Source organism: Vibrio neptunius, assembly GCF_000967495.1.
In the GTDB taxonomy this organism is placed as follows: domain Bacteria; phylum Pseudomonadota; class Gammaproteobacteria; order Enterobacterales; family Vibrionaceae; genus Vibrio; species Vibrio neptunius.
Genome location: NZ_JXXU01000036.1, coordinates 1 through 54,891, shown reverse-complemented (window position 1 = coordinate 54,891; position 54,891 = coordinate 1). Strand labels below are relative to the sequence as shown.

The window sequence follows — 54,891 nt, the reverse complement described above, 5'->3', positions numbered from 1 at the left end:
TGGGAAAGCGTTCATATAAAGTAAATCATGAAATGGATAGTGACAGTTCTGTTTATGCTCATCCCAGCTTATTCTCTGGCACAAGATATCCAGGAGATAGAGCTCGTCTGTGAGGAATGGCCAAGTTACACCAATAGCGATGGAACGGGTGTCTATTGGGACATTGTTAAGCGTGTATACGAGCCTTTGGGGATCAAGGTAAACACACAAACCGTTCCTTGGAAGCGTGCACAGTTCAGCGTAAGTAGCAAGCAAAAAGATGCCTATGTGGGTGACTACTTTGATGCGTCCAAAGACAAAAAAGACTATGTATACCCTAAGGAGCACTTGAGTATCGAAGAATCCGTCGTCGTTGTTTTTAAGAATGATTACAATTCGGAGTGGCAGTCTAGGGGCACAGCGATGCTCTCCGATAAACGTGTGGCTTGGATAAGGGGATATGGCTTTGAGAATAACGTACTCAAAGGTATCGACATACAACTTAAAGAAGTAAAGGGGCTTGATCAAGCTATTCTTATGCTATCCAGTGATCGGGTTGATGCGGTGGTTGATTATCAGTCCAATATTGTTAAAGCATTATCGAGTGATATTGATAACTATACATTGATTGTGCTTGAGGAAGGACAAAAGTTATTTGTTGTTTTTTCTAATACCCCAAAATCCGCATATTTGGTTGACATGTTTGATAAAAAAATAAAGGAGATGAGGGAAAAGGGTGAGATTGACGCTATTTATGCAAAATACGGCATCGCACCACCATCCAACTGATCGCTTATTTGAGCTAAACCATTACACTTAAGCATCAATTCCAAATAATGGGGCAACTATTAAAACGGGTTCAATAACTTATGAATAACGTCTTGCCAATTCCTAGCAGGGATCATAGACGACACAAAATGAAGCATATTGGGATCAGTTATTTAGAATTATGCAGAAAATCAATTTGCGTTTAAAAAGCGCTCAGCGCTCGCAAAAAGGCTCTGACACTTTTTTTGCTGTTTAGCGTATTCTGGCGTCCCTTCTGTCATAGACTCTAGGATCTCTTTCGCTTTGTTATATTCAGCGACCATCAGAGCAAATCGTTCTTCAAAGTTACTTTTGCGAATTTTATTATTTGATCTTTTGGCTGGTTTTCTCATTTTCATTTGATAGGTTCCATCGTTTTTTGTTTTCGTTCTAAGAGAGCATTCTCGACCTTTTTCAAATCTTATGAATGTTCTCTTTACACTCGCTTTTCTCGTGACTTTCTAGATTGCTCGCTGTCAATTTACGATCTGATGCTTTTTCAACGTCGAGTCTCCATTGATTATGAGATGGAGAAGCGGCCCAAAATCGTGCCTTGTGAGTTGCTTATTTCGCCAGTACTGTCGGACTCATTAAATGAAAAGCTCAGGTCAAAACAGTGACTGTTTAACCTGGGGAGTATATGGCGTTTTAAAATGTCGCTATTGAGCTGATGTATGGTCGCGGACCAAGAAACATTGTTGTGACAAAGATAATAGCTAATTTGATACAATTAACTTTTGCTCTTGAGGTGTTTTTTTTCACGTAAAACGTAATACCAGTATGTTTTACGATTTGTCTTTCTAATCATTTGACTCCTTGATAAAAAGTGAGACCTTACCGTACTAGGTCAGACAATAAGATCTCACCAGAATACTTAAAGTACAGTAACGTCAGCAGCTTGTGGGCCTTTGCCGCCCTGCTCTACGTTAAAGGCTACTTTTTGGCCTTCCGCTAGTGTTTTGAAACCATCACTAGCAATAGCTCGGAAATGAACGAATACATCAGCAGTGCCGTTATCAGGAGTAATAAAGCCAAAGCCTTTTGTTTCGTTAAACCATTTTACTGAGCCAGTTGTTTTATTTGACATGTGTATCTCGATAGATTGATTGTGTTAAAAAGAGAGCTACTAAATAAGGAATGAAGAAAAAGGTATCGCAGGATAGAGATGACGAGTCAAATCGTAAGAGAACTGAGAAGATCTTGAACTAAATAAGTTATCAATAGCTCACTGTCTGAGCTGGTGGCTACTATACACGGTATACGCCAAATAGATACCCATTTCTCTCGTTATTTAAAAAAATTTACAATCTGCCATTTAAAACATCGCTGTCAGCCACTAAACAGCTTGCCGCCCTCTGAAGCACACAAGCTTCAAAGGGCGGCAAGTTTCAGGATTCAACCTTTATATTATATAGCGTAATCTTTTTTGCTCTATTCGCTGAGTTGGGTCGACGATGGGGCAATAGTTCTCTCGATACGTTGACGCCATGCATCGGGTTGACCGTAATACTCAGAATGAGGAAGGGCTGTCAAAGCGCCATTGTTTTCAAGGATTAAGGTCGGATATCCTGTTAATTGTAACTCGTGCATCAGTGAACGAGTGTGGTCGATCTTCGCTTGTTCAGCACCCTGATTTGACTGCATCGCCTGTTGCCACTGCCTTCTATCGAGGCCCAGCTCAACCGCTAACTGCTCAATCACTTCAATACGGTGCACCTGTTTGCCTGCAAAATAGTGAGCATGCTGGATAGCTTTAAGCATCTCCAACGGGGCAACCCCCAGTTGTTCAGCGCAAATAATGGCGCGGGTGGTCAGGTAAGAGTCCAAAATCAGGTCATCACTGCTGTTGACTCTTTGGATATACGCCTCACCAAACCGTACACCTGTTAGGGCTGCTATTCGTTGGTCACTGATCAGGATGTGATGGCGAAAATCCGCTTCAATGGCCTTATTGGCCATCATTCCCCCGGGGTGAAGCTTAAGTTCTATATCGCTGCGACCAGCAATGGCCTCCAGCAGCGACGTTGCGCCATAGCACCAACCACACATCGGGTCGAAAAAGTAGTGAACCGTTACCATTGCGTCTCTCCCATATTTGCCATCGCTGCGATTGGCAGTGCATTCGGCTTAGTAATGCCGCTATCTACTGTCATGGTTAAGTTTTTCATATTAATTTCCTGCCCTCTATTGGGCGACGGCAGAGAGAATATGAAATTAATAGGTTCAGAAAAACACACCAAAACAAACATGATTATTTCTTAAATCGTACCAATTAATTCATCATTCAGTGATGCTACGCCTAAGCTTTACCGTCATGCAGTGATTAGATACTCCTAACCGCCCACCTTGGCCCCCTCGCCCTTTTGCTCAAGTCATCTCAAGTTGAACGGTTACAACGAGGCATGCACAAAGAAAAGACGTCCAAGGACGTCTTTTTTACTTGTGCACTGACTCGTACCTGATCTTACAAGTTTTCTGATAAGTCACGACCAGCTTGTATAGACGACCTATTTGGTGACGTGACTTATAACTGGACAGTTCCGAGTTACTCATTTATTAATTTAGCAATGAACGAATTAATTGAAGTATGGCAAGTCTCGCTTGGATAACTGTCCAGTCATACTTGTACAAATCATTCGGAACTAGGGAGTTAGGCAGACTTTGTCTGATTAATATTCAAACTTATCAACTGGGCAGTACCAAACAAGTATGGAGGTTTCGGTAGCTCTGCAATAAACAATCTAGATTGGCATAACGTTTATCTGCTTTAGTAAATTTACTTTGCTGACAATATGGAGAAACTAAGCAAGTCATCATATTTGCTCTTTTAGCAGCAGTCAGACCGACAAAACTGTCTTCTATCACCAAGCAATCAGCAACATCAACCTTAAGTCTGTGAGCCGCAGTCAGATAAACATCAGGGCTCGGTTTACCATGCTCTTCATCTTCTGCGCTGCAAATCACACTAAATTTATCCCACAGTTTAAGACGATCAAAGACAGCATTGATCACCACGTGGTGCGATGAGGTTGCGAGTGCCAGCTTTAAGCCCTGCTGTGAGAAAAAACTTAACGCGTCATAGACACCCGTCATTGCTTCACCAGTGGTGGAAATGCTGTTACACAACTTAGTCAGAATAAGACTTTCCAACTCTTTTGCTGGCATGGACAGTGAGTACATCTCACACCAAGTACGCGCGATTTCATCAACACGCTTCCCCATTGTCAATTGCTCACAGTCCTGACGAGTGACGGTCACGCCAACACTAGCCAACGAGTCAATCTGTGCTCCCTGCCACAAAGGTTCAGAGTCAATAATTACACCGTCCATGTCAAAAATAACTGCTTTTTTATTCATACTTACCTCAAAAAAATAGAAAAAGTATGGCAACCAAAAGCGTTGCCATACTCTAAACCGTGTTACGCAACGGTAACTTTACTCGATTCAACGCCTCTCGCTTCGAAACCAGGTTGCTCCACTTTAATTAAATAGGTGAAGAAAAACGCCAACAAATACAAGGCAGTATAGGCAATCACCACGCCTATCGTACTGAAATGCGGCAGCAAGACCACTGCAATTGCTGGCGCAAGAAAGTTGGATAGCCCCGCGGACAAGTTATAGATAGAAATCGCTGCACCTTTGTGATTTGGCTCTAATGCAGGAAACACAGCAGCCATTGGTACAAACGCGGCCACGAAAATACCCAGAGAAATGGCAGGGATCAGTGCCATATAGAAGTTGTTTCCAAAGTGCTGAGGGATGTAATAAAACGCTAGGCTAGAAAGCGCCATTCCAATGCAGCCGAACCAGCGCACAACCTTCATCCACCCAAGTTTCTCACCCATGTTGCCCCAGAAGACGTTAGAGAAAATGGTGGTAAAGAAGAACACCGCCCATACCTGAAGCCAGTCGGATGTTGTAAATCCTAAATCATCAACAAACATCATCGGCATAATGACGGCAAAACCAAATAGCGACAGGGTGTTGATAATGCGTACGAAGCTGGAGTAAAGCACATTTTTATTGGTATAGAGTAGCGTGACGGCGCGGCTCAGCTCGGTCAGTTTCTGTTTATTAGTCAAGTTATGCATGTGGGTAGGTGTTTTAACATGACGCAGGGCAATCATGGAGATCAGTCCGCCTGCTACACAAAAAGCTAACGATAACCACAAGGTGCCATATTCGCCGATCCAAGGGATAGTGAAGCTTGGGATGTAACTACCCGCTACGCCGATACCAATAGAGTATACCGTCCAAAACCAGCCAAGCGCTGAACTTACACCCTCACTACGAACGTTGTGCACGATTACCACGATAAAGGAATAAAGAAATAGTGGATAAGCCACCCCGCGGATTCCATAAAATAAAAGAATTAAAGCATAGTTTGACTGGCTTAACCCTAACGTTAAGAACAATACATGGAAGACACACCATAGCAGCAAGCCAATTTTCATGGTTTTCTGCGGAGTAATGATTTCCGCTACCACGCCAGACACCCAAGCGGCCAGAGCTGCGGCCAAACCATAAAGTGTAAACGCAAAGGATGATTGAGCAGGGGTAAAACCTAACTCGGTGATGTAGTGCGACAGGAATGCCAGTTCAAAGCCATCTCCCGTCATAAAGATAGCAATGGCGATATATCCCCATATCAGATTTAGTGGCAATCCAAGCCACTGTTTGCTTACATTTTCCATATATTCCTCGTTTTGTAGGGTAAAGGAATTCCACGCCCCTTTTTCAGGGGCGCAGTCCTTGTTTTTATTTGTGGTTCTCTTTCTATGATCTGGCTGTTAGAGCCAATGCTATGACCGTAAAGCTAAGTCGTTTTGGTAAAGCGCACGGAAATGCTCATAACGCTTACTCAACACAGGCTCACGCTCTGGACATGGTTGATAGACCCGGAAGATTTCCGATTTTTTACACACATCTTCGATGGCTTTGCCAGAGGCGAGGCAAGCCAGTCGTGCCGCACCGAGTGCCCCACCTGTTTCTCCACCTTTGTGAGTGACAATAGGTAGACAGAGCGTATCGGCCAACAGTTGCGCCCAAAACACACTACGTGCGCCACCACCGACGAGAGAACATTGCTCGATTTGTGTGCCACTTTCCTGCAATACACGTAGTCCGTCGGCAATCCCAAAGCTCACGCCTTCAATAACCGCATAGCCCAGTAGAGAGCGATTGGTGGAATGAGTCATTCCGTGGAACATCCCCATCGCCTGAGGGTCATTGTGTGGAGTACGCTCGCCGGACAGGTAAGGTAAGAAAAGTGGCGCTTTGGCTTTCTCCTCCTCACTCAACTGCGCGATGCCTTCCAGCAATTCAACCTCTGTCACACCAACAATGCGACAGAACCATTGCAGGCAACTAGCCGCACTGAGCATGACACTCATTTGGTGCCAACGCTGAGGCAATACGTGACAAAAAGCATGCACCGCAGACTCAGGGGCTGGGCGGTACTGCTCATTAACAACAAACAACACACCAGAAGTGCCAAGAGAAATAAACGCATCCCCCGGATTCACGGCGCCAACACCAATTGCACTGACGGCGTTATCACCACCGCCCCCGGCAACAATCACAGAAGAACTCAGTCCCCACTTATGTGCCACCTCCGCTGACAAAGCAGCCGAAACTTCACAACCTTCTACCAACGCTGGCATCTGCGCTCGGCTGAGTTGGCATTTATCTAGCAAAGAATCCGACCAGTCGCGCTTCGCCACATCCAACCATAACGTGCCCGCAGAATCTGACATGTCCGAGATTTTGCACCCGGTCATTTTCATACGTAGAAAGTCTTTGGGTAACAGAATTGTGTTAATACAAGCAAAATGGCTCGGCTCGTGCTTACGAACCCAAAGCAACTTAGGCGCGGTGAAACCCGACATCGCTAGGTTGCCAGCGATATCATGCAAATCTGGTGCAACGGCTTCCAGCTCAACGCACTCTTGATGACTTCGGGTGTCATTCCACAAAATAGCCGGACGGATCACCTCATCTCGCTCATCTAATAGCACCGCTCCATGCATTTGACCGGAAAGGCCTATCGCTTTGATCGCCCCCCAATGTTCAGCGCACTTTTCTCGCAGCGCACCAATCAGATAGTTTGTCGCTTCCCACCACTCCTGTGGCGCCTGCTCCGACCAATGTGGATGAGGGCGCTGAATTGTCAGCGGTGCACTGTGCGTTGCAACTGTTTCGCCCTGTTCATCAATCACCAGGGCTTTGACTTCCGAGGTGCCAAGATCAATACCTAAATACATGACAGCCCCTTATTGAATCATTGAGTAAGTAGCAGCAATTTTCTCGCGCAGAAGAACTTCAAACTCCGCATGCTCAGCAAGTTCACCAAACAAAGCTCTATTTTGCGCGTACACCGCAATTGGGTCAGCAGATTCAAACATCTCATGCACCGCACTCGCATCTAGAATGCCGTCTTGATATTCATATGGCAGTCGGCCTTTATGCCATTGCAACATAAATACAAAGAACAGCGCTGGCAGCATCGCGGTCGCCTGAGGAGCCGCACCGCGCTGATAACATTCAATCATGGTTGGTGTGATCATCGCGGGAATTTTGGAGAATCCGTCGGCCGCAACACGTTGGTTGGTGTCTTTAGTATAAGGGTTGGTGAATCGCTCAAGCACCACATCACGGTATGTCGGCAGGTCGATACCGTTTTCGCTCAAACTAGGAATCACATCCTGACTCACGTAGTCGTGTGCAATTTGATAAATGTAATCGGTAAGGGTACTTTCGTGAATAAATGACTGACCAACCAAAGTACCAGCCCATGCGATACAGCTGTGCGATGCATTGAGGATACGGATTTTCGCCTCTTCGTAAGGAATGACAGAATCCACCATTTCCACACCAACATTTTCTAACGCTGGTCGTGCATCTATAAAGTTATCTTCAATCACCCACTGGATAAAGGTTTCACTCATCACTGGCGCTTTATCATCAATACCAGTTTTAGCTTTGATTCGTGCGGGAAGATCAGCCGCAGGACGAGGAACAATGCGATCCACCATAGTATTTGGACATGTGGTGTTTGCTTTTACCCACTGCAGCACCTCTTGTTTTCCTGTCAAAGTGAGAAACTCCATCAAACCATAACGGAAGCGCTCACCGTTGTGGCGTACGTTGTCGCAGTTTAGTAATGTCACCGAACCTGTGTTATCGGCGATACGGCGCTCCAAAATTTTCGTCACCGTCCCGTAAATGGTTTGATGAGCACCATTTAGATCAGCATTTAATACCGCATTATCTACGTCTAATGTGTGGTCGGTTTTCAGATAATAGCCACCTTCTGTGACGGTAAACGCGATTACCTTCGTCTTCGCTTTCGCCCCTTCGTTAACCAAAGGCGCCAAGTCTTCCTGCCAAGGTAGGAGTGTCTGAATAGACTTGATCACTTCGTAGTCGCGTTCGCCTGCTGGGCTGACCGTTTCCAGTACATACTCGCCATTTTGAGATCTTAACGCTTCAACGGTCGCTTCCACATCATTACGAATGTTGGCTGCTGCGATATGCCAACTGTTATCGTCCGATTCGAGCAATTTATGTAGATACCAGGCCTGATGCGCACGATGAAATGAGCCTAGACCGATGTGAAGCCACGTATGTTGGTTTTTCATAATAGTTCCTTGTTTTTGTTTAATGACGCCACTCTAATTGATCAAAAAGACAATTAAAGAGCCAAAGATCACAAATGAACAAAAAACCAGTGTTTGGTTTTTTGTTCATTTTTGAATAATTGATTGCTATTGCATTCATTAAATATTCGAGAGAAGATACAAGCTATTGACGCGCCAAAGAAAGAAACAATGACTTCACTCGTGTCATCAGGTATCGAAAATAAGGAATTAACGTGGCTAGAGATGACACTTACAAAACTGACCAGATGGTTCGTGCTGCTTGGATGTACTACATCTCTGGCCGTAACCAACGCGATATTGCTGCTGAGCTAGGATTGTCACGCCCAGTGGTTCAACGTTTGATCGCCGCAGCGAAAGAAGAAGGGATTATATCGGTCGGTCTACACCACCCGATTTCAACCTGTTTAGATTACGCAGAACTGCTCAAAGAAAAGTATCAGTTAGTGGAATGCAACATAGTACCCACCACCAATAGTGATGAAACGCTGGATAACGTCTCGTTTGGTTGTTTTCAATTGATGTCCAAATATACCAAAGACCAGCAGGAGCAAGTCATTGGTATCGGCTCAGGATTGACGTTGAAAAAGGCGATCAACCGTATTGATTTCGAATCACCAAACAGCAAATGTGTAGCGCTTATCAGTGCTATGGGTGTCGATGGGCAATGTAATTACTATGACGATGTGCCGCTGATTTTAGCGCGTAAAATTAGGGCTAACTATTACCAATTACCCGTTCCGCGTTACGCCACTTCGAGCGAGGAACTCAAGCTCTGGACGAGCATGCGCGTATTTCAAGAAGTTGCGCGTGTTGCTGACAGCGCGAGTGTGGTGTTTACTGGCATTGGTTCACTGAGTAAAGCTAGCCCTATCATCAAAGATGGTTTCATTTCATCCGACAAGGCTGATGAGCTTAATCAGCAAGGTGCGGTTGGTGAAATTTTGGGACGCTTTATCAACGCCGAAGGCGAAGTGGTTGATTGCACGATCAATACCTTCATCACCAGCTACGACATGCGTAACAACGATTGCCCCCGCATTGGTGCCGCGTTTGGCGAAGACAAACGTTATGCGATTCTAGCAGCGTTAAAAGGACACTGGATAAATGGATTGGTTACCGATGAGACAACCGCTAGATGGTTATTAACCCAATGACAATATTACCAATAAGAAACTAAAAGTCCTTTAAATCTGTGCTATTAGCTCTATTGAGAGTTCATAAACTAATAATAGGAGCCACCCTTAATCTTTAGCCTGCGTGCTTACCTTGATTACTAATACTAGTCTTCATGAACCGTTCTGAACAAAGAAATGGTTGTGATTCCCTGAGTTATCTTTCTCCAAATGCAACACTGATATTGGTATAAATTGGCTTCCAAAGGTAATAAAAAAACTGACTTCTCGCCTGTTGTGATATCTACCTCACCCGTCATGCCAGGCAAGATAGAAAAAACATTCAGGGTTATCGCGGAACTATGGCGTTTCTACTGACACGACCAAGTCACAAAACGACTGTAATCAAACGCATCAATCTTGATTCGAGTTGGCTGCCCCACATTCACGAAACCAATATCTCTTGGCGAAAATCCGCTTCAATGGCCTTATTGGCCATCATTCCCCCGGGGTGAAGCTTAAGTTCTATATCGCTGCGATCAGCAATGGCCTCCAGCAGCGACGTTGCGCCATAGCACCAACCACACATCGGGCCGAAAAAGTAGTGAACCGTTACCATTGCGTCTCTCCCATATTTGCCATCGCTGCGATTGGCAGTGCATTCGGCTTAGTAATGCCGCTATCTACTGTCATGGTTAAGTTTTTCATATTAATCTCCTGCCCTCTATTGGGCGACGGCAGAGAGAATATGAAATTAATAGGTTCAGAAAAATACACCAAAACAAACATGATTATTTCTTAAATCGTACCAATTAATTCATCATTCAGTGAATTACCACCCACCTTGGGCTCCTCGCCCTTTTGCTCAAGCCATTTCAGGTTTAATGGTTACAGGGAGGCATTTAAAACGAAAAGACGTCCTTGGACGTCCTTGGACGTCTTTTTACTTTTTTATACGCCTTTGTGGTGAGATCGAAGAGTGAATTCGTGGCTCCAACCCCACTCTCTAAGGATATGAGACACACGAAGCGAAGAAAGAAATATCCTTTTCGTAGTAGCCCCATTTCGCTTTTTCGTATTGCTTGTCGTAGAAATGGGCGGCCCGTTTGTGTGCATGACCTTCCCAAGGGCTCTCGCTTGAGGACCAGTAACGATTAGTATTATTCCACCGTTTAGGGAACTCATTCTCATATAAACCACGCAATAAATGAATCGATGGTAAATTCCAATTAGTTCGTCCGTGTAGACTCATATCACTGTATTTGGAGCACAGATGCATTGCTTTGGAATGGTCAAAGGTGTAAAACATCCCTTTAGTGCCACTGGTGTAACGACCTCCACCTAGGCCGACACTGTTAAGGTAGGCTACCGAAGGGGTACTGGTATAAAATACACCATGGCCAACATTCAAGATGTAAATGCACTTACCCGTCACATTGGTACCATCGCCACTACACACGTTAACTTCAACGCTGTCTGTAAAACCGTCGACAACAGCCGTTATTGTGGTGCTCCCTTCACGCAGCGCTGTGACCAAACCATTGGCAGTCAATGACGCAATGTGACTGTTTTCAGGTGGCCGCCAAGTCACAGAATCACTAACATTGGAGGAACTACCATCACTATAATGTGCGGTAGTTTTCATTAATTGGGTGTTATTCACCATCAAACCCACTGCCTTAGGAGAAAAAGTCAGGTCCGTTATGATCTTATTGGTGACCTCAACGTCAACCGTGTTACTGGTAACTTGATCTTTCACCGCATTAATTGTGGTGACGCCGACCTCTACTCCCGTCACTTTACCCTCAGGGGTGACAGATACGGTACTTGTATCGATGGGCAGCCACGTCACGGAGTCACTGATGTCTGAAGAGGTATCATCACTGTATGTGGCTATCGCTGTCAGTGGTTGTTGTAATCCTTTGGCAAGACTAAGTGTCTCTGGCGACACGTCGATGGCAGTGATTACAGCACCGGTAACGTCAACTTCAATGGTATTACTGGTGACGCCATCTTTAGTCGCAGTCACTGTGGTTGTACCAACTCGCCCTCCAATCACCTGCCCTTCAGGAGTCAACGTCGCAGTATTCGTGTTGACGGGAATCCAAGTAGCAGAACGACTGATGTCAGATGAGGTGCCATCGCTATAATCAGCGATGGCCGTCAACTGTTGGCTCAAGCCTTTGGCAACCGTGACCTTTAGTGGGGTGATGCTGATATTGCTGATCACAGCGTCACTGACCACCACGCTCGCCACATTGCTGGTAACGCCATCGATAGTGGCAGTCACATTGGTGGTGCCTATTTCATTACCCGATAGTAATCCGTTAGAGGTGACTGTTGCCGTATTGGTGTCAGCCGTTTCCCATGTGACTGAAGCAGTGACGTTGGATAAGGATCCATCACTGAAAAACGCCGTTGCGGTCAAAGGTTCACTCTGCCCCTTAGCAACCGTGACACTCTCGGGTGTGACGCTGATAGCCGTGACTACCGCATCGGTAACATCAACATTGACCTTGTTACTGACGATATCGTTTTGCGTTGCTGTGATGGTCGCATTGCCGACATCGACCCCTGTCAGTAAACTATTTTGAGAGTTCACTACAGCTGTCAAAGGTTCGGAAGATGTCCAAGTAACGGAATCACTGATGTTCGCTGATAGGCCATTGTTGTATGTGGCGGTGGCGGTTAACACTTCGCTAAAACCTTTGGCGACACTCACCGCCGAAGGGGTGACGATGATATCGGTGATCTCTACTTCAGTGACCTTAACATCGACGGAGTTACTGGTGAGGTTATCATGGCTAAAAGAAACGGTAATGTTCCCCTGCGCTTTGCCCTTTATAACACCAGATTGAATAAACTCCCCCAACTCACTATCACTGGAATACCAATCATTGAGGCTCAATTCCTCAGTCAACACTTTGGACTGGCCATTCGAGTATTCACCCACGGCAATGAAAGATTGCTCATTGCCTACGATGAGTGTTAACTCGCTGGTCCCTTTGGTTTCTATCGGCGAGGCGGTCAGCGTTAGCCTTTCTAATTGGGCGGTGCTATCGGTTGGGTTTGGTGCCGAAATTTTAGAAGGTGGCGACGAAGAGCTGGCTCCCTCTTCTCCCCCTGATCCACCACAACCAGAAAGGAACAGCCCGACTAAGGTTAAGGTCATGAGCAATCTCCACTCCCTAACCTTAACCTTGCGTTGTTGTTTACCCATTTCAGTTTCCCCTTGAGTTTAATTGGTTTTAATCAAAAAGATTAAAAATCAATCCAAGGGCTGATTTGATTAATTAATGGGTAATTTATTGAATACAAATAATCAATGCATTTTATAAAAATGATCAATATGAATTATTAATTTATTTCAATGACTTTTAGTGTTAGGGCTAATAGTAGAGTAACGGCTTAGTTTAAGAGATAAACCTCTTTACTGAGGTAGAATGTCGCTTTGTGGGTAGGCTAATGTGTACTGACTCATACTCGATCTTATAAATTCGCTGATAAGTCACGACCAGCTTATACATAATGCCTATTGATGCCGTGACTTATAACTGGACAAAACTATTTTAGGTAGTTTGCTAATTTAACTATTCATAAATAAGTTCTGGTATTGAAAACTGGCTAATATCTCTAAATCGTCCGCAGTCCTCATTACTCTCATCTCACTTCTGCCACTGTTGGTGAAAAAATCGAACAAGTCTACTTGACCTGTCTACAACTCTACAGTTCATACTATCCAAATACTAAGAACACTTAGGTCACCTCTCACATGTACTTGATTTCGGAATTGGCAGCAAAGGCTGGTATATCTCGCACCACCTTACTCTATTACGAGAAGTTAGGGCTGATTACCGGTCAGCGTCTTGATAATGGATATCGCTATTACAGCGAAAGCGATTTGCAACGACTGTATTTGATTCAGCAACTTCAAAGCGCAGGTCTCTCATTGAAAGAGTGCGAACAATGCTTGGACGCGAAGTTAAGTAGAAGCTTATTGGAAAATCGACTGACGCAACTCAACCATGAAATTGATAAAAAAATCCAAGCTCGTGAGTTGCTACTGGCACTACTTGGGGAGCGTCCACAAAGAGAGTTACACCATTTTCTCAGTCAAAGGGCGCCTAGCGCTTACTTAAACTGGTTAAGTAAGCAGGGTTACAGTGAAAAAGAAGCACTCAGATTGAAGTGGTTATCAAAAGATATGAACGAACACGAGAGTTACATGAAAGACTTTATGACGGTCTTTGCAACATTAGAAAGATGGGGGCCAGGGAGTCACAAGGACTCGTTAAAAGCGATTTCATTAATGTCACCTCAGGCAATGACCGATATTTTAGACATTGGTTGTGGCACTGGCATCTCAACGTTACTACTAGCTAACAACAGCAACGCACACATTACAGCAATGGATAATGAGCCTGTTGCCGTAGAACAGCTGGATAAAAAGATCCAAAACGCACAGTTACACGATCGTATTTCTCCTGTTTGTGCCTCCATGACGGAACTGCCATTTCAGGCAAAATGTTTTGATGCCATTTGGGCGGAAGGCTGCGTCTACATCATGGGAATGGAGAACGCACTAAAACAATGGAAGCCTATGTTAAAAGACAATGGCGTCTTGATGGTGAGTGATTTGGTTTGGCTCACTGACTCTCCCGACGAAGAGACAAAACAGTTTTGGCTGGCAGACTACCCAGACATTCAATCGATACCTAAACGACTAGAGCTGTTCCAAAAGCATGGCTACGACGTGATCGAACACTTCTCATTAGGCGTCGATGCATGGCAAAACTACTGGCAGCCGCTGCAAGACCGAGTTGAGGAATTACAAGCTGTTATGCCCGTGTCCCAAGCGTTACTAGACATTAAGAAAGAGATTTCAGTTTACGAGCGCAGTGCCACAAAAGACTTTACCTATCAGTATTTTATTTTAAAACTTGCAAACTAGAGATAGAGATAGAGATAGAGATAGAGATAGAGATATGAAATACACTTTGTACAAACAAGAACAAACTCAAGAAATTATTACACTGTTCAATGACACATTTTCGGATTCAGAAGGCGAAAAAGAAGGTGCATTGATTGCGAAACTCGTAGAAGACTTTCTCACTTTGCCAACCAAAGATGAGGATCTTTATGTGTTTATTGCTCAAGATGAAAGTGCACGCATTGTCGGTAGCATCATTTTCTCTCGCCTATCGTTTCCTAATGGTGAAAACATATTCCTTTTATCCCCCGTGGCTGTTGCAACAGATTGTCATGGGCAAGGTGTAGGTCAAGGATTGATCAAATTTGGGTTAGCGACAATGAAAGAGAAAGGTGTGACCGTTGCCATTACTTACGGTGATATCAACTTTTATTCAAAAATAGGATTTGCCCAAATCAGTCAGGACGTAGTTCAAGCTCCGCTAGGCTTATCCTACCCTGAAGGATGGATTGCACAATCTTTGGTTGGTGAAGTAATCCCTCACGTTGTGGGCAAACCAACATGCTTGAAAGCGATAGATAACCCAAATTATTGGTGACATTCGATATAGAAACACTTTGGGAATCGCATTTACGTTCTGATGAAGATTACAATTTGTAGGACAAAATCTGTTAACTAGTACTGTAGGAGTTTTGCCCTAACGTGATAAGGGGCAAAGGCGTGATAGACCAATCTGGCTAATGTTCGCGCTATGAGCATTTCTGTTCATTAAGTGGCGGCGTATTGCCTTTCACGCCAATAACCCTTACCTAGCTTGCGTTAGCAGCACCAAGGATTTCAGCTACGAACGTTCAAACACCACCGTTTTATCGTTATACATAAATACACGCTTCTCAACATGGTATTGAATCGCTCTGCCTAGCGTGAGTGACTCTACATCCAAGCCTTTTTTGGCTAAATCTTCTGGATAATAGGTGTGGTCAACCGTCTCTAGGCCTTGAGTAATAATCGGCCCTTCATCAAGGTCATCACTCACGTAGTGGGCAGTGGCACCCACCAGCTTAACGCCTTTGTTGTAAGCTTGATGATAAGGTTTTGCCCCTTTGAAACCAGGTAATAGCGAGTGGTGAATATTGATCGCCCTACCCGACCATCGGCTGCACATATCGTGTGACAACACCTGCATGTATCGTGCAAGCACTAATAGCTCACATTCGGTTTCATCGAGCACAGACTGCACCAAGGCTTCTTGCTGGGGTTTGGTTTCCGCCGAAATGGGAAAATGGTGATAAGGGATATCATGCCATTCCACTAAAGACTGCAAATCTGGATGATTGGATATTACCGCTTTGATATCCACTTTAAGATTGCCTGTACGGTAGCGATACAGCAGATCATTGAGGCAGTGATCGTACTTAGACACCATGATCACCACTTTGGGTCGATAGTCAGAAGGGGTTAGTTCCCAGTCCATATCAAACTCTGATGCCCGCACTGAAAAGGCTGAATCAAAGGATTCTCTATCGAGTTCTTGACCACTTTGGACACTGAATACGGCGCGAATAAAGAAACGTTGGTTGAGCGTGTCATCAAATGAGTTTAACTCTTTGATGTAGCATTCAAATTGCAATAAAAATCGTGTGACAACATCGACTGTCCCTGCGCGACTCGGGCAGCTGGCGGTTAAGATATAGGTTTTCATCTTGTTTCCCAACGCTGTATTCCACAGCTTTTTCGTTCCTATTTGACATACCGCGACCTAACTTGCGCTGTACGACTCTGTTTTTGCCTATTCTAAGTCGATTTCACTCAAAAACATCAGTGCGATGCCACAATCTTGATCCGCATCGAACAGCTTGCTTGAATACTGACCGGAAAGCACCGGGAAAACTCATCATAAGATGCGCCAACTCATGCCAAAACAAAAACAACAAGGCGAGCCCAAAACTCGCCTTACCCTTTTCGCATTCACTCTGCCGCAAGCGTTATTCTGATAAGGGGTTATCGTCCGTTATTTCAACGGAAACAAGCATAAAATGGTGCCTTTTGTTGTATTTATACATTGCCATTAACAACACAAGCAGTGGCATAACCAATACTGGCCTTGGGAACATCATCATCAAAATACCAGAGAAAATGGTCAACATCTCACCAAGCAATAAGACACCATTTTGTGATTTGGTATAGAGCGCAGAACCTGGGAGGAGTTTAAACTTGGCTTGCATGAAAATACCCTTGTACAGCTGTATATCCAGTTCCCCTGCTGTCGGTTTCACACTCTTGACCCGAATGGTGTACCAGTTGCCATTAATAAAATAAACCGTTCTGTGTACTTGGGAGAAACTTATTTTATAGTGATCGACGGCTTTGCCATTGACTGTAATGTCGAGCGTGCCTTTAAAGCTGAATTTCATTTCTACTTTTTGGTCATCGACAACGAAGCTGCACTGGTGATTGCCTACTACAAAACTGGGCTTCATTTTGTATAAGACATTCGCATTTTTTACACAGCCGATTTCTTCTGGTACTTCATTTTCATCATGTGCGGAAATGAAAAAGTTAGACTCTAAGCCATTGTCAGTTAAATGTTCGGAAAGTGATGTCCTTAATTGTTCGAAGTAGCGGTCAGCATCAGGTAGAAAGACGTTCCTCTCTGTTGCTATTAAGATAATCGGAGTATGGTCTTGGCATATCATCGTCATTTTGATTTGACCAGAGACAGCCCGACTTGCGCCAGAAGCATGTGGATGAGCGGGGAGCAAATGCTCATTATCCATCCATTCGTAGACTATTTTACCTATATCATCGAAGCTGATGGTGCTAGAAGACGGCACGGGTATCCCTATTGTGAATCCCGTATGGGTACAATCCTGTTCCGTCACTTCATCATCTAGGTTATTCAGGTAACTCGCTCGAAGGTTAAACGGGCTGGTATGAAAATCTCCGGACATGGGCACATGAATATCAAACGCCTCAAGCAATCCAGTCCCATGCTTGTTGGCATACCTTAATGCCGAAAGCAAACCGTTTGGCTCGTCAAACTCGACAACCGCACTCAACTCTTCGCTGCACAGTTGCTCAAGTAGTGCGCCGACGTTCTCTTCTTTTACATAGACCCCTGAACGATAGTTAGGACTATACGAATCACCACAATGTTTAACCGTTGGAAAACATACAGAGAACTCATCAAATAGCGCTAAAAGAGATCTAGAACACGCGCTGTTCGCGGCAATATCGATAAGAGATTGCCCCCTGTCGTAATAGTAAGGGCGTAGGTAAGCCAAAATGCTACACGCTGCAAACCCCAAATAGGCGTCAAAGGGTTGCTCTTCATTCTGATTTACAACCGTGCTGTATAAGTTGTCTCTTAGAAACTCTCGGTCTTGTTTAGATTGAGTTAATAGCGCGACTCTTTCATCGAGTAGATTCGGGTCCCTTACGACATCATCAATAAAATAATCAATGTCTTGTTTTCTCACAGGCACATAAGCAGTATCTAACCCCAAGACTTCTCTCCTTAGATAGGTTTATTTTGCCGGGTGAGTGTAAGCAGTTTTAAGCGTAAAATCAGTATTATTTTATAAATTTATTATTTGCTGTCATCCAGCTCGAAAACGCGATAGCAACGATAATAGAAATCAGTAATAAAAAGTTTTGCGGCGTTTTCTAGCTCGCATTCGGTGCACTCATAGCAGCCAAATCCTGATTGGTAATCTTGCTTCTCTTGAATCACAAATCACGAACATCTCTGAAGAAGTTTAAATGACACGACTTTCATTGTTTACATAAAGCAGTATAAAAATGCAAATCAACGCCTTGCATTCTTAAAACATTATGTTACATTCGCTCGATACTTGATCACAACCAAGTGACGGGAATAACAACTCTGCGTAACACTCCTCTCTACTACGCGCATCCCAACATCAAATTTAATTCTAAGCCTACCCTGCTCTGCAGCGTCTGCGCTTATAACTTTTATAATAACAACGCATTGGATTAACTATGTTTCCCATCTCTCATGAGGGAAAGTGGTTTCGATTTTTAATGGTATTCATATTCCTTGGTGCTGCCATGGAAACGGATATCTATCTACCCACATTCCCCGATATATTAAATGACTTCAACACCGACGCGGTGATGGTGCAACGCATTCTGAGCTATAACTTTATTGGTATCTGTATTGGTTCCTTGCTCTACGGACCACTATCGGATCATTTTGGTCGCCGAAAGATACTAATGTTTGGTTTTAGTGTCTTTCTTACCGCTAGTATCGCCTGCATTTTTGCCTCGACTATCGAGCAATTATTAGCGTTTCGACTACTCCAAGGCTTCGGCAGTTCGGCGTGTGTGATCGTCGGCACCGCAATGATATTTGATCTGTTCGATGAAGATTCAGCCGCTAAACTGATTGCCGATCTCAACACGTTAGTGGTCAGCTTGATGGCTTTTGCACCTCTTATTGGTGGCTGGATAAGCCTTCATATGGGGTATAAAGCAAACTTTGTCTTTATTGCCATTTTAGTACTGCTTTCTGCGGTCAAATGCTTCTTCTTCTTACCTGAATCTTTGAGTACAGATAAACGAAAGAAGGTCGCACCTAAACGAATAATAAGCGACTACAAAACCGTATTGTCTTCTTCTGCCTTTTGGTACAACACGCTTGTGACGAGCTTAATTCTTGCTGCCTATATGATTTATGTTTCCAACATGTCGTTATTGTATATAGAGCAATTAGAAGTCAGCCCCGAACGCTTCCCGTTTTTCCAAATGGCAACACTGGGCACATTCGTCTTGGTGAGTTTGAATAACGCACGCTTAATCGACAGGTTCGGTATCGATAAATTAAAAAGCACTGGGCTTGGCTTAATATTTACCACCACGCTCGTCTTTTTCTTATTACCGTCCGAGCAACTCAACTCACCATTTATCTTAACAGGAACGATGTGCTTGTTTTCAATAGGTGCAGGGTTATCGATTGGATTGTTCTTTGCGAAATCGATGCAAGTTTTCCCGGATCTAACGGGAATCGCAGCATCACTCGTGACAGCTATTCGCCTATTTATCGTTTCTGCCGCGATTGATTTAGGCAGTAATGCGTATGAAGGGACGTCGGAGTCAGTCATACATGTGATGACCGCCGTCGTTATCTTTTTAGCGGCTATCTCATCAGTCAATTACTGGCGTCAAAGCCAATTGAAGCAGGCTGAGAGCTCTTGACTAATCAGCTCAACTACGAAAAGTAGGTAAAGTCGCTAACTTAGGTCCTCGAATACGATTTAGGTCGTCCTAGATCGTGTTTGAGGTCTCGTAATACCTAGCCTTGGCTCATATTGGCACTCATCATCTCAATTGGAGCTAAAACCATGAAATGGACACATTGGCTGTTTGTATCGATTCTTTTTCTTTCTCGTTGTGCCCTCGCCACTGGTGTGGGGTTCACACAAATCACCTTAACTGACGATCCTCAACGCCCTCTGGGTACTGCCATTTGGTATCCGACAAACGAGATGTCACATTCAACCTTGATTGGCGATAACCCAGCCTTCGTCGGCACGCATGTCATTAAAGGTGCCCAGATCCTATCCAACACTTTTCCGGTGGTGCTGTTATCACACGGCTACCGAGGAAACTGGCGCAATCAAAACTGGTTAGCGACCGAATTGGTTAAGCGCGGCTATATTGTCGCGGCCGCCGACCACCCCGGAACCACGTCTTTTGATCACTCTCCCCTCCAAGCCGCAAAGTGGTGGGAACGACCTCGCGATGTATCACGTGTTCTCGACCACTTGTTAACGACAACTCGGTGGAAAGCGCATGTCAATGCCGACGATATCACGGCGATAGGACACTCATTAGGCGGCTGGACGGTGATGCAATTAGCCGGTGCTAAGGTGGACAGAGCAACCTTCAAGTCTGATTGTTTGAACTACCCGAACCCACGTACTTGTGGCCTTGCTACAGAGCTAGGGCTAGCGAGCATTCAAGCTCAAGAACCAAACCTGAAAACGCTGCAGGATAGGCGGATCAAGCGTGTGGTTAGCCTAGATTTGGGCCTTGCTCGTAGCTTTTCAATCGACAGCTTAAGTGACATTCGGATACCAACTTTAATCCTGGCCGCTGGCATCGATATTGGCGACCTACCACAAGCGTTAGAATCGGGTCACATTGCCGAGCACATACCAGTTTACTCAAGACGGTATAAGGTGTACCAAAACGCTACGCATTTTAGCTTTATCCAAGATTGTAAATCGGGCGCACAGTCTCTTCTTGAAGAGGAAGTACCGGGTGATGGCATTATTTGTCAGGATGGCATCGGCACATCACGCAATGAGCTACATCAAGCGATGTTGGACGACATTGTTGACTTTCTCAAGCGATAAAGGCTAACCCTAGCATTCAATCTCACTCTGGTGGTAAACGTCGGAACTCACTCGGAGTTTGACCTGTTATCCGTAAAAACTCACGATTGAAGTTAGATTTAGTGTGAAACCCTGAGCTGAGGAAGATATCTGTTATCGTGTCGTCACTTTGTTGCAGCAACATCTTGGCATGTTCAATTCGATACGTGTTAATCACTTTAGAAATGTTTTGGTTATGAACTTGGTTAACCGCTGAGGATATTTTTCTCGCTTGAATACCAAGCTTTCGCGACAGTCTGTCGAGCGTTAAGTCAGGATCGGTAAAGACTTGTTGCTCTCTCATCAACGCATCGAATTTAGCCATGATGTTCGATACTGCTTGTACTTGGTCTTTATCCAAATGCCCCGTCGACGTAACCGTCGTATCGATTTGTTGAGGAGAGGATATTGGCGGTGAAGCTTGGTGATCTTTGACGGGCGTGCTCACACTGATCACTATCACCGCAGCGACAATGACAGGAATAAGTACAAGATAGCCTATCGATAATATCAGGTTGCTGTGCTGCGCGTTAAACCACAATATATCGTATGAGAGCGCCGCATCGACCAGAGCAGAAAACAGAAGAAGCCCGCCTGCCACTCGTTCTGCGACCTCCACTCTGGATACATCGCTTAATCGAACTCGTTCTGGCGTGCTGAATGATGACTTCAACAGCAAACTACCGTAGGTGAAATAGAGTAAGATTAACAGTATATCAACGCTTCCAACCCAGATATGCTGATGCAATAAGCCGCCAACTAGCACAGTAATAGGACCAATCCAGTGTAATTTTGAGCTTGTTTTGTTTCGATGAGCCCCTGAAAAGCAAAGCCAAGCCGCGACTGGTATACTGGCGCCAAGAATGGGTTGAAGAAATCGGAATAAGGCAATATCGACTACCCATCGCAACCCCACCATGGTGATCATCAATGCACACAACATGATAAACCAAAATGGCTTTTGACCCGTGTGTGGACAACGGCATCGAAGCAATACGCCTGTGATGAACAATAACAACGCAGCAATAAATGGTAGGGGTATGGCGAGCATTAATAGTCCGTTTAAATTCGAGAAAAGATCACTGACCTCATGTCAGTCACTGCATTGGCGAAACCACTGAGTGAGCCTAATGATACCTATTGAATACCCATCTATAGTAAAATAACTTTTTATAGAGTCAATGCAGATTAACAGGCGATGAATGGCTTTACGTCGCACTGAAACCTAGTGACCTTGTATATGGAAAGCTTGGTCTGTTTTTTAACAGTAGAATATACATCCATATATAAAAGGTTACGTTTTGTTGAATAAGGGAAGATAATGCAGAAGTTACAGCCAATTCTTTTAATAGGATTATTTTTACTGGTAGGCTGCGAAAAAGAACCAACCCCAACACATCCGCTTAATCGGCAAGAATTGCTTGAAATGATCAAAGCAGGTAGAGACGTTACTCAGGTAGATGTTTCTGAAATAAAAGACATGAGTAGTCTTTTTTCTCATAAACGAAGATTTAACCAAGATATCTCTGGGTGGGACGTGAGTAACGTGACTAACATGTCCAACATGTTTTATGAAGCTAAAGCATTTAATCAGGATATCTCTGGATGGGATGTAAGTAACGTTACCAATATGAATGGTATGTTTAGCTTTACTTACTCTTTCAATCAAAACATATCGAGTTGGGATGTGAGTAATGTGAAGGACATGACGGCTATGTTCTTTGCGGCTAGGGCTTTCAATCAGGACTTGAGGGCTTGGAATGTCTCAAATGTCGCCAAATATATAACTTTTAATTACGACGATGGCAAAATGACTTCGGCATTAACGGATGAGAATAAACCCAAATTTCTTCCAATGAAGGTTACTGTCAACGATATTAAGCATATGCTCTTCTTCAAAGAAGATATATCAAACGTTGATACTTCTGAAATAACAGACATGAGTATGCTTTTTCATGAAATGCATTCCTTTAACCAAGATATTTCTAATTGGGATGTGAGTAATGTAACCAACATGGCGGGAATGTTTCAGAAAGCTGAATCTTTTAATCAAGACTTATCAAAGTGGAATGTCTCTAATGTGACTAACATGAGAACCATGTTCGGTGGTGCCAGCTCTTTTAACAAAGATATTTCAAACTGGAACGTTGGCAAGGTCGAGGACATGAATGGGATGTTTGCTAAAGCAAAGTCTTTTGATCAGGATATCTCAAGCTGGAATGTAAGCAAAGTGAAGACGATGGAAGGTATGTTTGCTGATGCTGTATCATTTGATCAAAGCATAAATCTCTGGGATGTCAGCAATGTTGAAAATATGTCCTACATGTTTTATCTGGCGAAAAAATTCAACCATGATTTATCAGAATGGGATACAACGAGTGTTAGATACATGTCGTATATGTTTCGTGGTGCAAGTAAATTTAATGGCGATATCTCGTCTTGGAATATAGGTTCTGTGGGCTCAATGAAAGGTATGTTTTATCGAGCGGAAAACTTTAACCAAGACATATCCAAATGGGATGTTTCGGGAATATATGATACTCATGCCATGTTCTACGGCGCCAAATCTTTCAATCAGGACATAAGAGATTGGGATATAAGAAACATTAGTACAATGTGGGGGATGCTTTATGGTGCAGACTCCTTCTCTTATGATTTATCCCATTGGGCTCGTGACTCTATTATATACGTAGATCCTGAAGCTTCTGATTTTTAATCTTTCTCTCTACATTTCCTATAGCAAAATCACTTATAAAGTATGTGCCTTTACGTGCATACTTTTTCTCTAAGTAAGCGGCATGATAAACGCATGGACCTAATTGGGACAGACACCTGAACAGGGATAGAAAACTTAACAAATGCTTGCGGCAGGAAAACCAAAAGTGCGGCAATCGTTGCCTGTATGAGAAAGATGGTTGTTATATTAAATTCTATGCTTCGAGGCAGTGTTATCTCGGATAGCCATGGCGCCAAAGATTAACTATCGACGCCATCGTTCCTTGTTAGCACCTAGATTATCGCTGCTTCATAAACGCCACTGCCAAACCAGAAGAAACGAATGTGATACCTGCACCGATATTTAACCCTGACACTAGTCTAGGTTTGTTTCTAAACCACTCAGACAATTGAGACGAGAAAACCCCCATTAAACTAAAGCCAACGGCCGTTAATAACGCAAACCAGATGCCATAACCGATCATTTGAGTCGTCACTGAACCTAAGCTTGGGTTTACAAATTGAGGTACAAAAGCAAGAACAAACATACCTGGCTTCGGGTTAAGCGCTGCTGATAGAAAGCCAGTTGAGAATATCACTTTCAGTGGCTGTTTTTTCGCAGGCTCCAATGAGAACAGGTTTCTCGAACGAAGCACTTTCACACCCAACCAAATTAAGTAAGCAGCACCAACGAATTTTACTACGTAAAATGCCACTTCAGAGGTTTGAATTAGAAGAGTGAGCCCAAAGGTAGCTGCCACGACATGAAACAAGATACCGGCCCCAGAAGACATTCCTGACATTATTGCCGCCAATCGACCTTGACTTAAACCACGGCCGATTGCGAGTAAATTATCTGGCCCGGGCGAAACAACTAACAATAAACAAGCCAATGTATAAGTGACAAATACCTCTAATGGAAACATAAACCCTCCTTGTTGTATGATCCTGAGTGCTAACGCCCGATTAAGTAGTGAGCAAGATTACCACCTGCCTAAAGCATTGTGCCGTAAACACTAAATCTAATTAGGACAGACACTGTAACAGATTCTTTCGGTAGGAAAACCAGAAAATGGCAATCGTTGCCTGTGTGTGAACGATGGTCGTGATATTAAATTCTATGTTAGGAGAGATAGTAATGGCGCCAAAAATTAACTATTGACGCCATCGTCTAATGTTACGCCTTTACATGAAATTTAAGGTCAATGTAATTTGTTGTAGCTGCGTGGCTACATTGCTCTTTGGTAAAGGAAATACGTCAACTCGTTTGACCGCAGCTTCACCTGCTTGGCACAGCTTTTCATGGCCAGATGAGCTAAGCGACATAACTTTACCATGAGAGTTTAACGAAATCTGAAACTCACATTTTTGGCCATTAACTTCATTGATGTTACCTAGTTGATTTTGAATCAGCTGAGTATAGATTTGACCATATTTTACTAATTCAGAGCTCTGAGACTCATTTGTGTATCCCAAATGTGGAGTTGTTAGACCAAGTAGTATCAACACACTCCTCAAAATCGGCTTATTCATTTGCATTCCTAATTATTGGGGATTAGCCATTATTCCAATTAAGTAGAATCTAATTGGGACAGACACTATAACAAGTTGTCCAATTCAGTGGTGAGCAACACCATACCTTTTCCTCCGCATAATACCCTAAACACATCAAGCGACGCATATAAACAATGCCAAGGGTTGTAAATCTGTCTTAAAGGTTTGTATGCGTATCATCCCACTCGCACTAAACTAAGATTTTCACTCGCTGCTGGAGCTTCAAAATACTGAGTGACATGATAAAACACAGCCTCTGTATCAAACATAGCTCTTTCTGGTTGTTCAACTCGGCGTTTAGCAATATGGGATAAGCATTGCTCATCTGTTAGGTCTAAATACCAAAGCTCATGCTCACTCCCTACTTCGACGCACAGTGATATGAACCAAGCTCTTTGTTTAATAGTATTCGCTGGAAAATCCATGACAACGTTGACCCCAACGTTCAACAAACTTTGAATATGGCTTCTAACAAAAGGTTTGATAAGAGTTGAGTACTTAATGTAGTCATCAAACGTTTGAATTTGTGAGGGGTAATGAGCTGACAGCCAATCATCTTCTGAAATAAGAACTGCATTGTTTTCAGCAGCAACACACTTTGATTTGGTTGATTTACCTGCTCCCATCTTGCCACAAAAGGAGAACAACTTTCCCTGATTTTTCATGTTTCCTCATTTACGTATCACGCCAACTTAAACCCTTTCTAGAGCATGGAATGGCTCATCGGGTAACTCAACAACGATGCTATCGCCTGCAGAAACTCGACCACCGACTTTGACGACTCCCATTACCCCAGCCTTACGAACTAACCTTCCTGAGCTATCTTTGCACAAAACAGCAGACAATAACCCAGTCTGGTATGCCTCGATTTGAGGGCAAGGGTTGCGGAGACCTGTAATCAAAACCTCTGCCCCACTGCTAAACCTAATTACGCTGTCTCTTGGTAACCCTAGTAAGTCGATGCCTGATGTTGTGATGTTTTCCCCAAGTGATGCTGGCTCAACTTCAAACCCTTTAGCTTTAAGCTCGGAGAATAGTTCATTGTGAATAAGGTGAACTTGTCTAAGATTTGGTTGATTAGGGTCGACTTTTACTCTTGAACGGTGCTTTACCGTTTTTCCTCGATGGGCATCTCCTTCAACACCTTCTCCCTCAATCAGTAATATTGAATCAGCAATTGATTTAGAAAAAGTGTGCTCAGCACATTTACTGACTGAAACTACTTTGGGCATCCTTTCCTCCTGAGACCTCACATGCTTAATAACAGACAGTCTCGTTTTTCCGTCTGCCTCATTTACGATCACAAGTGACTAGAAATTAATCATTGACACTTTGATCGTTTTTTAGCCGAGTGTTATACGACATAGCTCATTAATAGGCTTGTCTACAAAATACTCCCAAACGTGCTTGAATGCTGCATGTTGTGTTGGAAAAGACGATAACTCTAACGCTTCTTCTAAGCTACACCATTTAAAATCCGTGTGTTCATGATTAAGAACGACTTCTTGATTCGCTGGACACTTAACTACAAAGACTGGAATGACTTCAATAACGTTCGAGTAGGACTCATAAAACTGCTCTAGGAATTGGCCATTGTACAGTTCTGTCACTTCAATCTGGGTTTCTTCCTGAAACTCTCGAACGATGGTTTGCCAAGGCAATTCACCTTCTTCCATTGAACCTGCGACATGGCACCAAAAGCCGCCTTTCACTCGCTTCATTAGAAGCATCTTTGTTTCACCGTTTATTTCCGACAGTGCTACTCCGGAAACAATCGAATTGTTTATTGGAATCATTTTTATACCTAGAAACTACGATAGTTGGCTAATGCCCAGCTAAGTGGCTAGCAACGCATTCCAACACACTTAACCTAAGTTACCGAGCGTTGGTAGTTCGTCATATGCCTTTACGATTGACTTAAGTATGGCTCCAAGAAAGCACTGACTTGCTCTGCACATAAACCAACTTGTACGGAGACACCCGCCTGCCTTAGGATTTCGATACCCCTTCCACTATTACGAGTATCTGGATCCAACATAGCGACAACGACATGCCTTACGCCCGATTCAACTAATGTGTTGGCACAAGCGGGAGTCCGACCAACAAAGGAACAAGGTTCCAACGTTACATACGCGGTAACACCTTCTTTTGAAGCAGAATAGGATTCAAGAGCCTGAACTTCTGCATGGTTACCGCCTATTGATTGTGTATACCCTTCGGCCACCACCTCGCCATTTTTGACAAGAACACAACCAACAGGGGGATTTGGAATACAAAAGGGGAATGCATTCTTAGAAATTTCTAAGGCTCTAAGCATATATTTCTCTGACATCTTTTCGTATTCCTTTCATTGATATATAACATTATTAATAACAGGCGGTCTCGTTTTTCTGTCTGCCCGACTTGCCATTAATCTATCATAAGTCACTAAAAATTAATGTAAATATATCAAGCTATATATTCTATGATTATATAAAAACGAGCGTACAAACTAGTTGGGACAGACACACTAACATTCGGGCATAAACTTTCTCGCTGTGATCGCGCTATTACACCTGATTCAGTCGTACAACTGCTCTGCGTAACGTTTTAGAACACGTTTTTTTACTTTATATGGAGTTTAAGTGTCAGATTTCTGCTACTGCAATTCACCCCTCACCCAGAGATTTGACTCAATAACTATCTAAATCGAAGCCGCCGCTTTCTTTAGTTGATCAAACAGTATTTTTTGATTGCTATTGTCTGCAAAAGCTGTCGGCTTTGACGAGTAGACCTGATGCTTTGTATCTAAATTTATCAACCTGGCTTGTCCTGTACTGCCCCAAAACGCATTGACCAAGTTTCTGTCTTCCACTGGCATCTGATGCAGTTCATTAGAACGATAGGTCAATAAACGAGTTGACGATGGAGGCAGTTCTGATGAATTTTGGAAATCGACCAGTTCCAATTTGATATCTACATAGTTATTGCCGCTAATATTGACCCTTACCATCCCTACGGGACGAAGCGATGCACTCGCGCGTCCATTATTGGTGGCCACTATGTCTACTTCAAAAAAGCTATAAAGCCCCTGCTGTTCTCCCTGAATTTTCGCCAATTGCGCGTCAATACCTCGCATGTTGTCACGTAGATTTTCCAACGTCGTATCATTTTCCTCAATCACTTCTTGCAGATCTTCTTTCACATCAGACAACAAAAACTTTAGCGCTGGTACGTTCAAGGCTGGGCCACTACCCGTTTTAAATGTCATCCCTGAGTAGTTTCTTGTTATTGATAACACTTGTCGCTCATAATAAACCGCTTCATCATCATCAATATAGTTACTTAAACCCCAGCTTTTCATTTCACCTACACGGAATTCCGTCAACAAAAACTCATTATTTTCCGGATCTAGGTAGGCATCAATCGTCGTGATGTACCGTGACAATTGTCTTTTTGTTTCTGCAATGTTTTTCAAATCAACTTTTGCACTGTCATAAGCTTCTATCAGTGTGTTTACATCGAATGTAGGGTAACGAATCTTATCTCCCCTATTTCCATTTGGCTCCACTTCATAGAATAAGGATTCATCAATATATGGTATGAGCAACCTAAGTTCTTCTGTTGCCAATGCAACGCGGTACGTATCAGCATTAACTCGGCGTATCTCTTCGATTTCAACATTTATGTCTGATGTTTCTACAAAGTAAATCTGCCAAACTGGAATAGCGATTGCGGATAAACCACCCAAAACAGCGACTGCGACTGACTTAGCGTGTCCTTTTAGCTTGTTCTTTATTTCTTCGAATGTCATTTTTCATCTCCTTTTCATACGCTGAATGTTGCAAACGCTGCTTTTAGCCTCTCGTCATAGCGATGTTCAGCGCGAGCCAACATCGACCAATCCAACGCTTTGTTCGCTTCATGCCATTTAGGATTTGCTTTGATGGCTCTCATGAGTTGATATCGACCATATCTTCTCGCAGATTTACACCACCTTTACCGTCTGAACCATTGAGTTCTATGGTTGGCATGCCAAACCTTCAATTTAAATAACAAGGGTTAGGCTAACCACGGCCTGCGCTGAAGTATTGGCGCAAAGCATGATTTATTGATATGAACTAATGAAAAAATAACCTTGTGAAAGTTGACCCATCGATAGAGCGCGTTTTAGGCGTAAACGGGCTCATTGCATAAAGGGTTGATTGTTTTCTCCGCTATCCTTGGCAGTCTATTTTTACTTGGAAGTGACTTGATAGCGCGAGTCATACTCATTCCTCAGGAGCTTCCTGTCGGTATCGTCACCACTTCAATAGGTGGTGTGTTTGTGTTTTTCTTACTGATGAAGAACAGCGCATCAAGTTAGCGCTCAGGGAAGGTATAAGATCTCAAGTTCGTGGATTGAACAATAGAAACCCTCTTCAAGTTTAAACATGAAGAGGGTTTGTTGTTTTAGGCTAAGCAATCAGTTCTTGTGCTTCTACAGACGCTTCCGATTCTGGTTGCGAAGCTGTCTTGCCTTTCAGTTCCATCATGAGTTGTTTAACCAAAATGCCGTAGATAAACATCATCGGTAGTCCCGCTACCACGCACAAAGACTTAATGGTATTGATGCCGCCACCTGTGAGGAATACGCTAAAGCTGATAAGTGCAATCGCCCCTGCCCACATCAGTTTGACTTTGTTGTCTGGGTCTCCGTTTAGGGATAACTGATTCGTCGTCAGCATCGAGGTGGCAACACTAGCGCTCGACATCGTCGTCAACATCAAGAAGAACTGAATCACCAAAAACACCGCAAGAACCACATTGTTTGCTGGCAACGTTTTGATCAACGAGACGACGGCAAACGTCAATCCACCATTGCTCATCCACTCTTGAACAGGATAACCACCGAATAACTGCGCCCAAACCGCGTAGCCCCCAAAGATAGAGATAAAGAAAGCACATCCCAAAGCGCCCATCGAGATGGTATACAAGATGACTTCACGGATAGTACGGCCTCTCGATATGCGGGTAATAAACAACCCCATCATGATTAAGTACGCGTAGTACCAGAACCAATAATATTGAGTCCATGCTTGAGGGAAACCACTCTTTTGCACAGGATCTGTCCAAAGGGACATACGGAAAAAGCTATCGAGCATCACTCCAAGTGAATCCGTTACGTTGTTCAAGACAAATTGGGCATTTGATGAAAACAGCACAAACAAGGCAAAGAGAATCGCAGCGATGACCGTGTAATCCGATACCTTACTGATGCCTTTGTTGAAGCCCACCAGCGTCACTGCAAATAAAACCAATACAAACAAGAAGATGATGCCACCTTGAAGCAACAAGTTATTCTCTATTCCAAATAGTCCAGCGGTTCCCGTACTAAGCAGAGTAACGGTTAACGCCAATGAACTCGCAAACGCCGCGAGTGTGCCGAAGATGGCCAAAAGATCCACGCATTTACCCACGATTGGATTGTTACCAATTACGGGTTCACAGAGTGTCGAGAGCTTCAATGTACGGCGTTTTTGTACATAGAAAGCGTAAGCAAAAGGAATCGCAGGGAAACAGTAGATCGCCCACCCTGTTATCCCCCAGTGGAACATTGAATAAGTGACCGACCACGCAGCTGCGGTATAACTGTTGGCCTCGGCAAATAACGGAGGAGATTGTAGGTAGTACATAGGCTCCCCAATCCCCCAATAAATAAGCGATGCACCAACGCCAGCCGTAAAGATCATGCCGCCAAAAGAGAAGTTCGAATATTCGGGCTTTCCTTCCCCTAATCGAATGTCACCGTACTTGGAAAACGCCAACCACAGTAGAAAGCCAACAAGAGCAAGACTGAAGATTTGCACTAACCAACCAAACCAATCGGTCACAAACGTCATTGCGTTGTTCGCCATCGCTTGAGACTGTTCAGGGAACATCGAAGAGACAAATAAAATGATCAGGACAGTGCCAATCGCAGGAATGGTGAGCCCGAGATTAAGATTCTTCAACAGTATCTCTCCACGCCGTCAGTTCAGCAATATGACTTGGCTCAATGCCACAACAGCCGCCAATGATACTCGCCCCTAAGCGATGCCACGTTTTCGCGTATTCCAGATATTCTGTTGGTGAGAAGTGTCTAAGTCCTTGATATGACTCATTCGCTTGGTGATTCACTTTAATTGGCGCAAAGCTGTTCGCGTAAACACCAATAGTTAGCGTCTTCCCTGTTCGTTCCAATACCTGATTCACGTCTTTAATCGCTTGTTCAATCACTTCAGGAATTGAGCAATTGAAGAAAACACCCTGCGCATTAGTATCAAGAAGCGCCTCTACAGCGTCTATGACAAGCTCACCAGAGCGCAGACGCGAGACTTTGCTGACTTCATCTTCTAACGTGAAAGCGATATAAACTGGCTTGTCGGTTTTAGACAGAACTTGGCTGATCACTCGCGCTTCGCTAAGGCTTGCAACGGTTTCCGCCAACCAAATGTCCACATAAGGTTCTTGCGCTTTAAATAAACTCACACTGATGTCGTAAGCACTCTTTTCTTCAAATAAATCAGGTCGATAAGAACCAAAGGCAGGAGGGATAGCGCCAGCAACAAGCACTTCTTTTTGTGACAACGTCACGACATCACGAGCAATTTTAGCCGCTTTCTCTGCCAGCTCGCGTCCCTGCTGTGCATACAAATCCTCACCTAAATGAAACGGAACACAGGCATAACTGTTGACGGTAATGATTTGTGCCCCGGCATCAATAAAACCTTGGTGCGCTTGCGTAACATGTTGTGGGGATTCAATAAGCGCTTGAGCACTCCAAAGAGGTTGAGAAAAAGGAGCACCGATGCGCTTTAGCTCGCGCCCCATACCACCATCCAATATTTTCAGATTTACCATTTAGACATCCATACCGCTAAAATCTATTTGGCTATTCAATCACAATATGACAGAAGTGAAAGTTACATTTCCTCACACTCAACATGAAGAATATTCATGTTGAGTGAAAACAAGTAATGTTTTGCACGTTATTATGCGACGCAATGATAATTAAAACCTACTTTCCCCTATTTACTTGGGTGGTACCTTACTCCCTGTACCAGTGTTCTTTTGACTCCATTTGCGCTTTCACTTCTGTACTATATTCAGCTGTAGGTCGCGCCAATAGCCTTGGAATACCGATAGGATCACCGGACTCTAAACAATAGCCATACTCCCCTGCGCGCAAGCGAGCCAAAGATTGTTGGATCTTAGGTAACAGCTTTTGCTCTCTATCTATGATCCTTAATGCGATTGCAGATTGCTCCTCGCTGGAAGCCCTGTCGCTTTCATCACTGAATTCCATTGGCGCAATCATCTCTTCTTTAGCGCGTTCAATATGCGCTAACGTCGAGTCATATAGCTCAAATAATCGGTTTTCAAAAAACGCGGTCTGAGATTGATTCATATAATCCGCCTCGGGCGCTGCAAGAATTTCTTCTTCTGTCATGACATGCTTTTTCTCTTCGTTCATAGAAACCTCCACACCGAGATAAGAGTTCGATGTCTAAATTCCGCACATCTAAGTCTGTACAACTTAACGACGAATAGAGGCGCCGATAAGGTGCAGTGCTTGACACAGTCACAAACTGCTTGATGCCAGAGTTAAGATCACCGACCATATTAATTGTTATATTATAACATTACACTATAAAGAGCATGAGCATGAACACCCAGAAACTCCCTGTTACGGTTTTGTCCGGCTTTCTAGGCGCAGGAAAAACAACCGTTTTAAGTCATATTCTTAACAATAGACAAGGCAGAAAAGTAGCGGTCATCGTCAACGATATGAGCGAAATCAACATCGATGCAGCAACCGTTCAGAATGAAGTTTCTCTCAACCACAGTGAAGAAAAGTTGGTTGAAATGAGTAACGGCTGCATCTGTTGTACCCTGCGTGAAGATCTACTTGAAGAAGTCACTAAACTCGCTCAAGAAGGCAGATTCGATTATCTAGTTATCGAGTCTACCGGCATCGCTGAGCCTCTCCCTGTTGCCGAGACTTTTACTTTTAGCGATGAAAACGGGCTTTCACTTTCAGACGTTGCGCGTTTAGACACCATGGTTACGGTGGTTGATGCGATTAATTTTCTGCGCGATTACGATGAAGCTAAGTTCTTAACAGAGACAGCCGAGTCCTTAGGTGAAGACGATGAACGCAGCGTCGCTGACTTACTGGTTGATCAAGTAGAGTTCGCTGACGTGATCTTGATAAGTAAAACCGACCTTGCTGAGAAATCTGAAATCGAAAGGCTTGTTGCGATTCTTAAAACCCTAAATACATCGGCCACCATACTTCCGATCTCGAATGGTGAAGTAGAGCTTGATGCAGTACTCGACACACAAAGCTTCAGTTTTGAAAAGGCACAACAAGCTCCAGGTTGGTTGAAAGAAATGCAAGGCGAACATATACCTGAAACCGAGGAATACGGTATTTCCAGCTTTGCATATCATGCGCGACGCCCTTTCCACCCAGAGAAGTTTTATGACTTCCTCCATAATGCGCAAGATTATGGAAAACTGATTCGTTCCAAAGGTTACTTTTGGCTAGCAACCAGACCAGATTTTATCGGTCAATGGAGCCAAGCAGGAGGCATCGCACGTTATGGAGTCGCGGGTATGTTTTGGAAAGCGATTCCGAAAGAGGAATGGCCGACGGATCAAGATTACCTCGACGCCATAAACGACATTTGGCAAGAACCTTATGGCGATATGCGACAAGAACTGGTGTTTATTGGTCAGGGATTAGAGCAAGAGAAATTGATTGCCCGCCTCAACGACTGCTTGTTAACAGAAGATGAGATTGAGCAAGGACTCGACTATTGGTTATCTTTGGAAGACCCTTTCCCTGAATGGGAACAGTAAGCCACTGAGATACAAAACAGCCTCCCATCATTCGGGCGGCTGTTTCTGTACTTTAATATCAATTACTTTGATTTCTGTCGTTTAACCCATTCTTCTGAGGCATCCCCCATTGTCAAACCTGTGGCATTGTTAATCCAATTCATGAAATCACGATCAAACTTAAAATTTTCACCAAATTTAGATTTGAAATATCTGCGAACATTCTGAGTCGTTTTATAGCTATCTGTGATAATTGTGCTGTCATCAATATAGTTTCTATGCCAATCAACCTTATCCATGGTTTTGAAACCTCCTCTTGTATAACAATGTTAATTACAGGCCATTTCGTTTCTCTCTCTGCCTGACTGACCGTTAGCCTATGATAAATGGCTAACAATTAGCTCTTGACGCCATAGCGTTTTGTTAAATTACTATTTCCGTAGCCTTGCATTTGCAGACAACAGGATTGAGTTACCTGAAATACGCCTTACGCTAAAATAGCCACCAGACGACGAAAGTTGGTGTACCCGAAGTGAATCTGAGTTAAGCCTGTCAAACCAGTATGGAGCTAAAGAACATTGAGCAGAACCTGTCGCAAGATCTTCAGATATACCAATTTTGGGCGCAAAATATCTTAATACGTACCCATTTTCGCCATTCTCTGCAGTCACGATTAAAGCATGGTAATTACCAAGCTGTTTAAAGCGCATATCATCAGGCTTGAAATCTCTTACGGATTCTATTGAGGGTAAGACTATAACTAAGTCTCGAGTTGAAAATACGTCAATAGCATCAACAGCCAAATCCGCTATTTCTGGTGGAACGACACATGTTTCACCTTTCCAGCTAGGCAACTCAAGAGTATACAGGCCATTCTTTTTGGTAATAGAGATGTCTCCGTATTTGCTACTGAAAAGTACACTATCGAGTTTGTACTTAGAGATGATTTCAGCACCAGCCCCCAAGCTACCATGCCCACACAGGTTAATTTCCCCATCCAGCGCAAACCAACGAATGTGAAACTGTCCATTAATTCTGATAACAAAAGAGGTAACTGGAAGTCCTGCTTCACAGGTTATTTGCTTTAATTCTTCATCAGAATGCCAACTATCAAGCTCTACTACCCCACAAGGGTTACCAGAAGCAGACGCACCACCAAACACATCATAAGTTTTTAATTTGATAATTCATCACCCTCGATTTCAATTGAACGCCATATTAAGGTGCTAACAACGCCACCACCTAAACCTTAAGCATTTTGCCATAAACACTTAAATTGAAGTAAGCCGAAAATGCCACGTGTTTGAGGTCAGTTTGAGTGCCTTGTTAGGACTTGCGTTGACCGTTTACTTTATTTAAATCTTTAATACTTGGAGCATTGGCTACAAGGTTTTTAGCTAAATCTGAAGGTAAGTCTATAAATAAGGTTGCGCTACTATCCCAACACACAATCTCAAACACTGCATTTTTTAGCTGCTTTTCTGGAATGCCCTCCCAAAAAATAGAGTTTCCATCCGCAAATGGTTCATCAGTGGTAAAAGGCCTCGTACCTTTAGGAAAAGCAGAAATGACAGCCCACGAAAACTGATAATCAAATTCACTTATTTTTGACGCTAATTCTTGGCCAGTGACCCAAGATGGGTCATCTAACTCAGGCCAAGCACCATCTATGTCAGAGATATGCCAATCATAATCCGATAGGCTAATTTCGAGCCAATTCTCAACATTTATTAGGCTTGTATAGAAATCAATCCCTTTTGCTTTTTGTTGGATATAGTTCATTGGACCCCTTGAAGTGCTAGCATTCTTAATAGTAAGCAGTTTCGTCTTTCTCTCTGCCTGAGTTACCATCAACCTATCATAAGTGACTAAAAATTAATGTAAATGTATCAAAATACAGATTCTATGATTAGATAAAAACGAGTGTGCGCGAATTCAATTCAGCAATTCAGGACACACTCCAAAAGATTTCTTGAACAGTTTGCTAGCTATGTTTTTCCAACGCCTCTCGGAGTTTAGCTATCGTATGTTGACTGTAAACTTTAATTCCATTGCGCTTTAACAATGCAGTAGCTACGCCTGAGCCATCGACCTTGATGCCGTTAAATGTACCATAATAAATTTTTGAACTGCCACAGGAGGGACTGCCTTTTGTTAAGTGCGAAGCTTAGTACTCCTGTGTAACCTTAACCCATTTTGCTCGCCACTGCGGGGCTTCCATTGGCCCAGGCCAGAACTCTTTTTGCTTCACAATTAAACCATCTTCTACAGTGTGAAATGTTATCGCTCGATCTTTTTGAACACTATCCGTAATCGAGACATCAGTTACGACTATTGCACCATCACAAACCACAGAATGAACGTCAAACTCCCAAACACCATTTTCTGGGTAGTAAGAATTAATAGCGGTGAAGTTTTCTCGACCTACAATTAACTCACCTGACTGAGGCCAGAATCCCTCAAAATCAGGGCTGAGCCACTCACTGGCTTTCGCAAAATCATTTGTTTTCATTGCATCCCAAAAAGCTAGGACAACTTCCTTTGGACTCATCATTTCCTCCGAGCACCTAATACCAAATTATGTAGTGAGCGACGTTATACCGATGCCACCGCATACTACCTTAAAAACCAAAACCAACATATAGTGAAAATGTTACGTTGCGAATCACTCTAAAGACTTTTTGTTTAATAAGAATGCTCCTGTGTGCGGTGATAAAAGTCGGGAGCTAAGTTTACAAATTTAAAAAGATCGCTAGACATAATTAGCTTGAGCAGAGCTTGCATTGCGACTCCATATTCACTCACCTTTTGATCTTCATCCCCCAATTCATAATGCTCACAATATGCTGCCTCGTCGTACCCAGACATACCATAAAGTGCTATAGAATATTGGTTGCTCCAATCTCCTATGTTCTTCCTTACTTGTTCACGAGTTTCTTCTGACCTGTAAGTGTCCTCTAGCCTTTTTTTCTGGCGATCGGCATTAATTAACTTCAACAATTCAACTTTATGCGTGTCGGTTAACTCAGATTCATTATCCTTAACTTTCTTTTGAATACGCCAACCAACAACTCCATCCAAATCAGACCAAGTCTCTAACTTATCCTCTTGGTATTGTTCAAGCTCTTCCCAGCTGTTTAGGTGTTTATTCTCTAGATCCCACCACTCAATGTACTCATTTAGAGTTTTATTAAGACCAACTTCTGTATTGATGTACACAACACCCTCAGAAATAACTAATGCATAAATTATTTCACTTTCATACTTATCAATTAATACTTTTAGCTTGGGCTCAAGTTCCTGAAAAATTAAATCCGCATCTAAACTATTTCTCATAAGATTATCCTATTAAACTAACATCCTTAATAACGGGCAGTATGATTTTTCGTCATGAAAATTTCAACGAAGGCGTAACTTCCCAATGCTATTTATACGACTGTAATCGTATTTGGGATAATAAATCCAGAATATGTTATCATTTTTCGAGTCCTCAGCTATCAGTAACTCCATCTCACCGTTGTTAACAACGATCCGCACTTTACTTTTACGTAAAGGTTTCGTCCTATTGATAGTCACATACTTTTTGTTTTTTAAAGCATACAATAACTTAGATTCGTCAAAATTTTCATCAGATTCTATAACAAAACTGTAATCACTTAATTCTGAAGCTAGTGTCGTTCTGATATGATATTTCAGGGAAAAGTCTAGGGTAATGCCTGATAACACTGTCCCTACAAATACTACTACGGTTGCTTTCCCCTTACCTAAACACCCAAGCACAAAAACTGAAAACAATCCTAAGACAAAAATTATTTTATTAATAGAGAACCAAATATCTATGTAGTTATCCATATTTTCCCTCTTTTCCCTATTTTCATCACGCCATATTCAGAGGCGACAAGAATCTAATTGGGACAGACGCCTTAACAACTACATTAATAATCTCAACTGCACTTTTTCGCAATAACTAAACCGTGATTACTACTACCTAGCAATGATGGTTCAGCACAAGTAGAAAGGTGATATGACAACCAAGCTTGATATTGTTGTTCATTCAAATGGTTAACCTCATGACCTATAAAACGAACAAAACCATCAGTTGCTATATGCTTTTCAACGCAAAAACCTGATTGAGTTGCTATGGATTCAATTTCGGATGGCTCAGCAAAGTAGCCAGTTCTAAAAAATGGGTCTACATCTGGTGAAGTAACTAAGCCACTTTCTTTTAGCTCACTCAAAACCGCCGGAGAAACCAAGTCACTAGACATTTTCGCTAGTAATCCTGAAACAAAGAATCGGCTTATATATGCTATTGCAACGACTCCATTAGGCTTTAATATGCGATTAGCTTCTCGCAATACAGCTTCTCTGTCTGACTTTGACTGTATATGGTAAAGAGGACCTAAGATTAACACGACATCCTGACTACCATCCTCTATAAAACTGACGTCCGTTGCGTTCGCTTCATAGACAGATAAATTCAAAGATCGACGTGTGGCATTATCTTTGAGTTGTTCCACTAATTCAGGAACTAACTCGACCGCTGTCACACTCATACCCAGCTGAGCATAGTGAAGTGAGTATCGTCCAGTCGCTGCACCAAGCTCTGTCACATGACATTCTGGAGTAATATAAGCACCCAGCACACTCAATGTCGTATCAAATTCAATACGTGTTATATTTTGAGAAATAAGGCGCTTCTCTTCATCAAATTTCGCGTAGTATTCCATATATTCTTCTTGCACGACTTCCTCCTGTACAGTTAACGCCAAATTCAGGTTTGAACAACACGACCGCCATACCTAAACCATGGCGAATCTAATAATCCAATTGGAACAAATCTAATTGGGACAGACACCATAATAATCCATGTATTTTGAGAGGTCAGGTCTTCATTATCGGCCATCTGTTTTGCTCTGAACTACACGCTTAAGGCTGTCATTGGTATCTCTGAGATCGGCCGATTCAGTATGGTTTTGGTGCTATCTGGCTTGCTTTTTTTCCCCGCTTTTGATGTAGAATACGTTACAAAATTATAGGTTCGAGTGGTCTGGTGTTGGTTTTGTGCACCGAGTTGAATTCGGAAATGACAAAGGAAGGTTTAACGGATGCACAGTGTAGATCCACTCAGTCTATTTATTTCACATTTAGCGCCTCAGTGTGAGGTGTTTTCGCATGTTCAGCTAAGAGCTCCCTGGGGGATCGAAGAAAACGTAAATTCAGGACATACACCAAAAGGCTGTTCGTTTGGATTAATTAGTAAACTGAACACAACGCTCGCATAAATGCCATTCAGTTGTTGAACTAAAAATCTTATTTCTATATAAAATTCATATTCACCGAGTCACATATAGGAAAAATCAATGTCTAACAAAATTAGAATCCTTAACAATTCGGACCAACCTATATATGTAATAGCAACACTAAATAAAGATTGGCTTTTTTTTGATTCTGCCATGTTCGCTCTCAAGCTAGCAAAATCTGCCTCATCACTTTTATCAAGCACAACGAATGCTGCAAAACTTACATACAAACTAGGTAAGCTAAGTCGCAAGATACAAAAGCAAGCCAAAGCTAACAGGGATTTCTTTAAGAAGAATGGACTCCAAATAAATCCTCAACAACAAGTCAAGGTACTTGATAAATCAAACTCTATACTAAAAATTCTCGAACCAAGTCACCTTGCAGGATTGTTAGGTGCAAGCGATATAACTTTGACAATGATGACTGAAGATGGCGAGAAGTTCATCCAGTTCAACACAAACAGTGACCGCTCTTGGATTGCTTTTGACAACAGGATTGTCGCCGCTAAAAAAGATGACACCAAAAAAGAAGAAAGGCACTCAGGTATTAAATACTGGGATACATACGGAAGGCCCAAAGCGTCAGTTTTCGGAGATCAGATAGGCGAAGGGGATCGGTACAGAATATCAGAACACATGGGTACCTATGTGGGAGTTTGGCAAGATTATCAGATGAGGAATCTGTTTTATGGTCTTGCGGAAATGAATGACCATGTAATCAAACCACTGACTTCTGCAAACAAAAAATACACCACCGGGCGATTCCCTTCGGTGGCTGTTTTAAAGAAGAATATTGTTGTGGAGGTTCATGAGAGTGAAAAAACCCCATATCTCTGGAGCTCGATTGGCGACGTCAAGGGTTCGGTAATAAACTTCTCTTCGTTTCAAAAATTATTTAAAGGGGTAAGCCCCTCAATTGTTAGAGTAAACGATGAAACTGTCATACTTACGTACAATGAGAGCATGGCATCTAGCAATATCTTTTATCGAATAGGTACAATCCTAAAAGATGAAATTCGATGGACTGATAGCAATCGTTGTGGGTCTGGCACTCAACCAACCATCCTCTTCAATGGTGACAAAGAAGCAATTGTAATCAGTAGTCATAACGGTGGTTTGTACTATCGCGTAGGCCGTATCCACGATCAACAAATTAGCTGGGAAGAGAAACAACACAAGTTCATTGAAAAAGGGGTGCTTTTTTCAGCCTCACAAAGGGGTGGAGATATCATTGTTACATATCAAAAAGGCTCGTCCGGGACCGCCAACCAAACGTATCAGATATGCGGGGAAATTGATACAAAACAGAAAGGGACGAATAACTACATAATGTGGGAGAACAACATATCAACAGGTACTGGCCCAACGGCAGTTTGTTTTGACTCTACAGGTTCAGTCGTAGGGCTTAAAGGCGAAGTCGAATTCAACAAGGCGAAGTACAGTTATTCTGGTGAATATGATCGTATTAAACTGAAACTAGCAACAGACTAATTGAAACTAATAATATAATTCAATTCAGAGAATTCAATTCAGGACACACACCAAAAGATTTCAATTTAGTGAGCCCCGTAGTTAGAGCCACGGCAAGATTCGAATACCACGACACAAGGAGATTGTTGACGCAAAAACTCACTAAATTGCTGAGGTGTCAGGTCTTTATTGGAAAGCACCTTTGAGTTTAAATAAACACATACTTGGATAGCCTTAGTGGCTAGGTCAACACCAATGATCGTGGTTTTCATCTTGTTATGCTCGTGCTGACTGATATCCAAACCTAGCCAAGTAATGCCACACTTTTTTGACTTCTTGCGCATCGTAGCCCCGCTTTGTAACCGCTGAACCCAGTATCTTTGCGTTTATGCTTCCGTTTTGAGCTAATTCTTTAGCGAGTTCAATATACTTTTGGCCTCGGTAGTCGGGATAACGACTCATTTCTTCAAGACTAAGCCGATAACCATTATGCCATTTAACTGGGATACCTAAGTTCAAAGCTTGTTGCTCAATAGGGCTACTGCGAAAAACTGGATCAAGAACAAGACATTCAATGTCGTCTTTTACTGAAATTTCGCCGTGTATATGCGCTTCGATATAGTCGTCTAACAAGTCTGAGTTTGAAGCTAGTGCTTTATCTATTAAAGGGCTAACTCGATTGAAAACAGCAAAGTCTTCAGGTTCAAAATAGCTGTCGGGATAGCAAAACGTTGTTCGAGCAGAAACATGAGGCTTAAGTTGGAAATACGATGATCCAAACCGTGGAGACGCACCTGTTTCATAGTTTCTGAAGTTTAGAGCACCATATTTTGGTCGAAGGTTGTTTAAAGCATTATCATATGCCCCATCAAAGACCTTTTGTTCCCAAAGCCAACGTTCACCACCAGTATAAGCGGTCAAACCACCATTACTTGTGCCTGTTTCAAATTGAGATTTCAGATAACCGTCTTCTGCTATTGCTTGAAGTATTGGCTTATTCTCAGTAGTAAAGCGATCTGGATGGAAGTTAATTGTAACGGCATTAGCGATTGATGAATCAACACCTTGAGACTTGAGTCTGATATTTTCGATTGCTTGCTCTACTACATTTTTAGCCATGAAATCTCCTATTTTCGACAAAGAGCATAACGCCAAATTAAGGTGTGAACAACGCTAACCACCTTGCCTAAAGCATTGTGCCATAAACACTAAACCGACTTGAAGTGAGAGCGCCGAGCGTTGTGAATCACTCTTAAATTTATTGTATGGATAATAAGCACTCCAATCGGGTAAGGTGAGACCCAGGCTTTAGCTGCAACTAAAGTTCTTCTATCTGATAGTTCGATTAAATGATGGCTCCTCTATCGAGAGACCGATAACAAGTACGAACGTCAGATAGAACTCCAAGCACCACACTCGAATAGTCTTCTGGGTCTCGAGCCCGCATTTGCAAGCAAGAGTTAGCTTATTATGAATACAAACACACTTCAAAACATTAATGTCGGCGTTGATACTGGCAAATCACAATTAGATATTTATATCCGTCCGCTCGACATTTACTTCACCGTTCCTAACAATGACAAAGGCATCAAAGAACCCGTCAGAACTATCGCTAAACACCAACCTCAGCGTGTCGTGATTGAAGCTACTGGACGATTAGAAATGCCCTTCATCCTTGCTTGTGACCAAGCAAAGCTACCCTATGTCATCGCTAACCCTTTGAGGATAAAAAGGTTCGCTGGTGCTATCGGACAAAGAGCTAAGAACGACCGTTTAGACGCCGCGCTCATTGCCCACTATGCTGAGAAAGTTCAGCCTGACTTAACCGAGCTAAAAGCCGAAAACATCCGATTAATGAGTGACTTAGTATCAAGGCGAAATCAGTTACTCTCCATACAGACCATGGAAAGAAACCGACTACAAATATTGCCAAAGAACATCGCCTCAACCATTACGCCCATCTTAACCGCTCTTAAAAATCAAATTGAAAAAGTAGAAGCTAAAATCACAAAGCTCATCGATATCTCACCTGAATATCAGACTAAGAATGAGATACTTCAAAGCATGCCTGGAGTCGGTAAGATACTGGCCGCATCTATCATCAGTAACGTCCCCGAACTTGGTTACATCACCAATAAACAAGCCTCTAGCTTGATTGGTGTAGCCCCCATCGTTAGAGAAAGTGGTCGTTACAAAGGAAAGCGCATAATACAAGGAGGTCGGACTCAAGTTAGAACCGTTATGTATATGGCAATGATGTCTGCCATCCAATGTAACCCTGTTTTTAAGACTACATATGAACGATTACTTGCGGCAGGAAAACCCAAAAAAGTAGCCATAGTTGCCTGCATGAGAAAGATGGTTGTGATCTTAAACTCGATGCTCAGAGACGGTGTAATGTGGGATAAAGATAGCGCCAAAAATTAACTATTGACGCCATAGTCTCTTGTTAGGCTTCTGTACGTTGAGGCAGGGTTAGGACCATACAATGCGAACCAATATGGGATTAATAGCCCAAATGCCATTGACCCACCGATAAACGTGGTTGGGAAGCTTTGCAGCACTAATTCAAAAACCTTATCGTACTGCTCTGGACTCAACGTTGACTTATTTACGTATATCTCATAAGAAAAACAAACTGGCTGATATATCGACATTCGTAAAAACCAACTCAAAGCACTTACAGGAAGCAAAAACAAAAACGGTCTCGTCCATACTGAAGGCAATATAAAGTGAATTGCAGGAATCAAGAACAGAAAAGCCACGTACAAGGCATTCGCTGATATGTTCTGGGTACTAAATGTATAAGACTGACCTTCATACATCATTAACACAGAGACCCCGAGTACACTAATTAGAAACAGCTTCCCAAATTCTTTTGTACGTGAAAAACGAAGCAAGCAATAGCCCACGACCAATAGCAAGACCGTAAACCAAATGTAAGCATCCCAGTTCATTTCGAGGAATCGAGGACGAGATGTTTGAATAATGATCAAAAACACATACGCTACGGGCAGGTATAGAAATAAAACAACTACAAGACGTAGAAATGCCCAAACCGCCTGTCTTATCACCTAGTAATCCTCCTAGAAGCCTAACGCCCAATTAAGGTGTGAGTAACGCTACCACAAAACTCAACCAGACCACCGTAAACACTAAATTCAAATTTAACACCAAAAATGCCAAGCGTTATGAATCACTCTTAAATTGTTTGTTATGTGTTTGTTTTCTAATACTTTGCACTTCTTGTTTTACGTTTTTTGAAACCGTGTCAAGCATATCATCTAAGCTTATTGAGTATGTGATAAACGCACCTTGTCTCTGTAAATTTTCAAGAGATTGAATTTGTTGACTCATTAAATTACTCGTAATCTCTAGAGCTCCATCTAGGGCTTGCAATTCAGAAGAGTTAGCAAAAGTACACGCCCATTCTAATGCTGATGTGGACTTAACAAAAGAACGATCCCAATTCCGCTTAATGGCTTCATTATCTTGGGCAGTTTGTTCTAAATCAGGATGGATAATGGCTCCATTTTTCAGTCTACAAGCCCATAGCGTTGACTCTTTGTAATCTTCGTATTTAGCTAATAAGTCATAATATGACTTTTCAAAATTCACAAAAGCCTCATACCTTTGAGAGTGTGCAAATTGATCTTTCCAAGTACTCAGTGCTCGATATGCAAAATATGCTGCACAAGTTGTGGCGACGCCCCCAAGAAGTGCGCCAACCCCAGCTAATACATCTGTCCACTTCACTCCAACAAAGTAATCTCCAACAAATGTACAACCAAGCAAAAAGCCAAAACTAGTTGTTGTTAAAGTAAAAACGGCAACAACTGCTGTTCCTGTAACTTTCAAACATGTACTCCAAAATTGATAAAAACACATAACATTTTTAATAACAGGCAGTCTCGTTTTTCTCTCTGCCTGACTTGCCATTAACCTATCATAAGTGACTAAAAATTAATGTAAATGCATCAAGCTATACACCCCGCCATCACATAAAAACGAGTGTGCGTGTTATCACTTTTTAACCATGCGCGTTATCTTGGTAAGAATTTCGCTAATCCTATGGCTAACAATAACTTATAAAACCCTTCAGCTGCTAAACAAGACTGAACTCTCAACAAAACAAGCCACTTTTCATACTCAAACCGAGTCTAACCCCAATAGACGGTATAGATGAACAGAAAAAAGGCTTAGAGCGAGCACCCCACTCCAAAGCTCGGTGATTCAAAATCTAATTGGGACAGACACCTTAACAAAGTAGATAACTTTGTTGTTCGAAGAGCATTGGCTGCTCACGCAGCCAATAGGATGTTATTGCCTATTGACAGGCAGAAGGCTCATATGTGTTATATTGAACGTGTTCCCTAATTGTATCAATGTACTCCAGAACCCTTTTCCGGTTGTCCGCGTACAGCTCATTCCCACATACTTCTGAGCGATATTTGATAGTCGGGGTAGAGTATATTGGCAACTTAATTTCTTCATAGCTCATTACTGTTCCCGCATTTGAGCATTTATACGCTCGTGCATATGGCTTTATTAAATGCCGATTCTCTGGTCTAGTTGATCTTTCTAATTCCCCTTGAAGAAGGGAAAATAGAAAGGTTTCTGAGTGATTAGCCCACATAAGATGGCCGAACTCATGCTCCAATACATCATTAGAGGCATCGTCAGCTAGTAGGATATAGCTATCACTTAACTCCCAGTCGGTAGCGCCTGTAGTACCATCCTCAAAAATTCGGTGACGATTGGGTGCAACAAATACATAAAAATCCAAATGACTATCACGTAACGGACGTATCACATCACGTCCCACAGCTACGGTAACTTGACTATGAATTTCATCAAAGTACTCCTCGCCAGATAGCGATAAATCGACATACCTAAACGAGATAAGCTCTCGGCTCAAAGGCAAACATGAGTTCGATAATATCTTGTTCGATTGTCTGATTTGTTGCTCAGCTACTGACTTTGTATAAGACTCTTGCAGTGATGAGTCAACAAAGTATGAAACCTTTGTGATTAGAGGGGGGTCTTTCATTAAACAGACAGGCAAGACTAGTTCGCCCTCATCCAATAAAGTGCGATCTGGCCGATTGAAATAGAACAAAGCTATTGTGGCAACAAATGAAAATAAAACTACATACTTTTTCATCAGCTCTCCATTATCGATAGTCAATATAACGCCTGCTAAGTGGCTGGCAACGCATACCATCATACTAAACCTAACCGTCGTAAACGCAGAACCAGACTAGCAATCTAATTGGGACAGACACCTCAATACATTAACAATCCCGATAAGAGATCCTCAATATTTGTTTGTCGTAAGCAATGCTTAATGACCGAAATGACAAAGCGAAGTAGATAACTTTGTTGTTCAAAGAGCATTGGCTGCTCGCGCAGCCAACAGGATGTTATTGCCTATTGACAGGCAGAAGGCTCATATGTGTTATATGCAATTTCACACGCCTAGCTTTTCCGTTAGTTCCGCGAAAGCTATTTCAATACTTTTGCCTGCCGTGTCTATTTTGATTACATCGGCTTTCCAAGCTTCGTAATGACGGTTCTGCACTTGTTTCCAGTCAGGTAAATTTAGGTTTGTTACTTCACTTCTACGAGTGATGACTCTTTGTTCGTGTTCACTGCTATCTGAGCAACTAATTTCAATATTGATGAATTTAGCCCCTACACTTTCTGCGACTTCCTGCCATTCGCGTCGAGTAAGCTCGATAGGATTACAAGAATCTGAGATACAGCTATTCCCAAGATCTAAGTTGTCTCTGGTTATACGATAGCTTAAACGATACCCCTCACCTTCAACTTTGAAGTTACAAAGATCTCGAAGCCCTTGCTCTACTGTATCAATGCGAACATACGCAGCACCCACTTTAGCCGCCAACAGCTTAGCAAGAGTCGATTTACCCGAAGCTGGGAGACCCGAAAATATGTATAAAATAGGATAATTCAATTGACCTCTGTTCCTTGCATGTAAAATCATTAATAACAGACCGTCATCGTTTTTCCGTCTGCCTGACTTGCCATTAACCTATCATAAGTGACTAAAAATTAATGTAAATGTATCAAGTTATACACCCCGCCATCACATAAAAACGAGCGTGCGTGTTATCACTTTTTAACCATGCGGGTTACCCAAGGAGGACGGGCTCAAGTAAGAACGGTTTATACATGGCAATGATGTCGGCTATCCAATGCAACCCTGTATTTAAGGCTACATATGAACGGCTTGTTGAAGCTGGGAAACCTAAAACAATGGCTATCATTGCATGTTTGCGAAAGGTGGTAGTAAGACTAAATTCGATGCTAAGGGATGGTGCTATGTGGGATAACAGTAGCGCCAAAAACTCACTATTGACGCCTTAGTTTCTTGTTAGTTGCCCCACTACAAACCTAGTGCTAACATTTGTACACACGCAAGATATGGAGTGCATCATGGACACTAGAATTCAATTTCGTGTTGATGAAGAAACGAAGCGACTAGCCCAACAAATGGCTGAAAGCCAAGGCAGAACACTAAGTGATGCTTGTCGCGAACTGACTGAACAACTGGCCGACCAACAGAGAAAGGCTTTATCTCACGATGCATGGTTAACTGAACAGGTAAACTTAGCTTTTGAGAAGTTGGACTCGGGAAAAGCAGTTTTTGTTGACCACGAATCAGCCAAATCTCGTATGGCCGAGCGCAAAGCTAAAATACGTAACCGAGGCAAATTGTGATTTTGTGGGAAGAAGAGTCTCTTAACGATCGTGAAAAGATTTTTGAGTTTCTTTATGACTTCAACCCCGAAGCTGCTGATAAAACAGACGAAATCATCGAAGCAAAAGTTGAGAACCTTTTAGAACAACCTCAAATGGGAGTCCAACGAGACGGAATTAGAGGGCGATTGCTCATTATTCCTGAGATTTCGATGATCGTTTCCTACTGGGTTGAAGACGGCATCATTCGAATTCTGCGTGTGCTACACCAAAAACAGCAATTCCCAACGGACTAATTATGTCGACTGGGCAACTAACGCCTCGTTAAGTAGTAAGCGACACCTGCACCTAACCTAAACCACTGCACCGTAGATACAAAGCCCAACTTGAACTGAAAATGCCTCGCGTTGCGAATCAGCTTGAATTGGTTATTAGCCCTGTGGCTGACTAGTACATATAACCTAGCCAATCAAAATGTCCCACACCCCACTGCTTACCTTTGAGTGGTTTCACATACAGTTCATCAATATGCTCTACAGCAACTCCAAAGTTGGTGTGCTCGTGCAGCCTCAACCAAGACTGCATACACTGAACTTTGTTAAAACCATTCGATGAGTAGAAATCATCTAACTCAGATATGAGGATTATGAAATCAACGTCTTTAGTTTCGGCAAATGCCGACAGTTCTGACAACATGAAAGAGCCAATACCTTGCCCTCGATAACGCTCATCAACACAGAAGTCGATTACGCCCAGAACCTTATGTATTTCCCCACCGACGCTAACAACGCGATAATCCAGTCCAAGATAGCCAACCAACTGTTCACCTTGAAAATGAAGGGCGCGCATATGAGGTAGCTGCTTAAAGTAAGAACGACTTACTTGGCTGTCTGGAAAAGCTTGGTTTCTTAATGCTTCGATAGCCTTATGATGCAATTCTGAAACTTCGATTTCTTGAACGATTTCCATATCATTTCCTCGAAAGGGCTAACGCCCTGCAAACAAGCGACAACGCGATGCCACTTAACTTGAATATTGTGCCATTGAATCCAATTGGGACAGACACCTTAACTATCCGTGCTTAATGACCAAAATGACAAAGCGAAGTAGATAACTTTGTTGTTCGAAGAGCATTAGCTGCTCGCGCAGCCAATAGGATGTTATTGCCTATTGGCGGGAAGAAGGCTCATATGTGTTATGTTGATATTACGCTGCTATCCAACTTACCACAGCTACCACATACAACTTTTCCTTTCCTAATACTACTTGAGCAATTTGGGCAAGAACGCTCTGGTAGCCTAGGGTCATAGTACGTATCAAGCTTCTGAAACTCATTATCATCCTGTCTTGATTTACTATCCGTCTTGCTTTTCGATACAGCAAAAATAACTAACAAGACGAAGGCTATACCACCCAAGACCAATAAAACAAACACCGCGAGAGGTAAGATACCTGACATCGCAAGAAACTCTATAATCCCCTGATTCTTATCCATATTACCTCTCTACCAACAGGGTTCGATAGCAACATAACGAATGACATGGATTCCCCCCTACCGAGGATCTGCCACACTTATGTGGCACTTAAATGCATCGGAGGCACCATATCTGGCTATTCTTATTTCTGCGGTATGGACTTAGCTAAAAACCACTTCAGTCTTCATGCCGTAGACCAAAATGGTAAGGTCATACTTCATAAGTCGGTAACTCGCTCTAAACTACTGACTACAATAGCAAATATACCACTCATGCGTATAGGTGTTGAAGCGTGTGGTGGTCCACATTATTGGGCAGAGCACCCAATAAACTGGGGCATTAAATCTAATTGATAAATCTAATTGGGACAGACACCTTAACAACCCCACAGTACTGTACGTGGCAATGATGTCGACGATGCAATGTAATCCAGTGTTCAAAACCACTTATGAACGATTACTTACGGCAGGTAAACCCAAAAAAGTAGCCATCATAGCCTGCGTTAGAAAGATGGTGGTAATTATTAATTCGATGCTAAGAGGCGGCGTCATATGGGATAAGAATCTAGCTAAAAACTAGCTATTGACGCCATACTCGTTCGTTATGTGACTTTTTGAGCGATTACAAATATTGAATCGCCTGCTTCAAACTCTTCATAGACATGCGCCTCAACTACGTTGAAATTAGCTGAGATAAGCTCTAATAATTCTTCTTTCTTATGATATTGCATTGTTAGTCCATCCATAACCTCAGCACCAGTGCCTAACCAAAAACTATGGGCAATGTACCCTCGACTGTTCAAAGAATTACGTTGGCTTTTCAAAGACTCTGCCAATTCACAAACCGTTAAGTGATGAAGGACTTTGTTGGAGTAGATACAGTCTACGTTTTTAGCTAACTTGATTACTTTTGCATCTAGTTTGATAAAACTTAAATGAGGCAGCTTGTCATTAAGGTGGACAAGAAAAGCATCTGAATAATCCGAACCCAAATAATGGTAATAATTACTTAGGTATGCCGCGTCATGTCCAGAGCCAGCACCAAGTTCAAGTATATGACTTTCAGTATTTACGTGCCTACGCAACACTTCATACAACTCTTTACCATCATAGTCTTCGCACATTTCGACGTAGTTTTGTACGCCTTGTTGACTATCATAAATACTCATAATCACCTCTAGTTACCTAACATTCTTAATAACAGGCCGTCTCGTTTTTCTCTCTGCCTGCTTGCCATTAACCTATCATAAGTGACTAAAAATTAATGTAAATGTATCAAGCTATACTCCGCGCCATCACATAAAAACGAGCGTGCGTGTTATCACTTTTTAACCATGTGCATTATCTTGGCAAGAATTGAATCTAATTGGGACAGACACCTTAACACCTTAACAGTCACACTTACATTCCAAAACTATCAAAGGCATGGTTTCTAAAATCTGTTATCGCAGAAACCTTAACGCAAAATCGAACCAGCGTACTTAACAACAATCAGAACCTATCAACAGATCTCTGGAAGTTTTTGGTTACAAAAAAGCTCGTTGCGGTTCGTAAAAACATTCCGGATAGAGCTGTCGATAGCGTCTTTTCCGATTTCAATCACACCAGAACGTTTAACGAAAAAATGAGTAGTACTTATGAAAGTGCTAAGAAAAAAGACAAAACAAAAATATACTACGAAGAAGCCATTGCCACTTCTAGGCTCAGCGTAACCAACAAAGAGAAATTTGGAGAGTGCAGTACGTTAGCTACATTTCTTGCCTGTGAATACTTTCTTGACCACAAAGCCAGTGAGCAAAAGAAAATTATACGAGACACACAAAATGATTCGTCCTATCGAAATTACTGCTTATTTCTACCCGAATATGAAAAAGTGCAAAATGAAGTCTCTCGGTTAACTAAAAATTACGATCTTAATTTAAGCGTCGTTATATCAAGAGACTTACTCCCCAAATAGAACCAACAAATTAGCAGCATTTTTGCCAATTACAGAGCACCTTGCGAAATCAAGGTGCCATTATATCCCTTCCCGAAAATGAATCCAATTGGGACAGACACCTTAACAATCCCGAGATGGAAAGGGGCAAATACGAGTTGTTGCAAATTATGCAACTACTGAGGATTCCTCGGTAGTTGCTCATTAGCTAATCCTATGAGCTGTACTATGAATCCTGAAACTTTTTGGGGTACTTCTTAGATACGAAGTGCCAACTGTGATTACGCCTGCAGCAAAGGTTTTGTATACATATCACTCTGCAATTTCCAATTCTGTCCTATCCTTTGTGTTTAAATCAACGAAAGGCTAGGAACAATGAAAATAGCAACATTTAACCTGTATAACTTTTGCGCACCTCCATTCAAATATTATCAAAAGGCAAACAAATACTCCGAATCAGACTGGAACGAAAAATATGGCTGGATTAGTACCCAGATTTCTCAGCTTCAACCAGACATTATCGGCTTCCAGGAAGTGTTTTCCGTTGATGCTCTTAAAGAGCTCGTTAGCGAACTGGGCTATGAGCTGCATACAGTCGACTCTGTAACGCCTGCCAGAGGTGAATCACAGGACAGCTCAATTCTGGGTAGTCCTGTTGTTGCAATTGCTGTACGCCGGGCTTCTGAGATTTCAATAATGGATATCAATCCTATCCCCTTCTCTGATACGGTTACCGACACACTAAACGTCCCTGATATAGAAGAGAGACGGGTATTCAGCCGCTTACCAATAGACTGCTTAGTGGAACTCGAACAAGGAAGAAAGCTCAGAGTTATTATTGCCCATCTGAAATCTAAAAGACCCAAGTACGAGCTGACGCAATACAGTAAGGAAATTAAGCCTGATGAACTAATAATGCAGGAATCACGGAACAAATCTCTAGGGATGGCAACCAGCCTATTTATCCGCACGGCAGAAGCGGCTTCAATTTCAGACCACGTTCATAAACTATTGTTAGAAGATAACCATACGCCCATTATAATATTGGGTGACTTAAATACTGAACTGGGCACAGTAGACTATGATCTTGTTCTTGGGGAACAGGCATCGCTGGATTCTGATTCTATTCCTGATGACGATCAAGAACTTAAAGACGAACTGAAATCTCTCAAGTATCGATTTAAACTGAACGATGCCTATGTCTGCTTCAGAAAAACCGATGACAAGGTATACCGTTCAAACTATTTACCTGCTGAGCGACCCTACACCTATATCTATGAAAAACAAGCAGAGGTTTTAGACCATATATTTGGTAGCCATCATATATACCCATCCGACGGAGCCATGCTAGAAGTTACGGATTATATAGTGCTGAATGACCACTTGCAGAGAAAAGAGAAAACTAAATCTGACCATGGTATTGTCATGGCAGAGTTTGAGTTTAAGTAGCTGTTGAATCTAACTGGGACAGACACCTTAACTATCCGTTGTTGCTCGAAGAACATTGGCTGCTCGCGCAGCCAATAGGATGTTATTGCCTATTGCCGGGCAGAAGGCTCATATGTGTTATGCGGTTTCTGACAGATGCTAAGTCCGTCATTGATATTTGAAGTTAGCGAGGAGTAATTGAGCAACCAGCTAAAAATTAACGGAAGATTCTTTTGTTATGAGCTTCCTGATTTCAGCTTCGCCACATATGCAGAAGAGCTACCGTCCCAATAACATCTAGTACACCTACCATAATCAAATTTATGCTCGCAATTTTCATAGCCGTATAGGTAATGGGCACACTCTGGGCACAATGACACCATTTCCGATCTAGCACTGAAGAATAGGCTTGAACATTCTTCGCACTGAGCAAGGTTCTGATCTTTCATTAATCTATCCTATTGATTTACAGGATTTTTGTTGCCACATAACATCCTTAACAACAGGCAGTCTCGTCTTTCTCTCTGCCTTACTTGCCATTAGCCTATCATAAGCATCTGAAAATTAATGACAATGCGTCAAAATATACATCATGAATCCAATTGGGACAGACACCTTAACTATCCGTTGTTGCTCGAAGAGCATTGGCTGCTCGCGCAGCCAATAGGATGTTATTGCCTATTGGCGGGCAGAAGGCTCATATGTGTTAGCTGGTTGTTTCCACAACATCGAAAGCTACCAAGTTGAAACTTGTCGCCTGAATAAACCACTCATGCCAAGGCATCGTTTCCTTGAAGCCATCAAAGTGGAATGTACTCCCATCAAACTTCGCATTCATGATTTCGTCAATCGGGTACTCTGGGGTTTTGTGACTGACGGGTGCAACATCATTCAACCAAGTGAGGCTTTTTTCATCGGACACGTTGTATAGAGTCATCGCCCCATTTTGAACAATTAGATCTTTTCCGTTGGAACTTGGGTGCTCTTTGCTGATAAAAATACCACTGAGAACGATGATGATCTTGGAGTCAGCTCTGGAAACATCATTGATCGATACATCATGAAAGCTCATCTTGTCAAAGTCGGTATTAATTTCCATATAACCTCCTGCTAGCTAACGAATGACATGGATTCCCCCTACCGAGGATCTGCCACACTTACGTGGTACTTAAATGCATAGGAGGCACCATGTCTGACTATTCTTATTTCTGCGGTATCGACTTAGCTAAAAACTACTTCAGTCTTCATGCCATAGACCAAAATGGTAAGGTCATACTTCATAAGTCGGTAACTCGCTCTAAAATCCAATTGGGACAGACACCTTAACTATCCGTGCTTAATGACTGAAATGACAAAGCGAAATAGATAACTTTGTTGTTCGAAGAGCATTGGCTGCTCACGCAGCCAATAGGATGTTATTGCCTATTGACAGGCAGAAGGCTCATATGTGTTATATGCCTTTTCCACAAGGCGTCAGAATTTCGAGTTCTTGACTGGGCAAATATGTGATTTCCAAGCAAGTTAATCGCCATATACTTTCACTTAATTCGGCTTTGAACTCAAATAGGCCATCACCTTTCGGACCTTCGATCTCGTACTGCATATAAGCAGAACCAGAAACTTCATACCCTCGAAGGGTTCCTTGAACTAAGTCAATGTCGTAAGGCGTACCAATATTTACGTGAAACTTGTCCGAGCTCTCTAAAGTGCTAAGCGCAAGCTTGGTTGAACCAGACTCTTTAAATGAGCTTTTCATGCTTGTAGAGAAGATGAATGCCAAGATAACTCCACAGGCCAGCATTATCGCAGCTGCAACAGACCACTTCCTTTGAGAGTTTTTAAACTCTTCAACACTACTCCATTGATTATGCTTCCAAGCCCACTCATTGCCTTTGAAACCAAGAATAAATGGCATCGCAATGTTAACTAACGGCACAAACACCAACAAAGCTCGATAGGTACGAAAGCGAATACCCCATATCCAATTGAACACAAACGCGCCCCAATTCCAACCTTTAATCTGTTCAGGGACTTCTTTACTATTGTCCATATAATCCACTAATACTATTCGGGCACATAACACTCTTAACAACAGGCAGTCTCGTTTTTCTGTCTGCCTGACTTGCCATTAACCTATCATAAGTAACTGAAACTTAGTATAAATGCGTAATATATACATTTTATCAATATATAAAAGCGTGCGTGTGGGTTATCTTAGTAAGAAGGGTAAAAATTCTATTACTAACAATAATTTAGAGCGAGCACCCTACTCCACAGCTCGGTGATTCTGTGCCTGCTCGTTGATAACCAATCAACGCGAGGTGAGAGTTTGCTCTGCCTTAAGCGTTTTAACGATGCCGTCTCGCTGACTATCGCTCAATGGAAACCAACGGTTCTTCTGGATCTGCGGTTCAGACAGTACCTCAAGCAGTGCATCTGGGCTCAGTTTCGCCTTTCCGTACGCTACCAGCTCAATCGGCTGTGCACACAAAGACTGCAAACGACAAATACATTGGTCGACGTCTTGGGTAAAACACAAGTTATAGGCATTTTGGTT

General features: G+C 42.5%; 55 protein-coding genes and 9 pseudogenes. 20 read left to right on the top strand and 44 right to left on the bottom strand.

Annotated elements, in window-relative coordinates; all coding sequences use genetic code 11:
- Nucleotides 1-27 precede the first annotated feature (27 nt).
- Entirely contained in the window at nt 28-768 is a 741-nt protein-coding gene (locus TW84_RS12720) for a substrate-binding periplasmic protein (protein WP_045976011.1), read from the top strand.
- 170 nt (nt 769-938) lie between these two features.
- Here the strand turns inward: TW84_RS12720 and TW84_RS12715 are convergent, their stop codons facing one another.
- The 7 genes from TW84_RS12715 to dalD form a co-directional block, all read right to left on the bottom strand.
- On the bottom strand, nt 939-1,139 hold the full coding sequence (locus TW84_RS12715) for a hypothetical protein (RefSeq protein ID WP_045976016.1): 201 nt from the start codon (nt 1,137-1,139) through the stop codon (nt 939-941).
- 521 nt (nt 1,140-1,660) lie between these two features.
- Entirely contained in the window at nt 1,661-1,873 is a 213-nt protein-coding gene (gene cspE / locus TW84_RS12710; RefSeq protein WP_045976010.1) for a transcription antiterminator/RNA stability regulator CspE, read from the bottom strand.
- A 344-nt stretch (nt 1,874-2,217) separates the two neighbouring features.
- The gene (locus TW84_RS12705; protein WP_045976009.1) at nt 2,218-2,865 is read right to left on the bottom strand and encodes a DsbA family protein; all 648 of its coding nucleotides are present in this window, start codon (nt 2,863-2,865) and stop codon (nt 2,218-2,220) included.
- Nucleotides 2,866-3,471: 606 nt separating this feature from the next.
- On the bottom strand, nt 3,472-4,143 hold the full coding sequence (hxpB, locus tag TW84_RS12700) for a hexitol phosphatase HxpB (RefSeq protein ID WP_045976008.1): 672 nt from the start codon (nt 4,141-4,143) through the stop codon (nt 3,472-3,474).
- Between the two features lie 62 nt (nt 4,144-4,205).
- Nucleotides 4,206-5,480 (bottom strand): MFS transporter, encoded by a 1,275-nt coding sequence (locus TW84_RS12695; protein ID WP_045976007.1) that lies wholly within the window; start codon nt 5,478-5,480, stop codon nt 4,206-4,208.
- 108 nt (nt 5,481-5,588) lie between these two features.
- Entirely contained in the window at nt 5,589-7,049 is a 1,461-nt protein-coding gene (gene xylB, locus TW84_RS12690) for a xylulokinase (protein WP_045976006.1), read from the bottom strand.
- Between the two features lie 9 nt (nt 7,050-7,058).
- Nucleotides 7,059-8,426 carry a D-arabinitol 4-dehydrogenase gene (gene dalD, locus TW84_RS12685; protein WP_045976005.1) on the bottom strand — a complete coding sequence of 456 codons (1,368 nt, stop codon included), beginning with the start codon at nt 8,424-8,426 and terminating at the stop codon, nt 7,059-7,061.
- Nucleotides 8,427-8,659: 233 nt separating this feature from the next.
- Between dalD and TW84_RS12680 the strand changes: the two genes are divergently transcribed.
- Nucleotides 8,660-9,601: a sugar-binding transcriptional regulator gene (locus tag TW84_RS12680; protein WP_045976004.1), complete on the top strand. Its 942-nt coding sequence runs from the start codon at nt 8,660-8,662 to the stop codon at nt 9,599-9,601.
- Between the two features lie 175 nt (nt 9,602-9,776).
- Here TW84_RS12680 and TW84_RS24115 read toward each other — a convergent pair.
- From TW84_RS24115 to TW84_RS23765, 3 genes and pseudogenes are all read right to left on the bottom strand, one after another.
- Nucleotides 9,777-9,946: pseudogene (locus TW84_RS24115) on the bottom strand (HlyD family type I secretion periplasmic adaptor subunit); the annotation flags it as partial.
- A gap of 61 nt (nt 9,947-10,007) precedes the next feature.
- Nucleotides 10,008-10,178, bottom strand: a pseudogene (locus tag TW84_RS24420) (DsbA family protein); the annotation flags it as partial.
- 387 nt (nt 10,179-10,565) lie between these two features.
- Nucleotides 10,566-12,779: an Ig-like domain-containing protein gene (locus TW84_RS23765; protein ID WP_084720227.1), complete on the bottom strand. Its 2,214-nt coding sequence runs from the start codon at nt 12,777-12,779 to the stop codon at nt 10,566-10,568.
- 552 nt (nt 12,780-13,331) lie between these two features.
- Here TW84_RS23765 and TW84_RS12670 point away from each other — a divergent pair.
- Both TW84_RS12670 and TW84_RS12665 read left to right on the top strand, forming a co-directional pair.
- Entirely contained in the window at nt 13,332-14,510 is a 1,179-nt protein-coding gene (locus TW84_RS12670; RefSeq protein ID WP_045976003.1) for a MerR family transcriptional regulator, read from the top strand.
- 34 nt (nt 14,511-14,544) lie between these two features.
- Complete coding sequence (locus tag TW84_RS12665; RefSeq protein ID WP_045976002.1) at nt 14,545-15,087, top strand: GNAT family N-acetyltransferase; 543 nt, start codon at nt 14,545-14,547, stop codon at nt 15,085-15,087.
- A 243-nt stretch (nt 15,088-15,330) separates the two neighbouring features.
- On the opposite strand, the gene purU is transcribed toward TW84_RS12665, so the two are convergent.
- Together purU and TW84_RS24110 are read right to left on the bottom strand one after the other, a co-directional pair.
- The gene (gene purU, locus TW84_RS12660) at nt 15,331-16,191 is read right to left on the bottom strand and encodes a formyltetrahydrofolate deformylase (RefSeq protein WP_045976001.1); all 861 of its coding nucleotides are present in this window, start codon (nt 16,189-16,191) and stop codon (nt 15,331-15,333) included.
- 283 nt (nt 16,192-16,474) lie between these two features.
- Nucleotides 16,475-17,995: a hypothetical protein gene (locus TW84_RS24110; RefSeq protein ID WP_052707922.1), complete on the bottom strand. Its 1,521-nt coding sequence runs from the start codon at nt 17,993-17,995 to the stop codon at nt 16,475-16,477.
- 496 nt (nt 17,996-18,491) lie between these two features.
- Between TW84_RS24110 and TW84_RS12650 the strand changes: the two genes are divergently transcribed.
- Together TW84_RS12650 and TW84_RS12645 are read left to right on the top strand one after the other, a co-directional pair.
- Complete coding sequence (locus TW84_RS12650; RefSeq protein ID WP_084720226.1) at nt 18,492-19,706, top strand: multidrug effflux MFS transporter; 1,215 nt, start codon at nt 18,492-18,494, stop codon at nt 19,704-19,706.
- Nucleotides 19,707-19,852: 146 nt separating this feature from the next.
- Complete coding sequence (locus tag TW84_RS12645; protein ID WP_045975999.1) at nt 19,853-20,869, top strand: alpha/beta hydrolase family protein; 1,017 nt, start codon at nt 19,853-19,855, stop codon at nt 20,867-20,869.
- Nucleotides 20,870-20,891: 22 nt separating this feature from the next.
- On the opposite strand, the gene TW84_RS12640 is transcribed toward TW84_RS12645, so the two are convergent.
- Entirely contained in the window at nt 20,892-21,938 is a 1,047-nt protein-coding gene (locus tag TW84_RS12640) for a helix-turn-helix domain-containing protein (protein ID WP_045975998.1), read from the bottom strand.
- A gap of 270 nt (nt 21,939-22,208) precedes the next feature.
- On the opposite strand from TW84_RS12640, the gene TW84_RS12635 reads away from it, so the two are divergent.
- Both TW84_RS12635 and TW84_RS25335 read left to right on the top strand, forming a co-directional pair.
- Entirely contained in the window at nt 22,209-23,603 is a 1,395-nt protein-coding gene (locus TW84_RS12635; protein ID WP_052707921.1) for a BspA family leucine-rich repeat surface protein, read from the top strand.
- Between the two features lie 139 nt (nt 23,604-23,742).
- Nucleotides 23,743-23,867 (top strand): annotated as a pseudogene (locus TW84_RS25335) (IS110 family transposase); the annotation flags it as partial.
- A gap of 34 nt (nt 23,868-23,901) precedes the next feature.
- Here TW84_RS25335 and TW84_RS12630 read toward each other — a convergent pair.
- From TW84_RS12630 to TW84_RS25190, 8 genes are all read right to left on the bottom strand, one after another.
- The gene (locus tag TW84_RS12630) at nt 23,902-24,528 is read right to left on the bottom strand and encodes a LysE family translocator (protein WP_045975997.1); all 627 of its coding nucleotides are present in this window, start codon (nt 24,526-24,528) and stop codon (nt 23,902-23,904) included.
- Between the two features lie 259 nt (nt 24,529-24,787).
- The gene (tolA, locus tag TW84_RS12625) at nt 24,788-25,135 is read right to left on the bottom strand and encodes a cell envelope integrity protein TolA (RefSeq protein ID WP_045975996.1); all 348 of its coding nucleotides are present in this window, start codon (nt 25,133-25,135) and stop codon (nt 24,788-24,790) included.
- 197 nt (nt 25,136-25,332) lie between these two features.
- A complete protein-coding gene (locus TW84_RS12620; protein ID WP_045975995.1) occupies nt 25,333-25,821 on the bottom strand; it encodes a P-loop nucleotide/nucleoside kinase family protein in 489 nt (162 codons plus the stop codon).
- A 27-nt stretch (nt 25,822-25,848) separates the two neighbouring features.
- Nucleotides 25,849-26,388, bottom strand: a complete 540-nt coding sequence (locus TW84_RS12615) for an MOSC domain-containing protein (RefSeq protein ID WP_045975994.1) — start codon at nt 26,386-26,388, stop codon at nt 25,849-25,851.
- Nucleotides 26,389-26,499: 111 nt separating this feature from the next.
- Nucleotides 26,500-26,952, bottom strand: a complete 453-nt coding sequence (locus TW84_RS12610; protein WP_045975993.1) for an NUDIX hydrolase — start codon at nt 26,950-26,952, stop codon at nt 26,500-26,502.
- Nucleotides 26,953-27,062: 110 nt separating this feature from the next.
- Nucleotides 27,063-27,488 carry a bifunctional diaminohydroxyphosphoribosylaminopyrimidine deaminase/5-amino-6-(5-phosphoribosylamino)uracil reductase RibD gene (locus TW84_RS12605; RefSeq protein ID WP_045975992.1) on the bottom strand — a complete coding sequence of 142 codons (426 nt, stop codon included), beginning with the start codon at nt 27,486-27,488 and terminating at the stop codon, nt 27,063-27,065.
- A 351-nt stretch (nt 27,489-27,839) separates the two neighbouring features.
- Nucleotides 27,840-28,949 carry a hypothetical protein gene (locus tag TW84_RS12600; protein WP_045975991.1) on the bottom strand — a complete coding sequence of 370 codons (1,110 nt, stop codon included), beginning with the start codon at nt 28,947-28,949 and terminating at the stop codon, nt 27,840-27,842.
- 14 nt (nt 28,950-28,963) lie between these two features.
- Nucleotides 28,964-29,092, bottom strand: a complete 129-nt coding sequence (locus tag TW84_RS25190; RefSeq protein ID WP_162197123.1) for an N-acetylmuramidase family protein — start codon at nt 29,090-29,092, stop codon at nt 28,964-28,966.
- Nucleotides 29,093-29,324: 232 nt separating this feature from the next.
- Between TW84_RS25190 and TW84_RS24105 the strand changes: the two genes are divergently transcribed.
- Entirely contained in the window at nt 29,325-29,501 is a 177-nt protein-coding gene (locus TW84_RS24105; protein WP_240478176.1) for an iron chelate uptake ABC transporter family permease subunit, read from the top strand.
- Between the two features lie 91 nt (nt 29,502-29,592).
- Here the strand turns inward: TW84_RS24105 and TW84_RS12595 are convergent, their stop codons facing one another.
- From TW84_RS12595 to TW84_RS12585, 3 genes are all read right to left on the bottom strand, one after another.
- On the bottom strand, nt 29,593-31,128 hold the full coding sequence (locus TW84_RS12595) for a BCCT family transporter (protein WP_045975990.1): 1,536 nt from the start codon (nt 31,126-31,128) through the stop codon (nt 29,593-29,595).
- Nucleotides 31,115-32,017 (bottom strand): homocysteine S-methyltransferase family protein, encoded by a 903-nt coding sequence (locus tag TW84_RS12590; protein ID WP_045975989.1) that lies wholly within the window; start codon nt 32,015-32,017, stop codon nt 31,115-31,117. Before TW84_RS12590 ends, TW84_RS12595 begins: the two co-directional genes overlap by 14 nt.
- 187 nt (nt 32,018-32,204) lie before the next feature.
- Nucleotides 32,205-32,630, bottom strand: a complete 426-nt coding sequence (locus TW84_RS12585; RefSeq protein ID WP_045975988.1) for a TraR/DksA C4-type zinc finger protein — start codon at nt 32,628-32,630, stop codon at nt 32,205-32,207.
- A gap of 191 nt (nt 32,631-32,821) precedes the next feature.
- Here TW84_RS12585 and zigA point away from each other — a divergent pair, with 191 nt between their 5' ends.
- Nucleotides 32,822-34,021 carry a zinc metallochaperone GTPase ZigA gene (gene zigA, locus TW84_RS12580; RefSeq protein ID WP_045975987.1) on the top strand — a complete coding sequence of 400 codons (1,200 nt, stop codon included), beginning with the start codon at nt 32,822-32,824 and terminating at the stop codon, nt 34,019-34,021.
- 62 nt (nt 34,022-34,083) lie between these two features.
- Here zigA and TW84_RS12575 read toward each other — a convergent pair whose 3' ends face one another.
- From TW84_RS12575 to TW84_RS12545, 8 genes and pseudogenes are all read right to left on the bottom strand, one after another.
- The gene (locus tag TW84_RS12575) at nt 34,084-34,299 is read right to left on the bottom strand and encodes a DUF6434 domain-containing protein (protein WP_045975986.1); all 216 of its coding nucleotides are present in this window, start codon (nt 34,297-34,299) and stop codon (nt 34,084-34,086) included.
- Between the two features lie 132 nt (nt 34,300-34,431).
- Entirely contained in the window at nt 34,432-35,163 is a 732-nt protein-coding gene (locus TW84_RS12570) for a PhzF family phenazine biosynthesis protein (protein WP_045975985.1), read from the bottom strand.
- Between the two features lie 163 nt (nt 35,164-35,326).
- Nucleotides 35,327-35,782 carry a hypothetical protein gene (locus TW84_RS12565; protein ID WP_045975984.1) on the bottom strand — a complete coding sequence of 152 codons (456 nt, stop codon included), beginning with the start codon at nt 35,780-35,782 and terminating at the stop codon, nt 35,327-35,329.
- A 202-nt stretch (nt 35,783-35,984) separates the two neighbouring features.
- Nucleotides 35,985-36,146: pseudogene (locus TW84_RS24100) on the bottom strand (2-thiouracil desulfurase family protein); the annotation flags it as partial.
- A 21-nt stretch (nt 36,147-36,167) separates the two neighbouring features.
- Complete coding sequence (locus TW84_RS12560) at nt 36,168-36,551, bottom strand: nuclear transport factor 2 family protein (RefSeq protein ID WP_045975983.1); 384 nt, start codon at nt 36,549-36,551, stop codon at nt 36,168-36,170.
- A 134-nt stretch (nt 36,552-36,685) separates the two neighbouring features.
- A complete protein-coding gene (locus TW84_RS12555; RefSeq protein ID WP_045975982.1) occupies nt 36,686-37,336 on the bottom strand; it encodes a hypothetical protein in 651 nt (216 codons plus the stop codon).
- 63 nt (nt 37,337-37,399) lie between these two features.
- Nucleotides 37,400-37,852: a hypothetical protein gene (locus tag TW84_RS12550; RefSeq protein WP_045975981.1), complete on the bottom strand. Its 453-nt coding sequence runs from the start codon at nt 37,850-37,852 to the stop codon at nt 37,400-37,402.
- A gap of 92 nt (nt 37,853-37,944) precedes the next feature.
- Nucleotides 37,945-38,772 (bottom strand): class I SAM-dependent methyltransferase, encoded by an 828-nt coding sequence (locus TW84_RS12545; RefSeq protein WP_275041671.1) that lies wholly within the window; start codon nt 38,770-38,772, stop codon nt 37,945-37,947.
- 591 nt (nt 38,773-39,363) lie between these two features.
- Between TW84_RS12545 and TW84_RS12540 the strand changes: the two genes are divergently transcribed.
- Nucleotides 39,364-40,794 (top strand): hypothetical protein, encoded by a 1,431-nt coding sequence (locus TW84_RS12540; RefSeq protein ID WP_045975979.1) that lies wholly within the window; start codon nt 39,364-39,366, stop codon nt 40,792-40,794.
- A 65-nt stretch (nt 40,795-40,859) separates the two neighbouring features.
- Here TW84_RS12540 and TW84_RS12535 read toward each other — a convergent pair whose 3' ends face one another.
- Both TW84_RS12535 and TW84_RS12530 read right to left on the bottom strand, forming a co-directional pair.
- On the bottom strand, nt 40,860-41,045 hold the full coding sequence (locus tag TW84_RS12535) for a hypothetical protein (protein ID WP_045975978.1): 186 nt from the start codon (nt 41,043-41,045) through the stop codon (nt 40,860-40,862).
- 4 nt (nt 41,046-41,049) lie between these two features.
- The gene (locus TW84_RS12530; protein WP_045975977.1) at nt 41,050-41,892 is read right to left on the bottom strand and encodes a DUF3626 domain-containing protein; all 843 of its coding nucleotides are present in this window, start codon (nt 41,890-41,892) and stop codon (nt 41,050-41,052) included.
- A 351-nt stretch (nt 41,893-42,243) separates the two neighbouring features.
- Between TW84_RS12530 and TW84_RS12525 the strand changes: the two genes are divergently transcribed.
- Nucleotides 42,244-43,200 carry an IS110 family RNA-guided transposase gene (locus TW84_RS12525; RefSeq protein WP_045975976.1) on the top strand — a complete coding sequence of 319 codons (957 nt, stop codon included), beginning with the start codon at nt 42,244-42,246 and terminating at the stop codon, nt 43,198-43,200.
- On the opposite strand, the gene TW84_RS12520 is transcribed toward TW84_RS12525, so the two are convergent.
- The 4 genes from TW84_RS12520 to TW84_RS12505 all read right to left on the bottom strand — a co-directional run bounded on the left by TW84_RS12520 (nt 43,197) and on the right by TW84_RS12505 (nt 46,750).
- Complete coding sequence (locus TW84_RS12520; protein ID WP_157634040.1) at nt 43,197-43,847, bottom strand: hypothetical protein; 651 nt, start codon at nt 43,845-43,847, stop codon at nt 43,197-43,199. The genes TW84_RS12525 and TW84_RS12520 overlap by 4 nt on opposite strands.
- 115 nt (nt 43,848-43,962) lie before the next feature.
- The gene (locus TW84_RS24570) at nt 43,963-44,712 is read right to left on the bottom strand and encodes a hypothetical protein (protein ID WP_045975975.1); all 750 of its coding nucleotides are present in this window, start codon (nt 44,710-44,712) and stop codon (nt 43,963-43,965) included.
- Between the two features lie 388 nt (nt 44,713-45,100).
- Nucleotides 45,101-45,937 carry a hypothetical protein gene (locus TW84_RS12510; protein WP_045975974.1) on the bottom strand — a complete coding sequence of 279 codons (837 nt, stop codon included), beginning with the start codon at nt 45,935-45,937 and terminating at the stop codon, nt 45,101-45,103.
- 306 nt (nt 45,938-46,243) lie between these two features.
- Nucleotides 46,244-46,750, bottom strand: coding sequence for a P-loop nucleotide/nucleoside kinase family protein (locus TW84_RS12505; RefSeq protein WP_157634039.1), 507 nt, complete (start codon nt 46,748-46,750; stop codon nt 46,244-46,246).
- 174 nt (nt 46,751-46,924) lie between these two features.
- Between TW84_RS12505 and TW84_RS12500 the strand changes: the two are divergent.
- The 3 genes and pseudogenes from TW84_RS12500 to TW84_RS12490 all read left to right on the top strand — a co-directional run.
- Nucleotides 46,925-47,163, top strand: a pseudogene (locus tag TW84_RS12500) (transposase); the annotation flags it as partial.
- Between the two features lie 69 nt (nt 47,164-47,232).
- Entirely contained in the window at nt 47,233-47,517 is a 285-nt protein-coding gene (locus tag TW84_RS12495; RefSeq protein WP_045975971.1) for a type II toxin-antitoxin system RelB/DinJ family antitoxin, read from the top strand.
- Entirely contained in the window at nt 47,514-47,792 is a 279-nt protein-coding gene (locus TW84_RS12490; RefSeq protein WP_045975970.1) for a type II toxin-antitoxin system RelE/ParE family toxin, read from the top strand. Before TW84_RS12495 ends, TW84_RS12490 begins: the two co-directional genes overlap by 4 nt.
- A 151-nt stretch (nt 47,793-47,943) precedes the next feature.
- Here TW84_RS12490 and TW84_RS12485 read toward each other — a convergent pair whose 3' ends face one another.
- Both TW84_RS12485 and TW84_RS12480 read right to left on the bottom strand, forming a co-directional pair.
- Complete coding sequence (locus tag TW84_RS12485; protein ID WP_045975969.1) at nt 47,944-48,465, bottom strand: GNAT family N-acetyltransferase; 522 nt, start codon at nt 48,463-48,465, stop codon at nt 47,944-47,946.
- A 226-nt stretch (nt 48,466-48,691) separates the two neighbouring features.
- On the bottom strand, nt 48,692-48,991 hold the full coding sequence (locus tag TW84_RS12480) for a hypothetical protein (RefSeq protein WP_045975968.1): 300 nt from the start codon (nt 48,989-48,991) through the stop codon (nt 48,692-48,694).
- A gap of 108 nt (nt 48,992-49,099) precedes the next feature.
- Here TW84_RS12480 and TW84_RS24095 point away from each other — a divergent pair.
- Nucleotides 49,100-49,311, top strand: a pseudogene (locus TW84_RS24095) (IS110 family transposase); the annotation flags it as partial.
- 47 nt (nt 49,312-49,358) lie between these two features.
- Nucleotides 49,359-49,550 (top strand): annotated as a pseudogene (locus TW84_RS24415) (IS110 family transposase); the annotation flags it as partial.
- Nucleotides 49,551-49,572: 22 nt separating this feature from the next.
- On the opposite strand, the gene TW84_RS12470 reads toward TW84_RS24415, so the two are convergent.
- Nucleotides 49,573-50,139, bottom strand: coding sequence for a class I SAM-dependent methyltransferase (locus TW84_RS12470; RefSeq protein ID WP_045975967.1), 567 nt, complete (start codon nt 50,137-50,139; stop codon nt 49,573-49,575).
- Nucleotides 50,140-50,492: 353 nt separating this feature from the next.
- Between TW84_RS12470 and TW84_RS12465 the strand changes: the two genes are divergently transcribed.
- Together TW84_RS12465 and TW84_RS12460 are read left to right on the top strand one after the other, a co-directional pair.
- Complete coding sequence (locus tag TW84_RS12465) at nt 50,493-50,927, top strand: hypothetical protein (RefSeq protein WP_045975966.1); 435 nt, start codon at nt 50,493-50,495, stop codon at nt 50,925-50,927.
- 354 nt (nt 50,928-51,281) lie between these two features.
- Nucleotides 51,282-52,355 (top strand): endonuclease/exonuclease/phosphatase family protein, encoded by a 1,074-nt coding sequence (locus tag TW84_RS12460; RefSeq protein WP_045975965.1) that lies wholly within the window; start codon nt 51,282-51,284, stop codon nt 52,353-52,355.
- A gap of 685 nt (nt 52,356-53,040) precedes the next feature.
- Here TW84_RS12460 and TW84_RS12455 read toward each other — a convergent pair.
- Nucleotides 53,041-53,433 (bottom strand): hypothetical protein, encoded by a 393-nt coding sequence (locus tag TW84_RS12455; protein WP_045975964.1) that lies wholly within the window; start codon nt 53,431-53,433, stop codon nt 53,041-53,043.
- An 89-nt stretch (nt 53,434-53,522) separates the two neighbouring features.
- Between TW84_RS12455 and TW84_RS24410 the strand changes: the two are divergent.
- A pseudogene (locus tag TW84_RS24410) lies at nt 53,523-53,639 on the top strand (IS110 family transposase); the annotation flags it as partial.
- Nucleotides 53,640-53,784: 145 nt separating this feature from the next.
- On the opposite strand, the gene TW84_RS12450 reads toward TW84_RS24410, so the two are convergent.
- Both TW84_RS12450 and TW84_RS24565 read right to left on the bottom strand, forming a co-directional pair.
- A complete protein-coding gene (locus TW84_RS12450; RefSeq protein ID WP_045975963.1) occupies nt 53,785-54,384 on the bottom strand; it encodes a cytochrome c oxidase assembly factor Coa1 family protein in 600 nt (199 codons plus the stop codon).
- 261 nt (nt 54,385-54,645) lie between these two features.
- Nucleotides 54,646-54,891, bottom strand: a pseudogene (locus TW84_RS24565) (hypothetical protein); the annotation flags it as partial.

What these genes read in the sequence shown, in the direction of transcription:
- TW84_RS12495 (WP_045975971.1), top strand. Translation starts at nt 47,233, where the DNA reads ATGGACACTAGAATTCAATTTCGTGTTGATGAAGAAACGAAGCGACTA.
- TW84_RS12605 (WP_045975992.1), bottom strand. Translation starts at nt 27,488, where the DNA reads ATGTCAGAGAAATATATGCTTAGAGCCTTAGAAATTTCTAAGAATGCA.
- TW84_RS12635 (WP_052707921.1), top strand. Translation starts at nt 22,209, where the DNA reads ATGCAGAAGTTACAGCCAATTCTTTTAATAGGATTATTTTTACTGGTA.
- TW84_RS25190 (WP_162197123.1), bottom strand. Translation starts at nt 29,092, where the DNA reads ATGAGAGCCATCAAAGCAAATCCTAAATGGCATGAAGCGAACAAAGCG.
- tolA (WP_045975996.1), bottom strand. Translation starts at nt 25,135, where the DNA reads ATGAATAAGCCGATTTTGAGGAGTGTGTTGATACTACTTGGTCTAACA.
- TW84_RS12630 (WP_045975997.1), bottom strand. Translation starts at nt 24,528, where the DNA reads ATGTTTCCATTAGAGGTATTTGTCACTTATACATTGGCTTGTTTATTG.
- TW84_RS12450 (WP_045975963.1), bottom strand. Translation starts at nt 54,384, where the DNA reads ATGGACAATAGTAAAGAAGTCCCTGAACAGATTAAAGGTTGGAATTGG.
- purU (WP_045976001.1), bottom strand. Translation starts at nt 16,191, where the DNA reads ATGAAAACCTATATCTTAACCGCCAGCTGCCCGAGTCGCGCAGGGACA.
- TW84_RS12480 (WP_045975968.1), bottom strand. Translation starts at nt 48,991, where the DNA reads ATGGATAAGAATCAGGGGATTATAGAGTTTCTTGCGATGTCAGGTATC.
- TW84_RS12670 (WP_045976003.1), top strand. Translation starts at nt 13,332, where the DNA reads ATGTACTTGATTTCGGAATTGGCAGCAAAGGCTGGTATATCTCGCACC.
- TW84_RS12510 (WP_045975974.1), bottom strand. Translation starts at nt 45,937, where the DNA reads ATGAAAAAGTATGTAGTTTTATTTTCATTTGTTGCCACAATAGCTTTG.
- TW84_RS12590 (WP_045975989.1), bottom strand. Translation starts at nt 32,017, where the DNA reads ATGGTAAATCTGAAAATATTGGATGGTGGTATGGGGCGCGAGCTAAAG.
- TW84_RS12550 (WP_045975981.1), bottom strand. Translation starts at nt 37,852, where the DNA reads ATGGATAACTACATAGATATTTGGTTCTCTATTAATAAAATAATTTTT.
- TW84_RS12455 (WP_045975964.1), bottom strand. Translation starts at nt 53,433, where the DNA reads ATGGAAATTAATACCGACTTTGACAAGATGAGCTTTCATGATGTATCG.
- TW84_RS24570 (WP_045975975.1), bottom strand. Translation starts at nt 44,712, where the DNA reads ATGGCAAGTCAGGCAGAGAGAAAAACGAGACTGCCTGTTATTAAAAAT.
- dalD (WP_045976005.1), bottom strand. Translation starts at nt 8,426, where the DNA reads ATGAAAAACCAACATACGTGGCTTCACATCGGTCTAGGCTCATTTCAT.
- TW84_RS12485 (WP_045975969.1), bottom strand. Translation starts at nt 48,465, where the DNA reads ATGGAAATCGTTCAAGAAATCGAAGTTTCAGAATTGCATCATAAGGCT.
- hxpB (WP_045976008.1), bottom strand. Translation starts at nt 4,143, where the DNA reads ATGAATAAAAAAGCAGTTATTTTTGACATGGACGGTGTAATTATTGAC.
- TW84_RS12530 (WP_045975977.1), bottom strand. Translation starts at nt 41,892, where the DNA reads ATGGCTAAAAATGTAGTAGAGCAAGCAATCGAAAATATCAGACTCAAG.
- TW84_RS12535 (WP_045975978.1), bottom strand. Translation starts at nt 41,045, where the DNA reads ATGAAAACCACGATCATTGGTGTTGACCTAGCCACTAAGGCTATCCAA.
- TW84_RS12640 (WP_045975998.1), bottom strand. Translation starts at nt 21,938, where the DNA reads ATGCTCGCCATACCCCTACCATTTATTGCTGCGTTGTTATTGTTCATC.
- TW84_RS12620 (WP_045975995.1), bottom strand. Translation starts at nt 25,821, where the DNA reads ATGAAAAATCAGGGAAAGTTGTTCTCCTTTTGTGGCAAGATGGGAGCA.
- TW84_RS12645 (WP_045975999.1), top strand. Translation starts at nt 19,853, where the DNA reads ATGAAATGGACACATTGGCTGTTTGTATCGATTCTTTTTCTTTCTCGT.
- TW84_RS12575 (WP_045975986.1), bottom strand. Translation starts at nt 34,299, where the DNA reads ATGGATAAGGTTGATTGGCATAGAAACTATATTGATGACAGCACAATT.
- TW84_RS12610 (WP_045975993.1), bottom strand. Translation starts at nt 26,952, where the DNA reads ATGATTCCAATAAACAATTCGATTGTTTCCGGAGTAGCACTGTCGGAA.
- TW84_RS12585 (WP_045975988.1), bottom strand. Translation starts at nt 32,630, where the DNA reads ATGAACGAAGAGAAAAAGCATGTCATGACAGAAGAAGAAATTCTTGCA.
- TW84_RS12720 (WP_045976011.1), top strand. Translation starts at nt 28, where the DNA reads ATGAAATGGATAGTGACAGTTCTGTTTATGCTCATCCCAGCTTATTCT.
- TW84_RS12560 (WP_045975983.1), bottom strand. Translation starts at nt 36,551, where the DNA reads ATGAGTCCAAAGGAAGTTGTCCTAGCTTTTTGGGATGCAATGAAAACA.
- TW84_RS12460 (WP_045975965.1), top strand. Translation starts at nt 51,282, where the DNA reads ATGAAAATAGCAACATTTAACCTGTATAACTTTTGCGCACCTCCATTC.
- TW84_RS12615 (WP_045975994.1), bottom strand. Translation starts at nt 26,388, where the DNA reads ATGCCCAAAGTAGTTTCAGTCAGTAAATGTGCTGAGCACACTTTTTCT.
- TW84_RS12555 (WP_045975982.1), bottom strand. Translation starts at nt 37,336, where the DNA reads ATGAGAAATAGTTTAGATGCGGATTTAATTTTTCAGGAACTTGAGCCC.
- TW84_RS12695 (WP_045976007.1), bottom strand. Translation starts at nt 5,480, where the DNA reads ATGGAAAATGTAAGCAAACAGTGGCTTGGATTGCCACTAAATCTGATA.
- TW84_RS12650 (WP_084720226.1), top strand. Translation starts at nt 18,492, where the DNA reads ATGTTTCCCATCTCTCATGAGGGAAAGTGGTTTCGATTTTTAATGGTA.
- TW84_RS12705 (WP_045976009.1), bottom strand. Translation starts at nt 2,865, where the DNA reads ATGGTAACGGTTCACTACTTTTTCGACCCGATGTGTGGTTGGTGCTAT.
- cspE (WP_045976010.1), bottom strand. Translation starts at nt 1,873, where the DNA reads ATGTCAAATAAAACAACTGGCTCAGTAAAATGGTTTAACGAAACAAAA.
- TW84_RS12525 (WP_045975976.1), top strand. Translation starts at nt 42,244, where the DNA reads ATGAATACAAACACACTTCAAAACATTAATGTCGGCGTTGATACTGGC.
- TW84_RS12565 (WP_045975984.1), bottom strand. Translation starts at nt 35,782, where the DNA reads ATGAACTATATCCAACAAAAAGCAAAAGGGATTGATTTCTATACAAGC.
- zigA (WP_045975987.1), top strand. Translation starts at nt 32,822, where the DNA reads ATGAACACCCAGAAACTCCCTGTTACGGTTTTGTCCGGCTTTCTAGGC.
- TW84_RS23765 (WP_084720227.1), bottom strand. Translation starts at nt 12,779, where the DNA reads ATGGGTAAACAACAACGCAAGGTTAAGGTTAGGGAGTGGAGATTGCTC.
- TW84_RS12715 (WP_045976016.1), bottom strand. Translation starts at nt 1,139, where the DNA reads ATGAGAAAACCAGCCAAAAGATCAAATAATAAAATTCGCAAAAGTAAC.
- TW84_RS12540 (WP_045975979.1), top strand. Translation starts at nt 39,364, where the DNA reads ATGTCTAACAAAATTAGAATCCTTAACAATTCGGACCAACCTATATAT.
- TW84_RS12665 (WP_045976002.1), top strand. Translation starts at nt 14,545, where the DNA reads ATGAAATACACTTTGTACAAACAAGAACAAACTCAAGAAATTATTACA.
- TW84_RS12470 (WP_045975967.1), bottom strand. Translation starts at nt 50,139, where the DNA reads ATGAGTATTTATGATAGTCAACAAGGCGTACAAAACTACGTCGAAATG.
- TW84_RS12600 (WP_045975991.1), bottom strand. Translation starts at nt 28,949, where the DNA reads ATGACATTCGAAGAAATAAAGAACAAGCTAAAAGGACACGCTAAGTCA.
- xylB (WP_045976006.1), bottom strand. Translation starts at nt 7,049, where the DNA reads ATGTATTTAGGTATTGATCTTGGCACCTCGGAAGTCAAAGCCCTGGTG.